Genomic DNA, 56,649 nt, shown 5'->3' on the forward strand with positions numbered 1-56,649 from the left:
ATACATAGATGCAGCCGGTTCCCGGGCCTAAAAGCAGCTTGACGATGGGGGCGAGTCCATACATAGGGTCGGTTCCCAAACGACTGCCGGGACGAATGAAACATCCGATGACGCATGAAAATGATCGAAACCCGTAGAGCGACGCCACGCGTCGCTGCTCTCCGTTCCGCCACGCGCAATGCTTGAGGGGAGGCCGGCGGGTAACCCCCGTAGGGACTGTCAAAAACATGGATGTTTTTGCCAAACCTACAAGGACGTACTTGCGGCGTGTCCCGTAGGGGGCTGCCCGCCGGCCTCCCGAGCACGTAACAACCGAAACGCTGCTCTACAAAAACAAACGGCCCGGAATTCACCGGGCCGTTCGACGTCGTGTACCGACCAACGGTCGGCACCTACCGTTGGTTCACTCGATCGGCTGGTCCAGCATCAGCTGGCGTGCGAAGCGCACCGGCGGGGCGCCGTAGGACAGCATCTGGTCGTGGTAGGCCTTCAGGTTGAACTTGTCGCCCTGCTTTTCCTGCATCGCCTTGCGCGTGTCGAAATGCTCCTGCGCGCCGACGAAGTAGGTCGGCAGCTGCGCCGAGGTCAGCTGCGCGCGCACCCACTTGCCCGATGCTTCGCTTTCCTGCTGGAACGCATCGTGGGTCATCAGCTGCATCGCCTGCTCGCGCGTCCAGTTGTCCACGTGCACGCCCTGGTCCAGGATCGCGTTGGAGATCGTGCGCAGGTAGAACTTCAGCTGCACCAGGTGGAACAGCGGATCGTTGTCCAGGTAACCCTGCTCCTGCATCATCCGCTCGGTGTACACCGCCCAGCCTTCGGCGAACAGGCCCGAGCGCAGCACCGCACGCAGCGTCGACGGGAACTTGCCCGAATGCCAGCCTTCCAGGTAGTGGCCCGGCGTGCCTTCGTGGATGCTCAGCAGGTGGATCATGCGGCTGTTGTATTCGCGCAGGAACGAATCGACCTGCTTGTCGGTCCAGTCGTCCGGAATCGGCGACACCGCGTAGAAGGTCTTCAGGTTCTTGTCCAGCGGACCCGGCGAATCGCAGTAGGCCACGGCCACGCCGCGCTGGAATTCGGGCATCAAAATGATGTCCACCGGCGCGTCGGGCAGGGTCATCAGGTCATGCTTGCGCACGAACTCGGTGGACTGCGCCAGCGCTGCCTTGGCATCGTCGACCACCTTGTCGCGCGCCGGCTTGTCGGCGTAGGCCAGCTCCAGCGCCGCTTCGATCGCCGCCTGCTGCTGTTCGTCGCTCGGATTGGCTGGCAGCGCCGGGGCGCCCGGCTTGCCGTTCAGCACCGTCTGCGCGATGCCGTACATGTCCTGGCGCACGCGCTTGAGTTCGGCGCGCGCGCGTTCGCCGATCTCGGCGCGCGACAGCGACGAGTTCAGCGCGAACTTCAGCTTCTGGTCGTACAGCTCGGCACCGATGCGGAAATCGCCCTTGGCGTTCGGCACCAGCGTCTTGTCCAGCCACGTCTGCTGTTCGTCCACCGCCTTCTTCAGGCCGTCGATGGCGGCCTGCAGGCGCTTGCCATCTTCGGCCGGCAGTTCACCGATGTGGGGCGTGATGAAGGTATCGACGATGCTCAGGATGCCCTTGTTCTGCTTGGACACCGTTTCGGCATGGATCTTCGGCACGCGGGCCGGGTCCAGGTTCTCGCGGGCCTGGGCGAAGATCTGCGGCAGCTTCTCCATCCGTGCGGTGGCCGACTTCAGGCGGTCGGGCAGCGGCGCGAACTCACGCGCCATCAGGCCGTACAGCGCGCTGCCAGCGGTGCCGTTGTAGATCTGCGGATCCCATTTGGACGCCTGCAGCACTTCGGCGTTCCAGATTTCGGACTGCAGCTGGTTGCGCAGGATGGCCGCATCCACCTGGTTTTCGCGCGAGAGCTTGCCCACCTCGACCTTGTCCAGTTCGCCGAGCAGGCCCTTGTAGGCGGTCAGCATCTTCTGCTGGCCGGCCGCGCTCAGATCGTCGATCTCGCTGTCGTAACGGTGATCGCCGATCTGGGTGGCGCTGATCGGCGACAGCTGCATCCAGGTGTCCAGGGCACGCTTGGACAGGTCGGCGAAGGCGGCATCCACGGCCGCATCGGCGGCCGGGGCGGTGGCCGCGGTACCGGCCGGGGCGGTGGGGGCGTCGGCCTGCTGGCAGCCACCCAGGGCGGCGATCAGGGCAAGGGCAAGAAGATGCTGGCGCATCGGCGATCCTGTGCTGTGGACAATCGCCCAGCATAGGCGCTGCCGACGGGCGACCGCCCGTGCCATTGGATTACCATGGGCCTTTCCCGCCGGGAGGTGTGCCATGCAGTACGAAGGAAGCTGCCATTGCGGGCAGATTGCGTTCGTGGTCCAGGCCGAGGCCCCCATCACCGAAGTGGTGGACTGCAACTGCTCGCTGTGCCGGCGGCGCGGTGGTCTGCTGTGGTTCGGCCCGCGCACGGCGTTGAGCCTGAACACGGACCCTGCGCAGCTGGCCACCTACCAGTTCAACAAGCACCACCTGCAGCATCATTACTGCCGTGAGTGCGGCATTGCCCCGTTCAGCGAGGGCGTGGACCCGGGCAGCGGCCAGGCGATGGTGGCAGTGAATGTGCGCTGCCTGCCCGGGCTGGAACTGGGTGGGCTGAAGATCAATTTCTACGATGGAGCCAGCGTGTGACGACAGGGACGATGTGGCGCAGCGGCGCCTGGGCAGGGATGCTGCTGATGGCGCTTGCCGGATGCAGTGGCAAGCAGCACGCGGAAATGGCCAATGCCGGCGCGGCCGGTGCGGTGGCCTCGCCGGAAGGTGCGGCCCTGGCGTATGAGCACGAGGTGGACATCCAGCTCGATGCCGCGCAGATCGGGCCGCGGGTGAAGCAGATCAGCGAGGCCTGCCAGTCCAGCAGGTTCGGCGATTGCGCCGTGCTGCAGGTCGGCCAGCAGGGCGGCGAGTATCCGTCCGGCTCGATCCGGGTACGGATCGCGCCCAAGGGCGTGGAGCCGTTGATCGGGCTGGCCGGGCAGGGCGGCGACGTCGCCTCGCGCAACACCCAAGCCGAAGACCTCGCCCAGCAGGTCGCGGACACCGCGCTGACCAAGGCCCGCCTGCAGAAGGAACACGAACGCCTGCTCGCCTACCAGGACGACACGGGGATCAAGGTCGCCGACCTGCTTGTCATCACCCAGCGCCTGTCCGAAATCGAGGCAGGGCTGGAGCAGGCCAACAAGGACGCCGCCAACCAGCGGCGGCGGATCGACACCCAACTGCTCACGCTGCGCTTCCAGACGCCTGCTGGCCAGCGCAGCCGCAGCGAGATCGGCGAGGCGCTGGGCGACTTCGGCGCGACCGTCACCAGCAGCGTGGCCTTCGTGATCCGCGCGGTGGCCGCGCTGCTGCCGGTGACGCTGGTGCTGTGGCTGCTGGGATGGGTTGGGCTGAAACTGTGGCGTCGGCGCCGTCGGGCTTCGTCCATGCCGTAACGCGTATGCACCAACGGTGCATACCTACCGGTGGGTCGCCACGTCAGCCCTCGTCGGTTTCGTACTCGACGAACACGTCCAGTTCCAGCGCCAGCTCCTGCACGGCATCGCGCACCTTCTGCGCGGTGCTTTCATTGCCGACCTCGACTTCCAGCTCATGCGTGCCCGGCCCGATGTCATCGGACAGGCCGGCCGAGCTGGAATCGTCATCGTCCATGTGCGGCATCAGGTCGTCGGTTTCCTCGACGTGCTCGATGCCTTCGATGCTCTGAAGCAGGTCGCTGATGGCGCGCGCATCGTCTTCGGTACCGGTGATCCTGAGTCGCAGCATGGCCATGGGAAGGTCTCGTGGGAGTGGGGATTCCACCGTAGCGATGCGCCGGGCAAAAGCGGGTGAATGTTGCCCGGCCGGCGGTCGGGCGACATTCACCCGCGGGTAGCTCACGGCCGGTGGTCGTGAGGCGTTTGATCGTGAGGGCGGTTCAACAATTCATCCGGCAACGCCGGCACCGGCGTACGTTCATCCTGGGCTTCGCGCTTGAGCCAGTCCATGAACGCCACCGCCGTCGGGCTGAGTGGCCGGTGTTCGGCGTGCACGATGTAATACGCATAGCGCGCCTTCAGCGCCGGCCCGGGCAGGCGCACCAGTTCATAGCGCTGCAGGTACGGCTGAGCGATGTGCTTGCGCGCCAGCACCGCGCCGATGCCATACACCGCCGCGCGCATGGCATCGGTGCTGTCGCTGAAGATGTGCTGCGCGGTCAGGTCCAGGCCGCGCACGCCGGCGGCCCGGAACCAGTCGCGCCAGCCCTGCGGCGACATGTCGCTGACCAGCGGCAGCGTGGCGATCTGCGCGGGCTCACGCAGCGCCGACACCCCCGGCAGGGCCGGTGACGCCACCGGGCACAGCTCGTCGTCCATCAGGTGGTGGGCGGCCAGGCCCGGCCACTGGCCCAGTCCGTAACGGATGCCCAGTTCCGGACCGTTCTCGTCGAAGCGGACCAGTTCGCTGCTGGTCTGCAGCTCGATGCGCATGCGCGGATGCAGGCGAGTGAAACGCGGCAGGCGCGGCACCAGCCAGCAGTACGACAGCGAGCGCAGGGTGGTGATCCGCAGCGGCACCACATCGGCCTGCGGGTGCAGGTTGCCGGCCACGGCGTTGATGTCGCTCAGGGCGGCGGCGGCGGCGTCAGCCAGCTGGCGGCCTTCGGCGGTCAGGCGCACGCCACGGGCATGGCGCTGGAACAGCACCGTGCCCAGCAGTGCTTCCAGCCGCCGCACGTGGTGGCTGACCGCGCTGGCGGTGAGGTGCAGCTCCTCGGCGGCATGGGCGAAATTCTGGTGGCGCGCGGCGACCGCGAACACCCCCAGCGCGGGCAGCAGGGCAGGGCGCAGGATCATGGCGAGACCCAAATCATATTTGTGGCTTGCAGGGATACTACGCGCTTGTCGAGGCCCCGCGGCAGGTAGATGCTGCGTGTCTGATCCCTGGAGCCCGCGCCATGTTGCTGCCCGTCCCCGCTGCCGTCGCTGCCAGTTCCTGCCGTGCCGGGAGCCGCCCGTGAGCGGCGCGCCGGTGAGTGCGGGGGCGATCGAGCGCGACTGGCGCACTCCGCTGGAGCTGACCGTGCTCGGCGCGATCTGGGGCTGCTCGTTCCTGTTCATGCGCGTGGCGGTGCCGTCGTTCGGGCCCTATGCGCTGGTCGAAGTGCGGCTGCTGCTGGGCGCGCTGGTGCTGCTGCCGTTCCTCTGGCAGGCGCGCGCGCAGTTCCCGGCCCGGCGCTGGTTGTGGCTGGTGCCGATCGGCCTGATCAACTCCGCCATTCCGTTCGTGCTGTTCGCCTGGGCCGCGCAGCGCGCACCGGCCGCGATCGGCGCGATCTGCAACGCGATGACCGTGCTGTTTGCCGCGCTGATTGCGTTCCTGTTCTTCGGCGAGAAGATCGGCATGCGCCGCGCGATTGCGCTGCTGGTCGGCTTCGGCGGCGTGGTGGTGCTGGCCACCGCCAAGGTGTCCGGGCTGAGCATCGGCGCGGCGGTGATTGCCGGTTCGCTGGCTGCGCTGCTGTACGGCCTGGGCGTGAACCTGGTCAAGCGCCACATGACCGGCCTGCCGCCAGCGGCGTCGGCCGGCGCCACGCTGGGCAGCGCGGCGCTGCTGATGCTGCCGATGGCGCTGACCCACTGGCCGGACGCGCCGATTCCCGCCGTGTCGTGGGCGTGCGCGGTCGCGCTGGGCGTGGTCTGCACCGGCTTTGCATTCCTGATGTTCTACCGCCTCATCGCGCGGATTGGCCCGGCGCGCGCCTCCACCGTGACCTACCTGGTGCCGATGTTCGGCGCGCTGTTTGCCTGGCTGTTCCTGGGCGAGCCGGTGACCTGGGCGATGGTGGTCGCCGGCGCGTTGATCCTCGGCAGCGTCGCCGCCAGCCAGAAACGTTGACGCGACGCGGCATCCCTTACCGCACGGGCACGGGGATGTTGCACAGGTCGATATGCCCGGCGGCGCGTTTGTAGAAGTCATCCACGCGGTTGCGGCGCGCTTCGACCGTATCGGCGAAGGTCTTTGAATCGGTGCGCAGCACCTGCAGCGTCGGTCGCTGCGCTTCCGGCAGGTCGCTCACCCGCTGGATCGAGCGGATTGCGGTGCGCTGCGCCGGGTCGGCGTAGAAGCCCATCGGTGCCGGTCCGCGCGGCAGTGCGCTGAGCAGCTCCATGCCCTTGAGCACCCGGCCGACCACGGTGATGTTACGGTCCAGCTGGCGCGGCGACTGGCCAGTGACCACATACAGCTCGGCGCCGATGCTGCTGTCTTCGTCGTTGTTGCGGCCGGCACCCAGCGCGCCGTAGCAGTGCGCCAGCCAGGTCTTGCCATCCTGCCGGTCCTGGCCCACCGCGAAGCCGTCGACGAAGCCGGTCTGGTCGGCCCAGCCGTCGCGATCGGGCAGCACGCTGACCTTCAACCCCTTGCTGTCGCGCTGGAACTCCGCCGGCAGCTTGCGCTTGGCCGAGCCCAGCGGCTTGGCCTTGGCCGCGTCATCGGCATCGGCATCGCCGAACTGCACCACGAAGTTGTCCTGCGCCCGGTAGATGCTTTCGCCATCCCAGAAATGCTCACGGGCCAGGGTCTGGATGTTGGCCACGTGCTGCGGCGCGAAGTCCGGGGCCAGCTCGATCAGGACCTCACCGGCATCCAGCTTCATCACCAGCAGGTTGGTCGGATCCGGGGTGCGCCAGTCGCTCGCGGGTGAGGCATCCAGGATCTGCTGGGCGCTGCGGTACGGCGTGGCCGCGGTGGCCAGGCCGGGCAGCAGGCAGGAAAGGGCAAGCGCAAGCAGGGCGGGACGGCGTGGCGACATGGTGGACCCCGGGATGAACGATCCCCGATTCTGCGCGAAGCCCGGCTCCGGCCGCCAGCCCACCCTGTCCCCCGGCAGGGTGACTAACGGCACGTTCGCTATAGCTGACTTCGCACTAGTGTTGACTCCACGCTAGCTGGAGATCGTCATGAGCGACCACGAGGTCCACCTGAAGAAGTTCCAGAAGGAGCTCAGTGCCGGCACCGTGTCGCTGGCCCTGCTGGCGGTGCTGGCCAAGGCCGGGGAGCCGCTGTACGGCTACCTGATCGCCAAGGAACTGGAACGGACCGGCGAGGGCGTGCTGAGCGGCAAGCAGAGCGCGCTGTACCCGGTGCTGCGCAACCTCGAAGGGGCCGGGCTGCTGGAAAGCCAGATCGAACCGTCGGTGGCCGGGCCACCGCGGCGCTACTACCGCATCAATGAACGCGGCCGCGAGGTGCTGGCGTTGTGGAGCCAGGCCTGGCGTGCCACCCGAGATTCCGTTGATTCCGTGCTGGAAGGGGTACTGCAATGAACGAACAGAACAGGGCGGGCGGGGGCCTGCCGACCACCATCGGGGAATACCTGGCACAACTGCGCGCCGCGCTGCACGACGCCGATCCGGCGATGGTGCAGGACGCGCTGTACGACGCCGAGGAATACCTGCGTTCGGAACTGGCCGCCCAGCCGGGCCGCAGCGAGGCGGAGGTGATCGCCGACGTCGCCGGCAGCTACGGTGCGCCGGAGGAAGTGGCCGAGATCTACCGCGAAACCGAAATCACCGTGAACCGCGCGCTGCGCACCCCGAGCGCCAGCGTGCGGCCGATCGCCCGGGTAGTGCCGGCGCAGGTGGCGCCGGGTGGTGCCGCCGCAGCGGCCGCAGCCGGCGGCGATGCACCGCCGACCGACCGTGTTCCGCCGCCGCACCGCTCGGCGCTGGCACGCTTCTTCGGCGTGGCACTGGAACCGCGGACCTACGGCGCGCTGTTCTACATGCTGCTGTCGCTGGCCACCGGCATCTTCTTCTTCACCTGGGTGATCACCGGCTTGTCGATGTCGCTCGGCCTGATCGTGCTGATCATCGGCATTCCAATGACGGTGCTCTTCTTCGGTTCGGTGCGCGGCCTGGCGCTGCTGGAAGGGCGGCTGATCGAAGCGCTGCTGGGCGAGCGTATGCCGCGCCGGCCGCGTTACGCCGACCGCAGCCGCAGCTGGCTGCAGCGTATCGGCGACATGTTCACCGATGGGCGTACCTGGCTGACGATGCTGTACTTCATGCTGATGCTGCCGCTGGGCATCATCTACTTCACCATCGCGGTCACGCTGCTGACGGTGGCGCTGGTCTTCATCTGGGCGCCGGTGGCCTCGATGTTCGCGCTGGGCGCCCCGAGCCTGTACTTCGAAAGCGAACTTGTCGTGCTGCCGCTGTGGGCCACCCCGGCGCTGGCGGTACTGGGCGTGGTGATCCTGTTCTGCACCATGCACCTGGCCCGCTTCATCGGCCACCTGCACGGACAGATGGCGAAACACCTGCTTGTACGCCTCTAAGTCTACCGACGGCCGGCCAACGGCCGGCGCTACCGCCAGGCATCCGGAGCCCTTGGTTGATTGACCATGATCCGGATGGGCCCGTAGCAATTCGTAGGTCCGGCCGTTGGCCGGACACCGCGCGCAGCGCGGCGCAAGCATCCGAAGTCGTCGAGATCAGGCCACGGTGATCCGACCGGCGTTCAGCCCCAATCGAAACCGCCCGTCAGACGTTCATGATCCGGATCGAAGCGCCGACAACCGTCGGCGCAACCGCTCGTCACCCCGCCTTCTTGCGGATCGGGGTGACGTTGCTGGCGGTCTTGGCCGCCTTCTTCGGCTTCGCCGCAGCCTGCGCATTGGCGGCGAAGAAATCGCGCACCTTGGGGTACACGGTTTCGCGCCAGCGGCGGCCGCTGAAGATGCCGTAGTGGCCGGCGCCCTCGACCACGAAGTGCTCACGGCGCGCGGCCGGGATACCGGTGCACAGTTCCTGCGCCGCTTCGGTCTGGCCCAGGCCGGCGATGTCGTCCAGCTCGCCTTCGATGCTCAGCAGCGCGGTGCCGGTGATCGCACCGGGATCCACAAGCTCACCCTGCACATACCACTCGCCGCGCGGCAGCAGGAATTCCTGGAACACCACGCGGATGGTATCCAGGTAGTAGCGCGCCGGCATGTCCAGCACTGCGTTGTATTCGTCGTAGAAGCGGCGGTGCGCATCGGCATCTTCCATGTCGCCCTTGACCAGGTCGGCATAGAAATCCCAATGCGAACTGAAGTGCCGGCTCGGGTTCATCGACAGGAACCCGGCGTGCTGCAGGAAGCCCGGATACACGCGGCGACCGGCGCCCGGATAACCCGGCGGCACGGTGTGGATCACGTTGTTCTCGAACCACGACAGCGGGTTCTGGGTGGCCAGGTTGTTCACCGCGGTCGGGCTGCAGCGCGCATCGATCGGGCCGCCCATCATCACCAGCGAACGCGGCGTGGTTTCGCCACGGCTGGCCATCAGCGAAACGGCGGCCAGCACCGGTACGGTCGGCTGGCACACGCTGACCACGTGCAGTTTCTCGGCACCGAGGTGGCGGATGAATTCCTGCACGTAGGCGATGTAATCGTCCAGGCTGAACTCGCCTTCGCTGCCGGGCACCATGCGCGCGTCGACCCAGTCGGTGACGTACACGCGGTGGTCGCGCAGCAGGGTGCGCACGGTGTCGCGCAGCAGCGTGGCGTGGTGGCCCGACAGCGGCGCCACCACCAGCACGAACGGCTGGTTGAGCATGGTGTTGAGCTGGTCGGCTTCGTTGCTGTGGCGCTTGAAGCGCAGCAGCTTGCAGAACGGCTTGACGACTTCTTCGTGCACCACGATCGGCACGCGCTCGCCGTCGACCTCGATTTCGTTGATGCCCCACTCGGGCTTCTCGTAATCCTTGCCGATGCGATGGAACAGCTCGTTCACCGCGGACAGGCGGTCGGCACCGGGCATCTGCGACCACCAGTGGCCCTGGTTGGCGAAGAACTTGGCGTTGGCCTGGGCCTGGTGCACCCACGGGGCGAGCAGGTTGCGGGTCAATTCATGCAGCTGATAGAGCATGACGTCCGAATATGTATGGTCTTATGTTGCCGCGCAGCATACCTCACCCGGGTCGGGAACGCCTTAATAGGCGGATCCGTCGCAACCGGCCGTGAGATCAACGGCCACTGCGTTCCAGGGCGGCGGCGTGGCCCGCCAGTGCGGGCGACAGCCAGCAGTGCGAGCCGAGCGCGGTGAAGCCTTCGGCCGTCAGCTGGCGGCGGTACCAGGCCGCCGGGCGGGCCTGGAATCCTTCATGGTCACCTTCGAACTCGTCCTCGGCGGTGAACGCCTCCAGGAACGCCACGCCACCGGTGAGCTCGGCGAAACCGGCCAGGGCGGGGCGCAGCTCGCGGGTGGGCACGTAGTGCATCACGTCCGAACAGACCAGCAGGTCCACCGGCGCGCACGGGCGCAGCCAGGCGAAATCGCCAACCCGGGCCGGGTGCAGGTTGCGGCTGCGGCCGTAGCGCTGCACCGCATAGTCGCTGCTGTCGAAGCCCATGTACTGCACGCGCGGGCGCAGCTTGAGCAGCGGCGCGCGCCAGGCGCCTTCACCGGCGCCGATGTCCAGCACGCTGCGGATCGGGCGCTCCAGGTAGTACTCGGCACTGGCGACGGCCAGTGCGACCTTGCGCGCCAGGCGCGCCGCGCCGCCGGTCTGGTCGGGCTGGTACCAGCGCTGGAAGTAGGCCTGGTCGTAGGTCTTCTGCATGCGGGGACAGGGATCGAGGACGGGGTGGGTGCACATGGTAGCCGAGCCCGCTGCGTCAATCTGCCGCGCATGCGCAGCCCGCGTGAATCGGCCAGAATGAACGACATCCCAAGCCAGCCGCCGGAGCAAGCGCATGCAGTCCTACTACTGGGTCAAGACCTTCCACCTGCTGTTCGTGGTGGCGTGGATGGCGGCGGTGTTCTACCTGCCGCGGATCCTGGTGAACCTGAGTGAGACCGCCGGGCAGCTGCCCGTCGTGGAGCGCCTGCAGCTGATGGGCCTGCGCCTGTACAAGTTCGGCCACATGATGTTCGGCTTCGCGCTGATCCTGGGGCTGGTGCTGTGGTTGGGCTACCGGGTGATTCCGGACTTCCCCACCATGGTCGCGCCCGGTGCGGCGGGTTGGCTGCACGCCAAACTGGGGCTGGTGGTGCTGCTGCTGGTGTACTACTCGTGGACCGGGCGGCTGCTGAAGGGCGCGGTGAAGGGCAAGGTGCTGCCGTCGTCGCGCGCGCTGCGCTGGTTCAATGAATTGCCGCTGGTGCTGTTCATCGGCGTGGTCTGGCTGGTGTTGGCCAAGCCGTTCTGAGCGGTTTGGGGTCGCGTTGACACGCATGGCGTGTCACTACGCGATCGCACGCCGGCGTAGGGACACGCCATGCGTGTCCAGCGCAATGCCGAAACGCACAAAAAAACCGGGCGCATGGCCCGGTTTTTCTTGCCGCAACCGCAGCGGCCGATCAGGCCGTTTCGTAGGCGCCGTAGCTGCGCAGGCGCTCGTAACGCTTCTGCAGCAGGTCTTCGGTGGACAGCTTCTCCAGCGCGTCCAGCTCGTTGAGCAGCACGGCCTTCAGGCGCTTGGCCATCTGGTTCGGGTTGCGGTGCGCGCCGCCGGTCGGCTCGCGCACGACCTTGTCGACCAGGCCCAGGCTCTTCAGGCGCGGCGCGGTCAGGCCCAGCTGTTCGGCGGCATCCTTGGCCTTGCCCGCATCCTTCCACAGGATCGAGGCGCAGCCTTCCGGGCTGATGGTGGAATACACGCTGTATTCCAGCATCACGGTGCGGTCGCCCACGCCCAGCGCCAGCGCGCCGCCGGAGCCGCCTTCGCCGATCACGGTGCAGATCACCGGCACCTTCAGTTCGGCCATTTCCATCAGGTTGCGCGCGATCGCTTCGGACTGGCCACGCGATTCGGCATCGATGCCCGGCCAGGCACCGGCGGTGTCGATCAGGGTCAGCACCGGCAGGCCGAAGCGCTCGGCCATCTTCATCAGGCGCAGCGCCTTGCGGTAGCCCTCCGGCTTGGGCATGCCGAAGTTGCGCTTGATCTTTTCCTTGGTGTCGCGGCCCTTCTGGTGGCCGATCAGCATCACCGAACGGCCGCCGATTCGGGCCAGGCCACCCATGATGGCCTTGTCGTCGGCGAAGGCGCGGTCGCCGGCCAGTTCCTGGAACTCATCGCAGAAGATGCGGATGTAGTCGGCGGTGTAAGGGCGCGAAGGATGGCGGGCCAGCTGCAGCACCTGCCACGAGGTCAGGTTGCGGAAGATCTGCGCGGTACGCAGCCGCAGCTTGTCCTGCAGGGTGCGCACTTCGGCCTCGACATTGACCGCCGGGCCGGCGCTTGCGCTGCGCAGCTCCTGGATCTTTGCCTCCAGATCAGCGATGGGTTGCTCGAAGTCGAGGTAGTTCGGATTCATCGGAAGCCGTCGTGAAGAAAAGAGGGAAAGTGTAGCCGAATGCGTCTAAATGCCCCGTACGCCGTCGTCTGGTCAGGGGCTAGTTGGCCCATGGCGGGCTGTACCGGACTTTCAGCGTCCGGACCGCCGGGTCGGCCCGCAGGGCGTCCACCAGCTGGCTGTCCACGCGCACGGCAGTGTCGCCGGCTACGTCCAGCATGCCGGCTACCGGGCCCTGCTCGGTGCCCAGCAGCAGGTCCAGGCGCAGGGGGGTGCGGCCGGGACGGTGGCGGTCGAGCAGGCCGTTCACCCGCGCCCAGACCGGGTCGCCCTGGCGCAGGTCCAGGCGCAGCGACAGGCGGGTGGCGTAATTGGCGCAGATTTCCTCGAAGTCCCAGCACTGGCGGATGCGCAGGGCATAGCCGCCATTGAACTCGTCCTCGCGCAGGCCGCCCTTGACCACCAGGATGCGGTCCTTGGTCATCAGGTGGCCGAACTCGGCCAGGCCATCGGTGAACGCGCTGCATTCGACCCGGCCCTTCCCGTCTTCAAGCTGCATGAACACCTGGCTTTCGCCCTTGCGGCGCACGCCGACCACCAGGCCGGCCAGGATCACCGGGGTTTCCTGGCGCCAGGCGCGCTTTTCGCCATCCTTGCTGGGCCGGGCAGGGGGAATCAGTTTTTCCAGCATGCCCAGGTCGGTGCCGACCAGTTCCTTGACGTCGTCGGCATGCGGGTCGAACGGATGGCCACTGAGGTAGAACCCCAGCGTTTCGCGTTCGCCGTCCAGCAGTTGGCCCAGCCCCCATTCCTTGGCTTCAGGCAGGTCCAGCTGCAGCGCGGTGCTGACCGGGTCGGGCGCGCCGAACAGCGAGTTCTGGCCGGAGGCCTTCTCGCGCGACATCTGGTCGGTGGCCTTGAGCACTTCAGGCAGCTGCAGCATCAGCGAAGCGCGGTTCTTGCCGAGGCCATCGAGTGCGCCGCAGTTGATCATCGCTTCAAGCGTGCGCCGGTTGAGCTTGCCCGATTCGATGCGCATGCAGAAATCCAGCAGCGAGGCGTAGCGGCCCTTGGCCAGGCGCTCGTCAACCACTGCTTCGCAGGCCCCCTGGCCCACGCCCTTGATGGCGCCCAGGCCATACTGGATGGTGTCGGCGCTGGAGGCTTCGAACATGTACGCCGACTCGTTCACGCGCGGCGGCAGCACGGTCAGGCCGAGGTTGCGCACTTCGGCCAGGAAGCCCACCACCTTGTCGGTGTTGTCCATGTCCGAGGACAGCGTGGCCGCCATGAACTCGGCCGGGTAATGGCGTTTGAGCCAGGCGGTCTGGTAGCTGACCAGCGCGTAGGCGGCAGCGTGCGATTTGTTGAAACCGTAGCCGGCGAACTTCTCCATCAGGTCGAAGATTTCGTCGGCCTTGGGGCCGTCCACGCCGCCCTTGGCCGCACCTTCGCGGAAGATCTCGCGGTGCTTGGCCATTTCGGCCGGCACCTTCTTGCCCATCGCGCGGCGCAGCAGGTCGGCGCCGCCGAGCGAGTAACCGCCGACGATCTGCGCCATCTGCATCACCTGCTCCTGGTACACCATGATGCCGTAGGTGTCTTTCAGGATCGCTTCGGTACGCGGATCGGGGTAGATGATCTCTTCCTGGCCGTGCTTACGCGCGTTGAAGGAGGGAATCAGGTCCATCGGGCCGGGGCGATACAGCGACACCAGCGCGATGAGGTCTTCGAAGCGGTCGGGGCGCGCGTCCTTCAGCAGGCGGCGCATGCCCGAGGATTCGAACTGGAAGACCGCGCCGGTGTTGCCGTTGGCGAAGATGTCCTTGTAGGTGGGCGCATCGTCCAGCGGCAGCGCGGTGATGTCGATCGGCGGAATGCCGGCGCGGGCATGGCGCTTGTTGATCGCCTTGACCGCCCAGTCGATGATCGTCAGCGTGCGCAGGCCGAGGAAGTCGAACTTCACCAGGCCGATTTCTTCGACGTCGTTCTTGTCGAACTGGGTGACCGGGTTGCGGCCACGGCCGCCTTCATCGTGTTCGGCGAACAGCGGGCAGAATTCGGCCAGCGGTTCCGGCGCGATCACCACGCCGCCGGCATGCTTGCCGGCGTTGCGGGTAAGGTCTTCGAGCTGGCGCGCCAGGTCGATCAGGTCGCGCACGTCGTCTTCGTTCTGGTAGCGCTGGATCAGCTCCGGCGATGCCATTTCCGAATCCTTGCCTTCGCCCATCGCATCCTTGAGCGAAATGCCCAGGATGTTGGGAATCAGCTTGGACACCCCGTCGACCAGGCCATACGGGAAACCGAGCACGCGCCCGGAATCGCGCACCACGGCCTTGGCGGCCATGGTGCCGTAGGTGATGATCTGGCTGACGCGTTCGCGGCCGTACTTGCGCGCGACGTAGTCGATGACTTCGTCGCGGCGGTCCATGCAGAAGTCGATGTCGAAGTCGGGCATCGACACGCGTTCGGGGTTGAGGAACCGCTCGAACAGCAGGTTGTACGGAATCGGATCCAGATCGGTGATCTGCAGTGCCCAGGCCACCAGCGAACCGGCACCGGAACCACGGCCGGGGCCGATCGGAATACCCTGGTTCTTACCCCACTGGATGAAGTCGGCCACGATCAGGAAGTAGCCGGGGAACCCCATCTTGATGATGGTGGCCAGCTCGAATTCCAGCCGCTCGAAATAGTCCTCGCGGGTTTTGCCTTCGGCCAGCGGATTCTTTTCCAGGCGGGCTTCCAGGCCCTTGCGCGATTCGCTGCAGATCCAGCTGTCCAGCGTTTCGTTTTCCGGCACCGGGTAGTTGGGCAGGAAGTAGGTGCCCAGCCGCATTTCGATGTTGCAGCGTTCGGCCAGCGCCAGCGTGTTGTCGATCGCATCGGGGATGTCGGCGAACAGCGCGCACATCTCTTCGGGCGATTTCAGGTACTGCTGGTCGCTGTAATCGCGCGGGCGCTTGGGATCGTCCAGCACGCGGCCGGAGGAAATGCACACGCGGGCTTCGTGCGCGCTGAAATCGTCCGGGCGCAGGAAGCGCACGTCGTTGCTGGCCACCACGGGCAGGCCACGCTGGCCGGCGGCCACCAGGGCAAACTGGTTGAACGCTTCTTCGCCTTCGCGACCGGTACGGGTCAGCTCCAGATGCAGGCCGTCGCCGAACACGCGCTGCCAGTCGGCGAGCTGCTGCTCGGCCAGGTCATGCCGGCCTTCGCCGGCCAGACGCCCGGCCAGGCTGTCGCGGCCAGCCAGGGCAAACAGGTTGTGGCAACCGCCCTTGAGCCAGTCGGGGTGCACCGCCACGCCGCCTTCAGGGCGGTGGCCTTCCATCCAGGCACGCGTGAGCAGGCGCGACAGGCTGAGATAGCCTTCGCGGTCGCGGCAGAGCAGGGTCATGCGCCAGGGGGTCATGCCCTCTTCGGCGATCATGATGTCGGCACCGGCGATCGGCTTGATGCCGACCGTTTCAGCGGCCTTGTAGAACTTCACCAGCGCGAACAGGTTGTTCAGGTCGGTCACTGCCAACGCGGGCAGGTTCAGTTCGACGGCGCGGCTGAGCAGGTTGGCCTGCTTGGCCTTTTTCGGGTCAGCCTGATCCGGTTTCGCCGGGACACGGATGGTCGAATCCGCCAGCGAAAACTCGGTGTGGACGTGCAGATGTACGAAACGGGAAGTGGACATGCCGGGCCAATGTAATGCCCGGTCAGGGTAGCCGCGCGGGGCAGCCCGAACAAGGCTTGACAGGGCGTTAGGTTAAGGCCGCCCCAACGGAAGGTCGGCTCGCACGGAAGAGCAGGAGCAAAGGCCGGGCTTTTGATCTCCGTTGGGCACCAGCCAACTGTCAAAGGGCGGCGGCGGTGGGTTTGCGGGGGTGTGAGCCGCATGGATGCGGCGACCAAGCCCCCATGGATGGGTTCACGGCGTCCCCCGCAAACCCACCGACGCCGCCCAAGCCAGACGAACTCCGACGTGCCGCTTTGGCTTTGGCTTTGGCTGTTGCGTCAGACAGCAGCAGCCAACGCGCTGTCCAGGCAATCACGCACGGGCGCGAAGCTGCGGCGATGGTGGGGGCAGGGGCCGTGGGTGCGCAGGGCGGCCAGGTGGGCCGGGGTGCCGTAGCCCTTGTGCTGGTCGAAACCGTATTCGGGGTGCTGCTCGTGCAGCTGGAGCATGTAGCGGTCGCGGCTGACCTTGGCCAGGATCGAGGCCGCCATGATCGCGCGGTCGAGCGCGTCGCCTCCGACCAGCGCCTGCGCGGGGCAGGGCAAGCCCTTGGGCACCACGTTGCCGTCGATGCGCGCGAACTGCGCCACGTGCGCGACCGCCTCGACCGCCCGGCGCATGCCCAGCATCGTCGCCTGGTAGATGTTGAGCGTGTCGATCTCCGTCACGTCCACCATCACCACGTGGAAGGCCAGCGCACGCTGCTGGATCCTGTCGAACAGCTGGTCGCGGCGGATCGCCGTGAGCTGCTTGGAATCGTCCAGCCCGTTCAGACGCGGGCGGTCCGGGCAGAACACCACCGCCGCTACCGCCACCGGGCCGGCCAGCGGCCCGCGACCGGCTTCGTCCACCCCCGCCACATAGCGCGGCGCGACCGTCGCCAGCGCCGCCCCATCGAACAGCGCCAGCGAGGCCGCCGCAGCGTGGCGGCGGCTCATGCCGGCGCGTTCCCGCGTGGCTTGCGTGCCAGCAGTTCCGCCACCGCGTCGGCCGCGCGCGCCGACGCGTCCTGGCGCAACTGCAGGTGCAGCTTTTCGTACGTGTCCTGGATCTCGATGGCGCGTTGCGGCTGATCGAACCACTGCATGATCGCCTCGGCCAGCTTGTCCGGCACGCAGTCGTGCTGGATCAGCTCCGGCGCCAGGTCCTTGCCGGCCAGGATGTTCGGCAGCGCGAAGCGGTCCACCTTGATCAGGCCGAGCGCCTTCACGATCCGGTAGGTCAGCTCCGCCACGCGGTAACCCACCACCATCGGCCGCTTCACCAGCATCGTTTCCAGCGTGGCCGTGCCCGAGGCGAGTACCACTACGTCGGCCGCGATCATCGCCGTGCGCGCCTGGCCGTCCAGCAGGTGCGAGTAGGCCACCGGCAGCGCCGAGCGCGACAGCTGCTCCTGGATCAGTGCACGGCAGGCCGAGTTGGCTGCCGGCACCACCACGTGCAGGCCAGGAATGCGTTCGGACACCTGCCAGGCCGCTTCGAAGAACGCACCGCCCAGCTTGCTGATCTCGCCCAGCCGGCTGCCCGGCAGCACAGCCAGAACCTTGGCGTTGACCGGCAGGCCCAGGGCCACGCGGGCCGCTTCGCGGTCGCTGTGCAGCGGAATGTCATCGGCCATCGGGTGGCCGACGAAGCGCGCGTCGATGCCATGGCGGGCGTAGATGGGCGGTTCCATCGGGAACAGGCACAGCACCAGGTCGGCGCTGGCACCGATCTTCTCCGCACGCTTTTCGCGCCACGCCCAGACCGACGGGCTGACGTAGTGCACCGTGGTGATGCCGCGCTCTTTCAGCCAGCGCTCCACGCCCAGGTTGAAGTCCGGGGCGTCGATGCCGATGAACACGTCCGGCTGCCACTCCAGCACCCGCGCACGGAACTCACTGCGCAGCTTCAGCAGGCGCGGCAGGTGGCGCAGGATTTCGGTCAGGCCCATCACCGCCAGCTCACTGGCATCGAACCAGGTCAGGCAGCCGGCGCTGCGCATCGCATCGCCGCCAATCCCAGCGAACTCGGCGTCCGGGAACCGCTGCTGCAGTTCGCGCACCAGGCCGGCGCCGAGGAGGTCGCCGGAGGCTTCACCGGCAACCAGCGCAACCCGCAGCGGTCGCGAAGAGCCCGGCGCCGTCATCGCAGCAGGGGCCTCTCGGCGTGCTCGATGAAGTCCAGCATGTCCTTGACGTCGGCGCTGTGCGTGGCCTGTTCGGCCAGCTGCACCTTGGCTTCGGCCAGCGGCAGGCCGGCCACGTACAACGTGCGGTAGGCGCGCTTGATGCTGGCGATGCGCTCGGCATCGAAGCCGCGGCGCTTGAGGCCCTCGCTGTTGATGCCGCGCGGGCGGCCCAGCGAATCGCTGCCGACCATGGTGAACGGTGGCACGTCGCCATTGGTCAGTGCACCCATGCCCAGGAAGGCGTGCGCACCGATCCTGCAGAACTGGTGGGCCCCGGCGAAACCGCTGATGATCACGTAGTCGCCCACGGTCACGTGGCCGGCCAGGGTGGTGTTGTTGGAGAACACGCACTGGTTGCCGACGTGGCAGTCGTGCGCCACGTGCGTGTAGGCCAGCATCCAGTTGCCGTTGCCGATGGTGGTGACGCCACCGCCGCCGCCGGTACCGCGGTTGAGGGTGACGAACTCGCGGAACACGTTGTCATCGCCGATCACCAGTTCGGTGCGCTCGCCGGCGTACTTCTTGTCCTGCGGTTCGCCGCCCACGGCAACGTGGCCGATGAAACGGTTGTTGCGGCCGATCCGGGTCGGGCCGTGGATCGAGCAGTGCGGGCCGACTTCGGTGCCTTCGCCGATCTCGACATCGGCACCGATCAGGCAGAACGCACCGATACGTACATCCGCCGCCAGTTTCGCCGACGGGTCGATGACCGCGGTGGGGTGGATGAGCGGCCCGTTCATTCGCGGGTGCCGGCGCAGAGTACTTCGGCGCAGGCGACGATCTCGCCGTCGACCTTGGCCACGCAGTCGTACACCGCCATGTTGCGGATCACGCGCTTGATCTCGACATGCATTTCCAGCACGTCGCCGGGCACCACCTGCTTGCTGAAGCGGGCCTTGTCCACCTTGACCATGTAGAACAGCTTGGACTGCGCATCGCGGCCCAGGGTGAGCTGGGTCAGCACGCCGCCGGCCTGGGCCATGGCTTCGATGATCAGCACGCCGGGCATGATCGGCTGGCTGGGGAAGTGGCCCTGGAAGAACGGTTCGTTGATGCTGACGTTCTTGGTGGCAACGATGGTGCGCTTCTCGTAATCGATCGCGACGACCTTGTCGACCAGCAGGAAGGGATAACGGTGCGGGATCAACGCCTGGATCTGGGTGATGTCCGGCAGCTTCTGTTCGTGGCTCATTCCTTCTCCTTGCTCACAGACAGGATGCGACGGGCCAGGGCATCGAGCTGCTTGAAGCGCGCGGCGTTCTTGCGCCACGTGCGGTTGTCGGTCAACGGGGTCCCGGACGAGTATTCGCCCGGTTCGGTAATGGAGTTGCGCACCACGGACTTGCCGGTGATCACCACCTTGTCGCAGATCTCGAGGTGGCCGACGACGCCGACGGCGCCGCCGAGCAGGCAGTAACGGCCGATCTTGGCGCTGCCGGCAATGCCGGTGCAGCCGGCGATGGCCGAGTGGGCGCCGATCCGGACGTTGTGGGCGATCTGGACGAGGTTGTCCAGGCGCACGTCGTTGTCGAGCACGGTATCTTCGAGGGCGCCGCGGTCGACGCAGGTATTGGCGCCGATCTCGCAGTCGTCGCCGATGCGCACGCCCCCCAGCTGGGGCACTTTGATCCAGCTGCCGGCGTCCATCGCCAGGCCGAAGCCATCGGCGCCGAGCACGGCACCGGGATGGATGCGCACGCGTTTGCCGATGCGGACGCGGGTGACCAGGGTGACGCGGGCGATCAGTTCGCAGCCGCTGTCTAGGCTGCAGTCTTCGCCGATGATGCTGCCGGCGCCGATGATGCAGTTCTCGCCGATCACGCTGCGCGCGCCGATGGTGACGAACGGGCCGATGTGGGCGCTGGCGGCGACCTGGGCCTCGGGATCGATGACGGCGCTGGGGTGGATGCCCGGCGGCCGGGTCGGGGCGATGTCGAACAGCGCGCCGATCTTGGCGAAGGTGGTGTAGGGATCCTTGGCGATCAGCGCGGTACCGGGCGCGGCTTCGGCGTCGTCGGCGCGCAGCACCACGATCCCGGCCTGGCTGTCGGCCAGCTGGGCGCGGTAGCGCGGGTTGGCCAGGAAGGTCAGCTGGCCAGGGCCGGCATGGGCGAGCGTGGCCACGCCATGGATGGCGGTGCTGCCATCACCATGGACCTGCAGGCCAAACTGCTCGGCGAGTTGCTGGGCGGTATAGGTAGGAGTGTTCACGCCGGGAGTTTACCGTGTGGCGTGACTTCGGTCATGTTCGGGGGTGTTCATGGGGCTGCGCCTGATGGCGGTTGGATTCAGGCGAACAGCCCGAGGGTTGCCGGGTTCGCGCGCAGGGCCGGCGGGTGCGGGGGTACGGGGGGCGCCGTGAACCCATCCCTGGGGGCTCTTACCAAACATCCATGTTTGGTAAAGCCCCCGTACCCCCGCACCCGCCGGCCCTCTGACGGTGTGTCGGTTGCCAAGGGTGATCAAAAGCGGGCCAGTCCCCACAAACAAAAACGCCGGGCAATGCCCGGCGTTTCTGCTGATGCGTCCAGCGCTTAGAACTGACCACCGAACGTGAACTGCAGGCGTTCGATTTCGTCGCCGTCTTCCTTCTTTAGCGGGAAGGCGTAGCTGATCGAGATCGGGCCGACCGGGGCGCGCCACAGCAGGGCGACACCGGCCGAGGCACGCAGTTCGTTGGCCTTGAAGTTGTCCACGCCGTTATACACGTTGCCGACGTCGAAGAACGCCGAGACGCGGGCCGACGGGCTGTCGAACAGGCGCGGGAAGTAGGCTTCGACCGAACCCACGGTTTTCAGCGAACCACCCAGCGGCTGGCCACGGTTGTACGAAGCGGTCGGCTCCGAGCGCGGGCCAAGGGTGTTGTCTTCGAAACCGCGCACCGAGTTGGTACCGCCGGCGTAGAAGTTTTCGAAGAACGGCAGGCCCGACGCGGTCACGGTGCGGGTGGTGCCATCCGGGTTGGTGATCACGCGGGTGACATCGTTGCCGTAGGAGTCGCCGTAGCCGACCTCGGCGCGGGTATTGATGACCAGCGACGGGATGATCGGCCAGTACTTGGAGACCTGGTAGTTCAGCTTGTAGTACTCGACCGTCGAACCCGGCAGGGTCGTTTCCAGGCCCACGCGCTGGTACATGCCGCGGGTGGGCATGAAGTAATCGTTGCGGGTGTCGCGCGCCCAGCCCAGCTCCGTGCGCCAGGAGTGGAACGTGCGCTGGCCGATGGCATCGATGTAATCGATGATCGCCTGCGGCGTTGCACCCTGGTAGGTGGTGATCTGGTTGCTGTCGATGCCCACCATCAGCGAGACGGTGTCGTTCTCGGTGATCGGCACGCCGAACACCACCTGCGCCGCACCGTTGGTGCTGTTGTACTGCGCGGTGTTGAAGTCGGAGTAATCCAGCTCGCGCCAGGACAGGTTGTAGCCCAGCGACACGCCGTCGTCGGTGAAGTACGGGTTGGTGTAGGAGAAGCCGTAACGCTGCAGGTAGCTGCTGCGCGACGCTTCGACCGACACGCGGTTGCCGCCGCCCAGGAAGTTGTTCTGCGACAGCTGCACCGAGGTGGTCATGCCGTAGGACTGCGAATAGCCCAGGCCGAACACGAAGCTGCCCGAGGTGGTTTCCTTGACGTTGTAGACCACGTCGACCTGGTCGTTGCTGCCGGTGACCGGCGGCGTTTCGACATCCACCGATTCGAAGTAGCCCAGGCGCTGCAGGCGGATCTTGGAACGGTCGATCGCGGCCTGCGAGTACCAGCTGTTCTCGAACTGGCGCATTTCACGACGCAGCACTTCATCGGAGGTGCGGGTGTTGCCCTTGAACACAATGCGGCGCACGCCCACGCGGGGGCCCGGCACGACCTGCATGTTGATCGCCACGGTGCGTTCGGCGCGGTTGCTGGTCGGGATCGGGTTCACCTTGGCGAACGCGTAACCGATGTTGGACAGCGAATTGGTGATGGCGTCCGAGCTGAATTCCAGCAGGGCGCGCGAGAACGTATCGCCGGACTTCTGGATCAGCATGCGCTCCACGTCTTCCTGCGGAAGGATGGTGTCGCCGGTGACCTTGATCTCGGAGATCTTGTACTGCTCACCTTCGGTCACGCCGGCGGTGATGAACATGTCGCGCTTGTCGGGGCTGATCGAGACCTGGGTGGAATCGATGCTGAAGTCCACGTAGCCGCGGTCCAGGTACCAGGCATTGAGCTTTTCCAGGTCGCCGGACAGCTTTTCCTTGGAGTACTGGTCGTCGCGGCGGTACCACGATGCCCAGTTGTGCTCCTTGGATTCCCAGGTTTCCAGGATGTCCTTGGACTCGAACTTCTCGGTGCCGACCAGGTTCACGTGCTGGATCTTGGCGGCCTTGCCTTCCTTGATCGCAATGGTGATGTCCACGCGGTTGCGGTCAAGCGGGCTGACGGTCGGGGTGATCTCGACGTTGTATTTGCCACGGTCGTTGTACTGGCGGCGCAGTTCCTGGGTCACCCGGTCCAGGCTCAGGCGATCGAACGTGCCGCCTTCGCTCAGGCCGATGTCGCTCAGGCCCTTGAGCAGCTGGTCGCTCTTGATGTCCTTGTTGCCGGTGACGGTCAGCTTGTTGATCGCCGGGCGTTCCTTGACCGTGACCACCAGGATGTCGCCCTGCCGCTCAAGCTGGACGTCCTCGAAGAAGCCGGTCTTGTACAGGGCACGGATCGACTCGCCGACCTTGTTGTCGGTCAGGGTCTCGCCACGTTCCACCGGCAGGTAGGTGAACACGGTACCGGAGGTGATGCGCTGCAGACCATCGACACGGATGTCGCTGACGGTGAAGGGCTCGGCTGCCTGGGCCAGGGCGGGCGCGCCGAAACCGGCGGCGAGTGCGAGGGCAAGCAGGCGGCGATTGGGGAGTCGCGTCATGTCACGTCCGGTTGGAGTCGAATACGATGTTGCGGGATGCCGGCGCATAAGACGACGACAAAAGGGTAAAAGTTCATCGCGGGAACAGACCGAGGATGTCGTTGTAGAACGCCAGTCCCATCAGTCCGGCCAGCATGGCCAGGCCGATGTACTGGCCGGCCGCCATGGCACGCTCGCTGAGCGGGCTGCCCTTGACCAACTCGATAAGGTAATACAGCAGGTGCCCGCCGTCCAAGATGGGGATGGGCAACAGGTTGATGATGCACAGGCTGAGCGAGAGTACGGCCAGGAACCAGAGGAACCAATCAAGGCCGCGCTGGGCGGTCTGGTTGGCTACCCGGGCGATGGTGACCGGGCCGGAAACGTTCTGCAGCGAGGCATTGCCGGTCACGATGCGGCGCATCATGCCGAGCGAATCGCCCGCCGCGCGCGCGGTTTCGCGCAGCGCCGCCGGGATGGCCGCCAGCGGGCCGTACTGCAGGGTGGTGTCATAGGCCGGCGCGCTGGCCTGCGGGAAGCCGATGCCGATCTGCCACGTGGGCTGGCCGCGGCCGTCCTTGCCCTGGCGCGGGGTGACTTCCAGCGCCAGCCGGTCGCCGTTGCGCAGCACCTCGATCATGCCCGGGCCGCCGCGCTTGCCCAGCGCGAGGATGGCCGGGGAGACCTGGTCGGCCGCATCGATGCGCTGGCCATCCACGGCCACCACCAGGTCGCCCGGCAACAGCACGCCCTGGGCGGCGGAATCGGGCAGCACCTGTTCGACCAGTGCCGGCTGCAGGTGGAACTGCCAGGTCAGGCCGGCCAGCGAGGCCACCCAGCGCTCATCGAAGCCGGCCGGCAGCTGCGACAGCGGCAGGGTGCGGGTGCGCACCTGCTCCTGCGCATCGACCACCTCCACCTTCGCATCGTGGCGGTCCATGGCGGCCGTGGTCAGGGCCATGGCGGCCTGGCCGGCGGTGACCACGCTGCGGTCATCCACGCTCAGCACGCGGTCACCGGCCTGCAGCCCGGCCACCTGGGCCATGCCGGTGGTGCGGCCGATGGTGGCCGAATAATCCTGCTTGCCCAGTACGAACATGGCCCACAGCAGGGCCACGCACAGCACCAGGTTGGCGATCGGGCCTGCCGCCACGATCGCGATGCGCTGCCAGACGCTCTTGTGGTTGAAGGCCAGGCCGCGTTCGGCCGGGTGTACCTCGACCTCGCGCTCGTCGAGCATCTTCACATAGCCGCCCAGTGGAATGGCGGCGATGGCGAATTCGGTACCGTTGCGGTTGCGGCGCATCCACAGCGGTCTGCCGAAGCCGACTGAGAAGCGCAGCACCTTCACTCCACAGCGCCGCGCGACCCAGTAGTGACCGAACTCATGGAACGTCACCAGCAGGCCAAGGCTGACGATCATCCACCAGACGGAGCCGATGAATTCACCCATGGTGGACGTCGCGGGAAAGGAGCGGGAAGGGCATTCAGGCGTGGTCGATGGCGGCTTGGGTGATCTGGCGGGCGTGCTGGTCGGCGGCCAGCAGGCCCTCCAGTGTATCGGCGGACGCGGAAGGCAGTGTTGAAAGAGCGTTAGCCACCAGCCCTGGAATGGCTAGGAAAGCGATCCGCCCCTGAAGAAACGCTGAAACAGCCACTTCATTGGCCGCATTGAGCACCGCCGGGGCAGTGCCGCCAGCGGCCATCGCCTGCCAGGCCAGGCCCAGGCAGGGGAAGGCGTCGGTGTCGGGGGCCTCGAAATCCAGCCGGCCCTGGCTCAGCAGGTCCAGCCCGCCGACCCCGGATTCGATGCGGTGCGGCCAGCCCAGGCCCACGGCCAGGGTGGTGCGCATGTCCGGCAGGCCCATCTGGGCCAGGGTGGAGCCGTCGACGAATTCGACCAGCGAATGCACCAGGCTCTGCGGGTGCACCAGCACGTCGATGCGCTCGCCGGGGATGTTGAACAGGTGGTGGGCCTCGATGACCTCCAGCCCCTTGTTCATCAACGTCGCCGAATCGACCGAGATCTTCGGGCCCATCGACCACTTCGGGTGGGCGACTGCCTGGGCCGGGGTGACTTCGGCCAGCTCGGCCCGGCTGCGCCCGCGGAAGGGGCCGCCGGAGGCGGTGAGCAGGATCCTGCGCACGCCGGCCTGGTCCAGGCTGGCGTCGCGCGAACGCAGGCACTGGAAGATGGCGCTGTGTTCGCTGTCGATCGGGATGATCTCGGCCCCGGCGGCGGTGGCGCGCTGCATCAGCAGCTCGCCGGCCAGGACCAGCGATTCCTTGTTGGCCAGCAGGATCCGCTTGCCAGCGCCGGCGGCGGCCAGGGTCGAGGACAGCCCGGCCGCGCCGACGATGGCGGCGACCAGGGTGTCGCATGCGTCGCTGGCGGCCAGCTGGTCCAGCGCGGCGGCGCCGGCATGCGCCTGGGTGTCCAGGCCGGCGGCGCGCAGGCCATCGCGCAGATCCGCATACAGCGCTTCGCTGGCGATCACCGCATGCGCAGGCCGGTGGAGCGCGCACAGCGCAACCAGCGCCTGCACCTGGGTGCCGGCGGCCAGCACGGTGGCGCGGTAACGGTCCGGGTGGCGCGCGATCACGTCCAGCGCGGATGCGCCGATCGAGCCGGTGGCACCGAACACGGCGACCCGGCGGGGGGCGGTAGTGCTCTGCATGCTCAGAATCCGAAGATTTCCTTGCCCAGCGCGAACACCGGCAGCGCGGCCAGCACGCCGTCGATGCGGTCCAGCACGCCGCCGTGGCCCGGAATGATGTGGCCCGAGTCCTTGGCGCCGGCATGGCGCTTGAGCAGGCTTTCGTACAGGTCGCCGAGTACCGAGGCGAACACGGCGACCACCGTGGTGATGACCAGGCCGACCACGTGCCCAGGCGCGACCCCGGCGATCCAGCCGAACACCAGGGCCACCAGCAGGCCGGCCAGCATGCCGCCGCCCAGCCCTTCCCAGGTCTTGTTGGGGCTGATGCGCGGGGCCAGCTTGGTGCGGCCCAGGGTGCGGCCGGCAAAGTACGCGCCGGAATCGGCGGCCCAGACCACGGCCAGCGCGGTCAGCAGCCACAGGTGGCCCTTGTCGCCACTGGCGTGGATCAGCACCAACGAGGCCCAGGCGGGCACGATGGCCAGGGTGCCGGCCAGCAGTTTGAGCGACCGCGCCGGGCTGCCGGGCTCGGCGCCGAAGGTGAAGAAGCGCAGCCACAGCAGGGCCAGCAGCCACCAGCCGATGCCCACCAGTGCGGCGATCTGGTACAGCACCAGCGTGCCGGCGTCGGCCCAGACGATGAGCACCATCAGCACCAGGTTCAGCACCAGCAGCACGGTGCGGGCCAGCGTGTCGTCCACGTCGGCCAGCTTCAACCATTCCCACAGGCCGATCAGGAACACGGCGGCGGCGGCGGCGGCCAGCCACTGGGTGGGCAGCAGCAGGATCGCGGCGATGGCGACCGGCGCCATGATCAGCGCGGCGATGACTCGGGTTTTGGTCATGGGGTGGACGTCTCGGTGGCCAGGGCGGCGATCTGGGCGCTGGTCAGGCCGAAGCGGCGTTCACGTGCAGCGTAGGCGTCGAGCGCCTGCTGCAGGATGGCGGCGTCGAACTCGGGCCACAGCACCTCGGTGAACCACAGTTCGGTATAGGCCAGCTGCCACAGCAGGAAATTGCTGACGCGGGTGTCGCCACCGGTGCGGATGAACAGATCCGGGGGCGGCAGGTCGGCCAGGGCGACGCGGCTGCCCAGCAGCGCTTCGTCGATCTGTTCGGGCAGCAGGCGCCCGGCCGCGACCTCGGCGGCCAGTTCGCGTGCGGCCCTGGCGATGTCCTGGCGGCCACCGTAGCTGGCGGCGATGCTCAGGGTCATGGCGGTATTGCCGGCGGTGCGTTGCTCGGCCAGCTGCATGCGGCTGACCAGCCCGGCACCGAAGCGCTCGCGTTCGCCGATGAAGCGCACGCGCACGCCGCGGCGGTGGAGTTCATCCACCTCGCGGTCCAGTGCATTGAGGAACAGCTTCATCAGCGCGTCAACTTCGTCGCTCGGCCGGCCCCAGTTTTCGCTGGAGAAGGCGAACAGCGTGAGCGCGGCGATGCCACGCTCCAGGCAGAAATCGATGGTGCGGTTGACCGCACGCGCGCCGGCCCGATGGCCGATCACGCGCGGACGACGGCGCTTCTGCGCCCAGCGTCCGTTGCCATCCATGATGATGGCAACGTGGCGGGGCACGGCGGCGGTGGAGCTGCTGGTCGGGGCCTGGGTCATGCTCAGACCGCCATCAGTTCCTTTTCCTTTTCGGCAACCACACTGTCGACGTCCTTGATGGACTTGTCGGTCAGCTTCTGGATGTCGTCTTCGCCGCGCTTCTTGTCGTCTTCGCTGATCGACTTGTCCTTCAGCAGGGCGGCGATGGCCTTGTTCGCATCCTGGCGGATGTTGCGGATGGCGATCTTGGCGCCTTCGCCTTCCTTCTGCACCTGCTTGCCAAGCTCGCGGCGACGCTCTTCGGTCGGCGGCGGCAAGTTCAGGCGGATGACGGTGCCGGCCACGTTGGGGGTCAGGCCGAGATCGGAGGCGTAGATCGCCTTCTCCACGTCCTTGATCATGCCCTTGTCGAACAGGGTGATGACCAGCGAGTGGCCTTCGGAGACGCTGATCGAGGCGACTTGGTTGAGCGGCGTGTCGGTGCCGTAGGCCTTGACCGTGATCCGGTCCAGCAGGGCCGGCGAAGCACGGCCGGTGCGGATGGAGGTCAGGGTTTGCTTCAGAGCATCGATGCTCTTTGCCATGCGCGTCTGCGCGTCCTGCTTGATTTCGTTGAGCATCGCCCGAATCCTGGGTGTCACTGGGAATCGGGCGATTATAGGCGAAATGGGGTGAACCAAGGTCCGCGCTGAACGGGCGGGTGCCGGCCATGGCCGGCGCGCCGGTCAGGTGGCGTCGCGGCCGCGCACCAGGGTGCCGATGTTCTCGCCGTGCAGGATCTTCAGCAGTTCGCCCGGCTGGCCCATGTCGAACACGCGCAGCGGCAGGTCGCTGTCGCGGGCGAGGGCGAAGGCGGCGGTGTCCATCACTTCCAGGCCACGGCGGATCACTTCGTCGTAGGTCAGGCTGTCGAAGCGGACCGCATCGCTGTGCTTGTTGGGGTCCTTGTCGTACACGCCGTCGACCTTGGTGGCCTTGAGCAGCAGGTCCGCGCCGATCTCGATGGCGCGCAGCGCGGCACCGGAATCGGTGGTGAAGAACGGGCTGCCGACGCCGGCGGCGAAGATCACCAGGCGGCCCTTTTCCAGGTGGCGGATGGCGCGGCGGCGGATGTAGTCCTCGCACACGTCGTTGATCTTGATGGCGCTCATCACCCGGGCCTTGGCGCCCAGCTTCTCCAGCGCGTCCTGCATGGCCAGCGCGTTGATCACGGTGGCCAGCATGCCCATCTGGTCGCCGGTGACGCGGTCCATGCCGCCGGCGGCCAGACCGGCGCCGCGGAAGATGTTGCCGCCGCCGATGACCAGCGCCACTTCGGCACCGGCCTGCTGGGCTTCGATCACTTCGCGCGCCAGGCGGTTGATGACCTTGGGGTCGATGCCGTAGTCCTCATCCCCCATCAGTGCCTCCCCGGAAACTTTCAGCAGGATGCGGCGATAGGAAAGATTGGACATGGTGGCCTCTGGATGCGTGGAAAACGCGGGAATTCTACTGGATGCGGCGGCACTCGGCGTGGAAAATCTGCTGCACTGCGGCGCAGCCCTGCCACAGCGGTGGATCGCCGCTTCCTGACTCCATTCAGGCCGTGGCGGTCCCCGGTGAACGCGCAATCACGCGGTTGCGCCCCAGGTTCTTGGAACGGTACAGCACGTCGTCGGCGGCCTTCAGCAGGTCCTGAACATCGGCGAAACGCTCATAGCCGCCTTGGGTGGCCACGCCGGCGGAGAAGGTGACGAACAGCGGGCCGTCGGCTACTTCGGCCATGGGGGTGTTGACGATGCTGGCCAGCACCCGGCGCACCACGTCCAGCGCCACCAGCTCGGTGGTGTTGGGCAGCAGGGCGATGAATTCCTCGCCGCCGAAGCGGGCCACGGTATCGCTGTTGCGCAGGTGTTCCTGCAGCTGGGTGGCGAACTCGCGCAGCACCTGGTCACCGAGCAGGTGGCCGTGGGCGTCGTTGATCTTCTTGAAATCGTCCAGGTCGATGAAGGCCACCGACAGCGGCCAGCCGTGCCGGGTGGCGCGCAGGAACTCCTGTTCCAGCACGGCCTCGAGCTGGCGGCGGTTGAGCACGCCGGTCAGGGCGTCGCGGTGGGCCTGTTCGGCCAGCCGGTTGGCGCGTGCCTCGAATTCGTCGGCGCGCTGGCGGGCCAGGGCGGCATCCTGCATTTCGCGCAGGTTGCGCAGCGTCGCCAGCTCCTGGGCATGGTCGATCAGCTGCTGCACGCGCGCAGGCGAAATCAGCGTGGTCTCGAACAGGGCGCTGATCTCGGGCAGGGCTTCGCCGATCCGGGCCAGCACCTGGTCGAACTGCGCGCTGTCCAGCTTGAGGGTCTCGTTGACCTGCTGCAGGGCATGTTCGCGGGCAGCATCGGCGTCGGCGCTGAGCCAGATGTCGGCGACCGCGCCGGACAGGGCCACGCAGGCCTGGAAGTTGTCCTCGGCCGCGGCCGGCGATTCGCTGCGGGCTATGGCGTCCACCAGGTAGCGCGGCAGGTCCCACTGTTCGGCCATCCACGCGCCCACCTCGGCATGGGTGCAGTCCAGGTGCTCGCGTTCGAGGGCGATCAGGGCCTCGTTGTCGCGGGCCTGGCGCAGCAGCGGCAGGTAGCGCTCGGGCTCGCTCTGGGCCAGCACGAGCACGCCGATGTCCTGCAGCAGGCCGGCCAGCATCAGCTCTTCGGCCTTGCGCAGGCCGCGGGCCTGGCCGAGCAGGCTGGCCGCCAGCGCGCTGAGGATGCTGCGCCGCCAGGCGCGCTCGCGCACGTCCTGGCCCTGGCCGTGGGCGGTCAGGTCCTGGGTGACGGTGAAGCCCAGGGCGAGGCTGACGGTGGCGTTGAGCCCCAGCATGGTCAGTGCCTGGCCGAGGTTCTCGATCCGGCGGCGGCTGGCATACAGCGGCGAATTGGCAATGCGCAGCATGCGCGCGCTCAGCGCCATGTCGATGGCGATGACGTCGGCGGCCGTGGTGATGTCGGTTTCCGGATCCTGCGCCAGTTCGATGATGCGCAGGGCAATACCGGGCGGCGAGGGCAGGTTGCGGCAGAGCGCCAGGGCGGCTGTCAGCTCGGGAGGCATGGCGGGAATACTGAGGTGATGTGGCAAGAATACATGGTGTGCGTCACAGATTTGAGTGTTGGTGCTTGCGTTGTGGGAAATGTTGCCTGCGACAGGTGGGGGTCGAGGTGCCTTTCGATGCAAAACCAACGGGCAGATCGTGCGGCGGTGGGGCAATGAGCTCTTTGGTACCACATCCGCTGGCGGATGGGGGAGTGGCACTGGTGGCGTCCGCTGCTGCAATGCGGTGGGCGGCGCGGGTACCATGCGGCCTCCAATAAAAAAGGATGGACCCCATGGCCGTAAAGTCGCTTCAGGAATTCCTCGCCAGCACGCACGAAAAAGATGTCAGTGCGGACGCCTTCGAGCTTGAGAGCCCGCACATGCTGGAGATACGGGTGAACGGCATGGTCTGGGCCAAGGCCGGTTCGATGGTGGCGCGCAAGGGGGCGGTGAAGTTCACCCGCCAGGGGTTGCTGGAGCAGGGGCTGGGCACGCTGCTGAAGAAAATGGTGAGCGGTGAGGGGCTGCAGCTGATGAAGATCGAGGGGCAGGGGCGGGCCTACCTGGCCGATGCGGGCAAGCAGGTGACGCTGCTGCGGCTGGCGGGCGAGTCGATTTTCGTCAACGGCAACGATGTGCTGGCCTTTGAGACGGGCATCGAGTCCAAGATCACCATGATGCGCAAGGTGGCAGGCATGCTCTCGGGCGGGCTGTTCAACATGCGCCTGAGTGGGCACGGGATCGTGGCGATCACCTCGCATTACGAGCCGCTGACGCTGCCGGTGACGGCGCAGGGCGGCCCGGTGTTCACCGACCCGAACGCAACGGTGGCTTGGTCGGGCTCGTTGACGCCCGAGATCGTCACCGATATTTCGCTGGGTACGCTGGTCGGGCGCGGTTCGGGCGAAACCCTGCAGCTGCGCTTCGCCGGCGAAGGCTGGGTGGTGGTGCAGCCGTATGAGGAAGTTTCGTTCCAGGCGAAGGGCTGAGGGTCGCCGGCCACAAAAAAAAGCCCGGCTTGCGCCGGGCTTTTTCGTGTCATCGCTTGAGGCGATGGATCAGGCCAGGCCGGCCTGCTTCATCACTTCGGCGGCGTAGTCTTCCACCACCTTCTCGATGCCTTCGCCAACAGCCAGGCGCTTGAAGCCGATCACGTCGGCGCCGGCGGCCTTGACCACCTGCTCGACGGACTGGTCGGTGTTCAGCACGTACGGCTGGCCGTACAGGGTGACTTCGTTGACGATCTTGGCGATCTTGCCGCTGATGATCTTCTCGAGGATGTCGGCCGGCTTGGACTTGTCCTTGTCGGACATCTTGGCCAGTTCGATTTCCTTTTCCTTGGCAACGAACTCGGCCGGCACGTCGGCAGCCTTGTTGTGCGGCGGGTTCATGGCAGCCACATGCATGGCCAGGCCACGCGCCAGCTCGGCGTCGCCGCCGGCCAGTTCAACCAGCACGCCGATGCGGCCGCCGTGCACGTAGGCCGCGACGTTGTTCGACGATTCCAGGCGGACGATGCGACGCACGTCGACCTTTTCGCCGACCTTGGCAATGACCGCAGCGCGGGATTCTTCGACGGTTTCGCCCGACGGCAGCTTGGCGGCCTTCAGCGCATCGATGTCGGCAGCGCCCGAGCTCAGCGCGACCGAGGCAACGGCCTTGGCGAAGTCCAGGAAGTTGCTGTCCTTGGCGACGAAGTCGGTTTCGGAGTTGATTTCGACCAGCACGGCCTTGTTGCCGTCCTGTGCCGACACGATGATGCCTTCGGCAGCAACGCGGTCAGCCTTCTTGTCGGCCTTGGCCAGGCCCGACTTGCGCAGCCACTCGGCCGAAGCGTCGATGTCGCCGCCGTTTTCGGTAAGTGCCTTCTTGCACTCCATCATGCCGGCGCCAGTGCGCTCGCGCAGTTCCTTGACCAGGGAAGCAGTGATTTCCACGGGAATTCCTCACGAAAGAAAGGGGTTGGGCCGGCATCGTGGCCGGCCCATGTGACAGCATCCTGTCATCGCGCCAGTGGCAGCGGACAGGAGCGGTGGACGCCAGGCGCCCACCGCGGGCCTGGATCAGGCCTGGGCTTCGCCCTTGTCGGCAGCAGCCTTCTTGGCCGGAGCGCGGCGGGCCGGCTTGGCTTCTTCGGCAGCCGGGGCGTCGGCGAACTCTTCTTCACGGACGGTGGCAGCGTGCGGAGCAGCAGCCTTGCCTTCCAGCACGGCGTCGGCAGCGGCGCGGGCGTACAGCTGCACGGCACGGATGGCGTCGTCGTTGCCCGGGATCGCGTAATCGACCAGTTCCGGGTTGTAGTTGGTATCGACGACCGCGATCACCGGGATGCCGAGCTTCTTGGCTTCCTTGATGGCGATGTCTTCGTGGCCGATGTCGATGACGAAGATCGCGTCCGGCAGGCGGTTCATTTCCTTGATGCCGCCCAGCGAGGCTTCCAGCTTGTCACGCTCGCGACGCAGGCCCAGCACTTCGTGCTTGACCAGCTTGTCGAAGGTGCCGTCGGTTTCGCCGGCTTCCAGTTCCTTCAGGCGGGCAACCGACTGCTTCACGGTACGGAAGTTGGTCAGGGTGCCGCCCAGCCAACGCTGGTTCATGAACGGCATGCCGCAACGCTCGGCTTCTTCGCGGATCGACTCGCGGGCGCTGCGCTTGGTGCCCAGGAACAGGATGGTGCCGCGCTTCTGCGCGACGCTGGAAATGAAGTTCATCGCGTCATTGAAGAGCGGAACGGTCTTTTCCAGGTTGATGATGTGGATCTTGCCGCGGGCGCCGAAAATGTACTGGCCCATCTTGGGGTTCCAGTAACGGGTCTGGTGGCCGAAATGGACGCCGGCTTCCAGCATCTGACGCATGGTGACCTGGGGCATTGCAATACTCCTGATAGGGAACCGGCCGCCACGGGTAATAGAGGGCGGTCCGCCGCAAGGCGGGGGGTTCCGGGGTTTGGCTTCCCTGTCGCTTCCGTGTCCGAACTCCTCGCGGAGCACCCCGGCACGGATATGGGCGGCAGGTGTGGATTCACCGGTGACGTCCGGTGTTGACGGGTTTCCTGCGCACAGGGCGCGAAGAAATCCGGTCGATTATAGCCCGGGCAGGCGGTCCGGCGCAATTGGCGGGCTGGCGGCCGGGATGTCGGCCGGTTCCGCGTCGCCGATCCGGGCCCGGAAACGGCCCCCGGCATAGCCCGTGGCGGGGCCGGGCAGGGCCCATAGGCGGGTGCTGCCGGCCAGGACATAGCCGGCCAGCTCGGGAAGCAGCAGCGTGGCGCGTCCGTCGGGGCCAATGAAGGTCAGGTCCGCCAGCCGCGCGTGGCCGGTGCCGCCATTGTAAAGCGCCAGCAGGGCGTGGCCGGCAGCGTCGCGAAGGTCGGCGGACAGGGCGGGCGCCGGGCGCGGCTGCGGCCCGGCCACGAACACCGGCAGCGACACCTGCAGCGGCGGGCTGCCGGGGCCGGCCCGGAGCACCAGCCGGTAGCCCTGTTCAGCGGTGGGGGCGGCGCCGATCCGGACCACCCGTACCCGCTGCCGGGCGTTTGGTGCGAGTGCCAGCCGGGTTGGGCTCACCACCACGTCCTGCGCCGGGGTCAGGCGTTCGGCGTCGGCGCTCTGTACCCACCGGTACAACCGCGCCTGGCCCGACCACGGCTGCGCCGTCTCGTTGTGCAGCCACAGTTCGGCATCCTGCTGGTCCGGGCGCAGCGCAACACGCAATGGGGAAATGTCCAGCGCCTGCGCGGCGGCCGGAGCAAGCAGCGCCAGCAGCAGGCAGGCGCGGATCAGAAGGTCAGGGTGAGCCATGGCCGGCGGGCGTCTTCGTCGTCTTCGTCCGCCGGGGTCAGCTGCTGCACCTGGGGCGGGGCCGGGATTTCCTCGTCGCTGCGTCGGTGTGCGCTGCGGCAGCTGGCACGCGCTGCGTCTGCGTCCAGTGCGCACGCCTCCACGATCCGCAGGCGGACCTGCAGCGGCGCATTGGCCGCGTTGGCGGCAGACAGCAGGGTGGTCAGCGCCACGCAGGTGGCGAGGCGGGCGCGGCGGCGTCGGTTCATCCGGATCGGCAGCGAGGGGTCGTTGGGATATCGGCCCGGCGCTGGCGGTCTTGAGGGGGCGGCCGATTCAGTAGGTGATCGTCACCTTGATCTGGTCGCTGTAGCTGCCGGCGGCCACTGCGCCGATTGTGGGCGGTGCACGCCCATACACGGTCAGGGTCTGGGCGCTGCCGGTTCCCGTGCCCGAGACCAGGTCCACGTTGGCGGTGCTGCCCCAGCGCTGGGTGCGGGTGCTTTCGCGGTACAGCGCATAGGGAATGAAAAAGGCCGGGTTGGTGGTGTGCCGCATGCGCCGCACGCTGCCGTTCGCGTACAGGCCGTTGTCCAGCGCGATGGTGTAGGCGGTGCGGTTGAGGCAGGTCAGGCCGATGGTCGACGTGCGGTCGATGTTGGCGGTGATCGTGCCGGCACTGCTGCCGAAGTCCATGTCGGTAGTGACATAGGCACTGCACTGCGGCAGCACGGTGGCGGTGACCGTGAACGGGAAGCCGCCGGTGGCGGTCTTGTGCCCGCTGACGCCGGTGGCCGTGGTGCACGCCGCCGGCGCGGTGGCCGTGCCCAGCAGGACCTCGTTGTAGGCATATTCCAGGCGGACGTCGGCACCGCTGAACGCGGTGCTGTAACTGCCGGCCGCCAGCGTCTGGCTGGCTGGGATGCGACCGTAGATGGTCACGGTGACCGCGCCGCTGCCGCCGGTGAGCAGGGGCACCGAGTAGTTCAGGTCCACCACCTGCGGCCCGGGCGAGGTGCCGGGGGTCAGACCCCATATGGTGCTGTAGGCGGCGCTGGTGAACAGCTGGAAGCTGAGCGGATCGGCGGTGGTGTTGGTCATCCGCCGCAGCGGTGAAATGGCCACGCCGGTGCTGCCCACGCCGATGCCGATGCAGGCGCGTACCGACGCCGTTGCCAGCAGGCTCAGCGCGGCGGTGTTGCAGGTGATGGTGAACGTGGTGGTGGTGAAGCTGGGCGCAGCGGCGGCGTTTCCGACGTTGCCGAAGGCGGCCGTGACCGGGGTGGTGGTGGTGCAGGTGGTGTCGGCGCGGGCCACGCCGGCGCCCACTAGCCCGGCCAGTGCCAGCACCCCCCCCAGCAGCAGGCGCAGGCTCATGGCCCGGCTCCGGCCACGCAGCGCAGCGGCCCCAGCCGCAGCGCGGCGCTGCCCGGCGCCGGGCTGACCGGCACGCGCACTTCGCAGCGCCCGTCATCGGTGTCCACCTGCAGCACTGCCTGGGCCGGCAGATCTTCCAGGTAGACCTCGCCGTCGTAGCCCACCGTGGCGCTGCGCTGGTCCGGCAGCCGCACCTGGCTGCCGGCGGGCACGGGCCGGTCCTGCGAGTCGTGCAGGACCAGTGTGATGGCGCGGGTGCGGCGCAGTCCGAAACTGACCCCCAGCCCGGCGCTCTGCCGCGGCGTCACCAGCGTGTCCACGCGGTCGGCACGCATGTCGGCCGGCAGCTCCAGGGTGTCGATCGAAATCCGGTTGCGCTGCCAGGACAGCAGCGGGGTGACCAGCAGCATGCCGTCGTCGTCGGTCACCCCGATCACGCGGTTTTCCAGGCGGACCGGTACGCCGCCCACGCCGTTGGTGGAGACCACCGCGAACGCGTCGGGTACCTCGCGTGCGGCGAACAGGTGCCCCCCCATCCAGACCACGCTGCCGCTGGCGTTGGCATAGGCGAAGTTGGCATCGCCCTGGCGCGCCGCGCCCAGCGAGTAGCGGCCCACCCGGTTCAACCAGCCGGCTTCGACCAGCCCCCCGGTGCCGTCATCGCCCTGCCGGGCCTGCACGCGCCAGCCGTAACCGCCCTGGCCGCCATCGCCGGGCACCGGCTGGGACACATCCACCGTGTACAGATTGCGGTCGCCATTGCGCTGGGAGGCCAGGTTGCTCTGGCGGTTGTTGCCCAGGCTGGCCGACAGCGACAGGTACACGCTGCGATCGGCGTTGTCCTCCAGGTTCTGGTTGAACGAGGCGTAGGCCGACCAGCGTTCGGAGAACGTGCGGTTCCAGAACACGCTCGCGTAGCGGCGGTCATCGCCATCGGGGTAGGACAGGCGCAGGTAGCTGGCGCTCAGCGAGCCCAGCCGGCCCAGGCTGGCACCGGCGGTGACCTGGTCGGTCACGTCCGGTGGCAGCGCACCCTGCAGGCTGCCCAGGTCCTGGAAGTCACCATGCGTGCGGCGGGTGGCGGCGTTGAGGTTGAACACCCGGTTGTTCCAGCTGTACCCCAGCGCCCACTGGCCTCCCTGCAAACCGTCGCGGCGGCTGTGCGCATAGGACGCGTTGACGACGCCGGCCTGGCCCAGCTGCCACCAGCCGCCCGCGCCGGCGCTGGCCACGCCGCCGCCGCCTTCGGCATGCAGTTCGGCGGTGAAGCGGTTGCTGACCCCGCGCCGCCAGGTGGCGCTGCCCACGGTGGCACTGTCGTAGGCGAACGAGCGGATGCCGTAGTCGCGACGCATCCGGCCCACGCCCGCCGACCAGTCCGAGAGTCCTTCAGCCAGCAGCTGCTGGGTGCCATAGAAGGCAAAATCCAGGGTCTGCATGCGGCCGTAGGCATCGGTGATCACCACCTGCGCATTGCCGGTGCCGCTGATGCCCGGCTGCGCGGCCAGCTGGAACGGCCCCACCGGCACCTCGCCGTTGTACTGGCGCAGGCCGTCGACATAGAGCTCGACGTTGGAGGGCACCACGGCCTCGCCCAGGAAGCTCGGGGTGGGGGTGAGCACACGGTAGGGCTGCAGGCCGTAGTTGCGCCCGATCTGGATGCCGCCCATCCGCACCGGGCGGCTCCAGTCAACGAAGCCGCTGAAGAAGTCACCGACAGTCAGGGTCAGTGCGTTGTCGGGAAAATCCAGCTGCCATGCACTGTCCAGGCGCACGCTTTCACCGCGCCAGTCGCTCCGTCCATCCTGGTAGGTGCGCAGCAGCTGGCTGCTGCGCAGCACGCCGCGGCCCATGCCGAACACCCGCCATTCGGTGGTGAGCGCCAGGTTGCCGGCGTCCTGGTTGTGGCTGGCATAGACGTCATAGTTGAGCAGGGCGCCTGGCGAGGCACTGGCCGTCGGGGTGCTCTGCGTGGCGGCCCCTAGTTCGGTAACCGGCAGGTTGAGCTGTTCGAGGGGGATTTCCAGCGCCAGGGTCTGCAGGGAGGCGTCGTAGCGCATCACCAGCCCGGTGAGCTGGTCCAGTGCAACTGGCGCGCCGTCGGGCGCGGCGAAGCCGAGCTGGCGCAGCACGGGCGGATCGGCGCGCAGCTGGCCCGCCAGTTCCGTGAACGGCAGCAGGCCGCGGGGGCTGCCGTTGAGGGTGACGTCCAGGTACAGGGTCTGCGGTGCGGTCAAGGGCGTGGGCGCCGGCAGCATCACATCATCGGCGGCCCCCAGTTCGGCGCTGGCGGCAGGCAGTTCGGCCGCCCATGCCGGTGCGCCCGGCATTCCAGACGAGACCGCGCCGGCAGCCAGGGCGACGCGCACGCAGGCCTCAGCGAGCCGGTGGCGTCGGGGACAGGGGAGTGGCTTGCGCGCCGCCATTGATCTTCGCCGATAGCGTGGCCCCGGCCAGCCGCGTCGCAGGAATATCCAGCGGCCAACGCATGGTCTGGCCGCTGAGCACGTAGCCGATCAGGCCGGGCTGGAAGACCTGCGGGCGATCCGGCGGACCTACGGCCAGATCGGCCAGTTGCGCATAGCCATCGCCACGGTTGTGCACTTCCAGCACCACCTTGCCATCGGGCTGGATACGCACGCTGCTCTGCAGCTCGGGCTTGCCTGCGGCGCTGCCATCGGGCTGGATGAACACCGGCAGCGAGTAGCGCAGCACGAACTGCATGCCCTGGCGGTTGGGGTCCAGCGTGGGCACCTCGTCGACGATGACCCGGTACGACAGCTGTGCGTCGGGCGCTTCCGGCTGGGCGCGCACGACGCGGATCAGCTGCTGCTGTCCGGCCGCGAGCGACTGCATGGGCGGGCTGACCACCAGGTCTGAGGTGGGGTCGAGCTGGTCGCGGCCGTCGCGCTGGGTCCAGCGGAATACGCGGGCCTGCACGCTTACCGGGGCCGACCCGCTGTTGCTGACCCACAGCGCTTCGGCGTTCTGGCGGGCGCTGAGCTGCAGCGAGGTAGGCGCAACCTGCAGGCTGGCGGCCCGCAGGCCAGGCATGCCAAGCACGACCAGCAATGCACAGGCGCAGACAGCCGCCGTGGAGCGCGGTACGCGCCCCCGTTCGAGTGCTGACATGGCGGCCTCAGTACGAGATGGTGGCGGTGACCGTGTCCTGGTAGGTACCGGTGGCGGCGTTGTTCACGCTGGGATTGGCCACCTGGCCATAGATCGGGTACGCCTGCGCCAGGCCGGTGCCGGTGCCGGCCACCGTGTTGGTGCCGGTGGTGGCGCCCCAGACGTTTGCACGGCCCGCGTCGGAATACAGCTGGTAGCCGACGAAGTTGTTGGTGGTCACCGCCGCATCGGTGTTGCGCATGCGCCGGGTGGTGACGTCATTGGCGGTCGCGGCGTTGGAGCCGGCGTTCAGCGCGATGGTGTACGGCGTCAGCGCCGAGCACTGCGCAGTCACCGATCCCTGGGCGTTGGACGGGGTGGTGGCGGTGGACAGCGCCGTGCCGAAATCGACATCGGTCGCGGCGGCCGCGGTGATCGTGCAGGCCTTGGTGATGATGATGCGCACGTTGAAGGTGGTGGTGTCGGCCGCCATGGCGGGCGAGGCCAGGGCCACCAGGCCAAGGCTGAACAGCAGGGGACGCGGGGCGCGAAGGAATCGCATGGTCTTCTCCTTGGACGGGGGTCCTGGATGAACGAATCGATGCCGGCGTACTGCAGGGGGAGGGCGCCAGGGGCGGCGCTGACCCCCTTATAAAAGCGAACTTGTAGGGGGGGTGTGAGGAAAACTGGCCGGTTTTCACAGTTTTTCCGTTTCCAGCCCACCAAGGCCCTGCCGCTGTGGGGGGCTTCGACCCGAACGCGGGCTGTCAGCGTTCCAGCCCTTCCCGTTCAGAATGGCCCCGGATCAGCGATAATGGGCGCCATGAGCGTGAATCTGAAAACCCCCGAGGAAATCGAACTGATGCGCGTCGCCGGCCGCCTGGCCAGCGAAGTGCTCGACATCGTCACCCCGTACGTCAAGCCGGGCGTGACGACCGAAGAGCTGGACCGCATCTGCCACGACCACATCATCAACGTGCAGAAGGCCACGCCGGCCAACGTCGGCTACCGTGGCTTCCCGAAGACGGTCTGCACATCGGTCAACAACGTCATCTGCCACGGCATCCCCAGCGAAGCCAAGGTCCTGAAGGACGGCGACATCGTCAACATCGATGTCACCGTGATCAAGGACGGCTGGCACGGCGATACCAGCCGCATGTACTACGCCGGCACGCCATCGACGATGGCCAAGCGTCTGGTCGACACGACCTACGCGGCCATGTGGGCCGGTATCCGTGCGGTGAAGCCGGGCGCGACGCTGGGCGACATCGGCCACGCGATCCAGTCGCTGGCCGAAGCCGAGCGCTTCAGCGTGGTCCGCGAGTACTGCGGGCATGGCATCGGCAAGGTCTACCACGACGAACCGCAGGTGGTGCACTACGGGCGTCCGGGCCAGGGCCTGGTGCTGCAGCCGGGCATGACCTTCACCATCGAGCCGATGATCAATGAAGGCACCCGCTACAACAAGGTGCTTCCCGATGGCTGGACCGTGGTCACCAAGGACCGCAAGCTGTCGGCGCAGTGGGAGCACATGATCGCGGTCACCGAGACCGGCGTGGATGTGCTGACCCTCTCGCCCGGCGAATCGCAGGTCTGAGCATGTTGCCGGCGAGCCCGACCCTGGACGCGCCGGCCGACGCCGTCGCCGACCCCGAGTGGGCGGCGGAGGCTCGCCAGACCCTGCAGCAGGCCGACGCGCGCCTGTACCGGCGCTTCGACCAGAACGACAACATCGAGCGGCTGCTGGCGCTGCGCGCCCGCGCTGCCGACCATCTCATCCGGCTGGCCTGGCAGCGCTGCGTGCCGCCCGATGCCGGGCTGGCGCTGTTTGCGGTGGGCGGCTACGGGCGCGGTGAACTGTTCCCGCGCTCGGACATCGACCTGCTGGTGCTGGGCGCGCCCGAGGCGCAGCGTCGGCATGAAGCGGCCTTGGCCCGCCTGTTCGCGCTGCTGTGGGATTGCGGCCTGCCGGTCAGTCATGCAGTGCGGTCGGCGCAGGAATGCGTGCAGGCCAGCGCAGACCAGACCGTGCTCACCGCCTTGATCGAATCGCGCCCGCTGGTGGCCGACGAAGCGGCGCGCCAGGCGCTGAAACAGGCCGTCAACCGCGAGGGCCTGTGGCCGCCGCGCGAATTCTTCCTGGCCAAGCGCGACGAACTGCTGGCCCGCCACCAGCGATTCGGCGACACCGCCGACAACCTGGAACCGGACATCAAGGATGGTCCGGGCGGGTTGCGCGATCTCAATACGCTGGGCTGGATGGCACTGCGCGCGTTCGGCGTGCGCGAGCTGGAAGCGCTGGTCGGGCTGGGACACCTCGGCCCCGATGAAGCCGCTGCACTGCGCCGTGAGCGCTGCGCGCTGGCGCAGCTGCGGTTCGGCCTGCACCTGGTGGCCAACCGCCCGGAAGAGCGCCTGCGCTTCGATTACCAGAAGACCCTGGCCGCGCGGCTCGGCTTTGCCGACGACGTGGAGAGCCTGGCGGTCGAAAAGATGATGCAGGGCTTCTACCGCAGCGCCACCGTGGTGCGGCGGATCAGCGACCGCCTGCTGCAGCGCTTCGAAGAACAGTTCGACGGGGAGGCCGTGCCCGAGCCGGTCAGCGTTGGCTTTTCGCTGCGCCGCGGCTACCTGGCCGCCAACGACCCGCAGTGGCCGCAGGGCGATATCGAGCAGGTGTTCGCGCTGTTCTCCAGCTGGGCCTACAACCCCGACGTGCGCGGCCTGCACTCGCTCACCGCGCGGGCCTTGGCCGAAGCGCTGGCAGAGCTGCCGGCGTACACCGAGGCCAGCACTGCCGCGCGCGAACAGTTCATGACCCTGCTGCGCAGCCCGCGCGCGGTGGATACGCTGGCGCGCATGGCCCGCCTGGGCGTACTGGGGCAATGGATTCCCGCCTTCGCGCAGGTGTCGGGGCGCATGCAGTTCGACCTGTTCCACGTCTACACCGTTGACCAGCACACCTTGATGGTGCTGCGGAACATCGGCCTGTTCGCCACCAGCCGGGCGGACGAGCGTTTCTCCATTGCCCACGAGGTCTGGCCGCGGCTGCGCAAGCCGGAACTGCTGCTGCTGGCCGGGCTGTTCCATGACATCGCCAAGGGCCGCGGCGGCGACCATTCCGAACTCGGCGCGGTGGATGCCCGCGACTTCTGCCAGGCGCATGCGCTGAGCGGTTCCGATACCGAACTCGTGGCCTGGCTCGTCGAGCAGCACCTGCGCATGTCGGTCACCGCGCAGAAGCAGGACATCTCCGACCCGGACGTGATCCACCGCTTCGCCACGCTCGTGGCCAGCCGCGACCGCCTCGACTACCTGTACCTGCTGACCTGCGCCGACATCGCCGGCACCAGCCCCAAGCTGTGGAATGCGTGGAAGGATCGGCTGCTGGCCGACCTGTACTTCGCCGCGCGCCGGGCGCTGCGCGATGGCCTGGAAAACCAGATGCCGGCCGCCGAGCGTGTGCTGGAGGCGCGCGAGAGCGTGCGCGCGCTGGTGCGCGAGCGCGGTTACGACGACGCCACCATCGACCGCCAGTTCACCGTCATGCCGGATGAAAGCTTCATCCGCCTGCGCCCCGAGCAGCTGGCCTGGCAGGCCGCCGCGCTGGTGCCGGTCAAGCAGGGCCAGACCCTGGTCAAGGTGCGCCGGATCACCGTCGACGACGATGCGCTGGAAGTGTTCGTGCACTCGCCCGACCGCGACGGCCTGTTCGCTGCGATCGTGATGACCCTGGACCGCAAGGGCTATGGCATCCACCGGGCGCGCGTGCTGGATGGCCCGGTTGACACCATTTTCGATACCTTTGAAGTGACCCCGGCCGACAGCTTCGCCGATGGCGATGCACCGCGGCTGGAAGCGGCGCTGCGCGAGGCGCTGGCCGGCGACCTGTCGCGGCTGCGCCCCTCGCGGCGGGTAGTGCCACGCCAGTTGCGCCATTTCCGCTTCGCCCCGCGCATCGAATTCCGCGATGCCAACGACAACGACACCGGCGGCACCCGCTTCAGCCTGGTCGCACCCGACCGCCCCGGGCTGCTGGCCGATGTCGCCTTCGTACTGCGCAACCAGGGCCTGCGCGTGCATGACGCGCGCATTGCCACCTTCGGCGAACGCGCCGAAGACATGTTCGTGATCAGCGATGAGCACGACCACCCCCTGACCGAAACCGCCCGGCAGCAGCTGCATGACGCCATGCTGCGCTGCCTGGACCCTGATCGAAACGCCGGAGACCCCCACTGATGGCCACCAAGCCTGCCAAGAAGACTGCCGCCAAGACCGCGGCGGCCAAGAAGACCGTTGCCGCTGCCCCGGCCGTGAAGAAGACCGCTGCGAAGAAAGCCGCGCCGGCCGTGAAGAAGGCGCCGGTCAAGAAGACCGCGGCCAGCAGTGCTGCGGAAACGGCGGCCAAGCGCGCCGAGAACATCGCGCGCAAGTCGCTGCGCAAGCCGGCCACCCCGGGCGTGGAAGAACTCAAGTTCGGCATCGAAAGCGCCTTCGAGCGCCGCGCCACGCTGACCCTGCATGAAATCGAAGGCTCGACCAAGCCGCTGGTCGGCCGCGTGATCGATGGCCTGGAAACCGGCGAGTTCCGCGTGGCCGAGCCGGATGGCCACGGTGGCTGGAAGGTCAACGAGTGGCTGAAGAAGGCGGTGCTGCTGTACTTCCGCGTGAATGACATGGCGGTGGTCGACGCGCGCCCGGCGCCGTTCTGGGACAAGGTGGAATCGCGCTTCGCCGGTTTCGACGAAGCAAAGTTCCGCCGCGCCGGCGTGCGCGTGGTGCCCGGTGCCATCGCGCGCCGCGGCAGCTACTTCGGCAAGGACGTGGTGCTGATGCCGAGCTTCACCAACATCGGCGCCTACGTCGGCGAAGGAACCATGGTCGATACCTGGGCCACGGTGGGCTCGTGCGCGCAGATCGGCAAGCACTGCCACCTGTCCGGCGGTGCCGGCATCGGCGGCGTGCTCGAACCGCTGCAGGCCAGCCCGACCATCATCGAAGACCATTGCTTCATCGGTGCACGTTCGGAAGTGGTGGAAGGCTTCGTGGTCGGCCACCACAGCGTGATCGGCATGGGCGTGTTCCTGGGCCAGAGCACCCGCGTGTACAACCGCGCCACCGGCGAGATCAGCTACGGCTCGGTGCCGCCGTACAGCGTGGTGGTGTCCGGCCAGCTGCCGTCCAAGGACGGTTCGCACTCGCTGTACTGCGCGGTCATCGTCAAGCAGGTCGACGCCAAGACCCGCAGCAAGACCAGCGTCAACGAGCTGCTGCGCGGCCTGGCCGACTGATGCGGTGACGCAATCGGGGCATCGCCACGATGCCCCGATGACGCTTTCACCGCGCGCTGTGGTGCGGCTTCGCAAAGCCGGTCACAGCTTGACGCACGCATTGCCCAACGCCCGTGCTCGCGTGCCTATGCTGCGCTTCCCCAGGCAGAAGGCGCTTCCGTGGAAAACGTCAGCAATGCGGTGTCGGTGATCCGCTATCCGATTCAACCGCTGCCGCAGGTCGCTGCGGATCGTGCAACGGTCGACAACGCGATTCTACCGACTGGCATTTACAACCTTCCGGGCTTCGCCGGCATGCCCAACGTGCCTGCCGGCGAATATGGCGTGCGCCTGACGCAGGCCGACTACGTCATTTCAGCGCTGTATCAGAAGATCGTGAAGCACGGTGATCTGTCCATGATCGACGCGGACCTGGATACGATCGTGCGCGTGATGTCCGGCAGCGTCGGCTTTGGCGACACCGAAGACGAACAACGCGCCTCCAACATCTACATCGGCAAGGCGCTCAACATCCTGTGCCAGCAGGTGCGCCGTACGTCCGGGCCGCCCTGCGATGGAAATCGTCTGCTGCGCGCGACCCAGCGCTGCGTTGAAACGATCCGGGCCCGCCAGGAGTTCACCCTGGAAAACGCCAGTGTGATGATGTTCCACCTGGGGGAGCTCATCAACCATCCGCCTCTGCAACGCTGCTGCAGCGCGACGATCACCGACCACCTGGCCCCGATCTTCGAAACCCTGCTGCGGCAGCATCCGATCCACGCCATCGAGGGTGCGACGCTGGCCTTCGGTCTGGTCAGCGCGCTGCGCGCGTCCGAGCATCTGATGACGCGACCGCAGGGCGCGACCCTGCCACGCCCCGCCGCCGACAGCCTGTTGTTGACCGTGCCGTCGCTGCTGGAGGCGCAGCCGGATCTTCTGCTGGGGTGGGAAAGCCGGACCCTGGCCCTGGTGGCCAAATACGGTGTGCAGTACCTGCGGCGGCTGGCGCAGCTGAGCCGGGGCCGCGGGCGCCTGGTCCAGGGCAACGCGCTGCAGATCAACGCAGCGCGCGTGCTCAAGCCGATCATCGAGGAAGCCCGCCAGCCGTCGCGGCGGATATGGGACCAGCGCGATGGCGATTACCGCGGCCTGGGCCAGGACAAGCAGCTCCGGGACTACCTGGCCTATGCCACGCATTACTACTGCCGGTGGCTGACGCAGCAGCCGGAATGGGTGCAGTCGCGGTTGACGCTGCAGGAGGCGCCGCGCCAGGTCGCCGACAACCCGGCCAATGGCCGCAGCTTTGCCAACGTGGTGCAGCGGGGCAGCGGCGTGGCGACATTCACAGAGCAGGCGTATCCCGTCCCCGCACCGTTCGTCGCAACACCAGTGCGCCGGCCGCGGTCCACCGAGATTACCCACCTGGAACCCCCCAGTGCGCTGGCCCGGTTCAGCCAGGCCGCCGGCGATCTGGTCCGGCTCGCCGAGGACGCAGACCGCTTCGACCGCGAAGACGCGGTATCGGCCACCAACGCATTGATCGTTTCGATCGAGGCGGGGCGGACCGCCTTGAACGACGCCTCCCGCGTGCAGATGCTGCTGGACATGGACGCGGTGTGCATGCGCCTGTATGCGGCCGATCCGTTCGATGCTCCGCAGTACCGGTGGCAACTGTCCAGCATGCGTGGCTTCCTGTCCTCGCAGCTGGCGCTGCTGGTGGATCGGGAAGGACGCCCGCTGATGGGGACCGACGTGCCGTTCGACTCCGGCCTGTCGTCGTGGCAGCGCTCCCTGCTCACCGAACTCAACAAGTACGATGCATCGTCTGACCTGGATGCCGGAGCCTCGGCAGGGCAGGGCTATACTGGAAGCCAGTACCCATGACCCACTGTCGGCAATGACCACCACCGTTTACGGATTGAAGAACTGCGATACCTGCAGGAAGGCCAGTAAGTGGCTCGACCGCTTCCAGGTGCCGTACACCTTCGTCGATTACCGCGACGTCAAACCCACTCCCGAAACGCTGCTGGACTGGGCGGCCCAGGCCGGTGGGTTCCCGGCGCTGGTCAACCGTTCCTCCACGACCTGGCGGCAGCTGCCTGAGAACCGCAAGGCGGCGGCCTCCGACGCGGAGTGGAAGCTGCTGCTGCGGGAGTATCCGCAGCTGATCAAGCGTCCGGTCGTCGTGAGCGCGGACGGCGTGATGACCCAGGGCTTTTCCGACAACGGGTTCAAGCAGCGGTTCGGAGTGGGCGCGTGAACGACGTTGTTGCACTGACCTGCGACCTGATCGCCCGGCCGTCGGTGACGCCCGAGGATGCTGGCTGCCAGGCACTGCTGGCCGGGCGCCTGCAGCAGGCCGGCTTCACCTGCGAACACCTGCGCCTGGGCGAGGTCGACAACCTGTGGGCCACGCACGGGCAGGGCGCCCCGGTGCTGGTGCTGCTGGGCCATACCGACGTGGTGCCGAGTGGACCGGTCGAGGCGTGGACCAGCGATCCGTTCGATCCGCAGATCCGCGACGGCGTGCTGTATGGGCGCGGCGCGGCGGACATGAAAGGCAGCGTGGCCGCATTCGTGGTCGCGGCCGAACAGTTCGTCGCCGCCCATCCGGACCACCCCGGCACGCTGGCAGTGCTGCTGACCAGCGATGAAGAAGGCGATGCCATCGACGGCGTGCGCCGGGTCGCAGACCTGTTCCGCGAGCGCGGCCAGAAGATCGACTGGTGCATCACCGGCGAGCCGTCCTCCACCGCCGTGCTCGGCGACCTGCTGCGGGTTGGCCGGCGCGGCAGCCTGTCGGGCACGCTGACCGTCCAGGGCGTGCAGGGTCACGTGGCGTACCCGCACAAGGCGCGCAATCCGATCCACCTGGCCGCTGCGGCGCTGTCCGAGTTGACCGCGCGGCATTGGGATGATGGCTTCGAAAGCTTCCCGCCGACCAGCCTGCAGGTGTCCAACATCCACGCCGGCACCGGCGCCAACAACGTGATTCCCGGCGAGCTGCAGGTGCTGTTCAACCTGCGCTACAACCCGCTCTGGAACGCGCCGAAACTGGAGCAGGAGATCACCGCGCTGCTGGACCGGCATGGCCTGGAGTACCGGCTGAAGTGGCACCGCAGTGGCGAACCGTTCTACACCCCCGAAGGTACCCTGCGCGGGGTAGCCCGCGAGGTGCTGGGCGAATTCGCCGGCGCTGCGCCGGGAGAGAGCACCGGCGGCGGCACCTCGGACGCGCGCTTCATCGCACCGCTGGGCGCACAGTGCATCGAAGTGGGGCCGGTCAACGCCAGCATCCACCAGGTGGACGAGAACGTGTCGGTGGCCGACCTGGAGAAGCTGCCGGAACTGTACCGGTGCCTGATCGAGCGCCTTCTCACCGAAGGTAGAGCCGACTGTTAGTCGGCTGCTCTACGCGCAGAACCAACGTCCCCGCGGCGGCCGGCAGCCGACTAACAGTCGGCTCTACCTTTGGCTTTACCTTCGGCTCCGCCGGCCCGGATCACGCCACGATCAAGCCAAACGCGGCCAGCGCTGCGCCCGCCTGGCGCTGTGAAATCACCGCCTTCTTGAAGTGTTTGCTGTCCATCACGTTGAGCCCGGTGATATCAGCACCGCGCAGGTCGGCGCCGTCGAAGCGGGTCAGGCGAATCTGCGCGTTGCGCAGGCTGCCGCCCTCGAACACGGCATCGCGGAAATCGCAGCCGGACAGCTCTGCATCGGAAAAATCCATTCCCTGCAGCGTGGCCTTGCGGAACGACAGCCCACGCAGGTCCGCACTGACCAGCAGGCAATCGCGGAACTCCAACGCCCAGCCGGTCACCTCCTGCAGGTGCGCGCCGGTCAGCTTGCAATCCTCGAACCGTACCGATGACAGCGTGGCGCGGCGCCAGTGGCTGTTGTTCAGATCGCAGTGCGAAAACACCGCATCGCTGAGCAGGGCCGAGCTGAAATCGCACTCGCCGCCCCGGCATTTTTCCCAGCGGCTTTCCTCCAGCGAGGCGGCCAGCCAGGACGTGCCCGCTACCGAGCAGCGCGTGAACTGGAAACCGTCCATGTCCAGCCGCGAGAAATCGGCATTGTCGAAGCGGCAGTCCTCGAACACGGCCGCACGCGGATGCGCGGCGACGATGGCGTGCATGCGGGCGCGGGAGAGGGTTTCATCACGGAACGTGGCGGTACTCATGCCGCCCATTCTGGGCGAAGCGCGCGCCCGCCGGCAGACTTGAAGGTCGCCGGCGAGTGTGTACAGCCCGGTTCAATCAAACGTCCAGAACGCCGGTTGGATGCCCTTGCGCCAATACGATTCACCGGCAAGGAAGAACTTCTGTGCCTCGGCCTTGGCAAACCATCCGGCGGCCGCCGCCTCATCCCGCGGCACCCCCGGCGGCGCACGGCCCAGGAGCAGGCCCGTGAAGTACTGGCCGAACACGTTGCCCTGCTGGGCGGCCTTGCGGTAACACTGCAGCGCCATCGCAGGGTCGCGTTCGATGCCCAGGCCCATGCCCCTTTCGTAAAGCGCGCCCAGGTCCACCTGGGCCTGGGCATCGCCGCGCGCCGCGCGCCGCTGGATGTCGACCACCAGCGGGTGCAGTGCACCGGCTTGCGGGGCAATCGCGGCGGGCAGGCCCGAACTGCTCGTCGAATAGCGCTGGTAAACCGTGGCGCGCAGGTCCCAGCGCAGTGCCGCGGCCGCGTGGCCACGTTCGCGTTCGAATTTTGCAAGCGACAGCATCGCGCCCGGACTGCCGTGGTTGGCTGCGGCGAGGTACCAGCGCCCGGCCTTGCGCGGCGACGCGCGCAGGACCGGGGGCGGCGTGTCTTCAGGGCGACGGCCGGTGTACATCGCACCGCTGGCCCAGATCCGCCCCAGCGCTTCTTCCGCAATGGTATTGCGGAAACTCCAGGGCGTGGCGGCCGCAGCGCGCTCATACCAGTCCAGCGCCCGGCGGTCGTTCCAGCGTTCATAAAGTTCGGCCAGCTCCAGCATGCCCTCGATGTCGCCGCGCTCGGCGGCGGTGAGCCACTTCACTTCGGTATCGCTCGTCGGGCGGTTGGGGGCGGTGGTGCAGGCGGCCAGCGCCAGCAGCGCCAGCGCGGAAAGCGACAGGCGGAAACGAAGGGGATTCATCCGTGAGTTCCAGGAGGCAGGCGTGGATTATCCGGGACGGGGCACGTCAGGGGCTGAATCGGTTGCGCCCGCAACAGTTGCGCCACGGCCAGAACAACGGTACGGTCGATCCATGTCCGCGCTCCTGGCCACCGCCGTCACCACCAACAACCGCAATAACCTGCGCGCGAATAATCGTGCGCGGCCAATGCGGGACTGCGACCAGGGCTAGAACAAGCAACATACGCCCGGACCCCAGAGAACCCGCATCGGCCGATGCGGGTTTTTTTGTTTCTGGCCGGTCGAATGCAGGCATTACGTGTATTCCCCCATCATCAGGAGCTGTTCCCATGTGTTCGATCTTCGGAATGTTCGGCCTGCAGGCCGGCGATGACCTCACCGCGCTGCGCCGCCACGCGCTGGACCTGTCGCAACGCCAGCGCCATCGCGGCCCGGACTGGAGCGGGGTATACGTCGATGACGGCGCCATCCTGGTCCACGAGCGGCTGGCCATCGTCGACCCGGCCGGCGGCTCGCAGCCGCTGCTGTCCGACGACGGCAGCCTGGCCCTGGCGGTCAACGGCGAGATCTACAACCACCGCGAACTCAAGGCCGAACTGGCCCAGCCGTATGCGTTCCAGACCGGCTCGGACTGCGAGGTGATCAACGCGCTGTACCAGGAGGACACCCCGGCCTCGTACCTGAACCGCCTCAACGGCATCTTCGCGTTCGCGCTGTGGGATCGGACCCAGAAGCGCGTGCTGATCGCGCGCGATCCGATCGGCGTGGTGCCGCTGTACTGGGGCCACGACAAGGACGGCCGCCTGCTGGTGGCCTCCGAACTGAAATCGCTGGTGGATACCTGCGCCGACGCCGCGCAGTTCCCGCCCGGCCACTGGTATGACAGCGCCACCGACACGCTCACCCGCTACTACGAGCGCCCGTGGCGCGACTATGACGCGGTGGAAGGCGTGGACGCTGATCGCGTTGCACTGCGTGAAGCGTTCGAGCGCGCCGTGCACCGGCAGCTGATGACCGACGTGCCCTACGGCGTGCTGCTGTCCGGCGGTCTTGATTCCTCGCTGGTAGCCGCCGTGGCTGCACGCTATGCCCGCCACCGCATCGAAGATGGCGACCAGAGCGAGGCCTGGTGGCCGCGCCTGCACTCGTTCGCCATTGGCCTGAAGGGCTCGCCCGACCTGGCCGCCGCTGCCATCGCCGCCGAAGCGCTCGGCACGGTCCACCACGGTTTCGAGTACACCTTCGAAGAAGGGCTTGATGCGCTGCCCGACGTGATCCGCCACGTGGAAACCTACGACGTCACCACCATCCGCGCCTCCACCCCGATGTTCCTGCTGGCGCGACGGATCAAGGCGATGGGCGTAAAGATGGTGCTCTCCGGTGAGGGCAGCGACGAAATCTTCGGCGGCTACCTGTACTTCCACAAAGCGCCCAACGCCCGCGAGTTCCACGAAGAGCTGGTGCGCAAGCTGGATGCGCTGAACAACTACGACTGCCTGCGCGCCAACAAATCGATGATGGCCTGGGGCGTGGAGCCGCGCGTGCCGTTCCTGGACCGCGAGTTCCTCGACGTGGCGATGCGCATCGATGCGAAGCACAAGATGGTCGGGCAGGGTGCCGGTGGCGCGCGCCGGATCGAGAAAGCGGTGCTGCGCGAGGCGTTCGAAGGCTACCTGCCGGATTCGATCCTGTGGCGGCAGAAAGAGCAGTTCAGCGATGGCGTGGGCTATGGCTGGATCGATGGGCTCAAGGCGCACGCCGAAGCCCAGATCAGCGACCGGGTGATGGCCGCAGCGGACAAGCGCTTCGTGCACAACCCGCCGCAGACCAAGGAGGCGTATTACTACCGCCACGTGTTCGAGCAGTACTTCCCGACCCAGGCCGCGGCCGAAACCGTGCCCGGCGGCAAGTCGATCGCCTGTTCGTCGCCGGCCGCGATCGCCTGGGACGCCAGTTTCGCCAGCATGGCCGACCCGTCCGGCCGCGCCGTTGCCGGTGTGCATGAGCAAGCCTTGGCTGGGTAGCGCCGGCCGTTGGCCGGCCCAGGCAACGGTCGCAGCGTTCATGTGGGCCGGCCAACGGCCGGCGCTACCGGGTAACATTCCCCCTTCATGCATTGGGGAATGTTCATGGACGTACAGACCGGAGGCAGCGTGCCGCGGATGAAGTGGGGTTGGCATTACCTGGCCTGGGCCGGGATTCCGCTGGTCATCGGCCTGGCGCTGGCACGCTACGCCGGCCCCGAGCTGCCGGCCGTGGCCGCCAAGGCCGAACCGGTGGTGGGCAGCGACTGGGCCCACCACCTGGCCTCGCCGTTGGGCCTGTTCCTGCTGCAGCTGCTGGTGCTGCTGGTGGTCGCCAAGGGCGCGGGCGCGCTGTTGAAGCGGCTGGGCCAGCCGGCGGTGATCGGCGAAATGGCCGCCGGCCTGATGATGGGCCCGCTGGTGCTGGGGAGCCTGCTGCCGGGCCTGCACGGGGCGCTGTTCCCGGCCAGCTCGCTCGGCCCGCTGGGCATGCTCAGCCAGCTGGGCGTGCTGATGTTCCTGCTGGTGGCGGGTGCCGAGCTCGACCTGGGCGGGCTGCGCGGCCGCCGCCGTTTCGCCTTCACCGTGAGCCATGCCGGCATTGCCGTGCCGTTCGTGCTGGGTGTGCTGCTGGCGATCTGGCTGTATCCCGAACACGGGCCGCAGGGCGTGGGCTTCACCGCCTTTGCGCTGTTCGTGGGTATTTCGCTGAGCATCACCGCGTTCCCGGTGCTGTTGCGGATACTCGCGGACCGTGGCATCACCCAGACCCCGCTGGGACAGACCGCGATTGCCTGCGCGGCGCTCGGCGATGCCACCGCATGGTGCCTGCTGGCCTTGATCGTGGCCGCCGCCCAGGCCACCGGCTGGGTGCCGGCCAGCCTGAGCCTGCTGTGCGTGGTGGTGTTCATCGCGCTGATGCTGGGCGTGGTCAAACCGTGGTTCTCGCGCCAGGTCATCCAACCGGGCAGCGAAGGCCGCTGGCTGCTGGGCATGCTGCTGCTGTCGCTGGGCAGTGCACTGGTTACCGAAGTGCTGGGCATCCATGCGTTGTTCGGCGCGTTTGCGGCCGGCGTCGCCGTCTCGTCGAATGCGCAGCTGCGCGGGTTGTTGATCGCCCGGGTCGAGCCGTTCGCGGTCACCCTGCTGCTGCCGTTGTTCTTCGCCATGACCGGCCTGCGCATGCGCGCCGATGCGCTGCAGGGCAGCGACCTGCTGCTGTGCGCGGTGGTGATCGCGGTGGCCACGCTGGGCAAGCTGTTCGGCACCTGGAGCGCCGCGCGCAGCGCAGGCATGGGCAACCACGAGGCCTGGAAGCTGGGCGCGTTGATGAACACGCGCGGCCTGATGGAGCTGATCGTGCTCAACCTGGGCTACGAGCTGGGCTTCCTCGGCGACCGCCTGTTCGCGGTGCTGGTGATCATGGCGCTGGTGACCACCGCCATGACCGGCCCGTTGCTGAGCTGGATGGAGCGCTGGAAGGTGCGCGCGTAACCACCGGATGGCGGTACACGCGACGGCGTGCGCGACGGGGTGCGCAACGGGGTAGAGCGGACTGTCAGTCCGCTTCCTTGCCGGGTTCCAGCACCAGCGTGTAACGCGCCTTGCCCGGCAGGAACGGCGTCGGCCTGCCGTGCACCCAATCCTCGTGGCCTGCGCCCCAGAACGGCGACAGCGGATGGCCGCTCTGGCCGCCGGGCATGTGGATGATGCCGTCGGCTTCATGCCCGGGCGATACCACCATGCGTTGCGAGGCACCGAAGGACGGGCCCTGCACGCGTGGCAGGTTGCTGTCGCCGGGCAGCGCATCGGCCGGCATGCACAGCCACGGCCGGGCGAAGGCGGGCAGGGCGCGGCTGATCGGGTGGCAGATGGCCGCCGTGTTGCGCTCACCCCAGGTGCGCCTGGAGAGGTCCGCTCCCTTTTCCGCCAACTCGGTCTCCGCCTGCCGCGCCGCATCGGCCAGCAGCGCGTTCCAGTCCTCGTACGGTGCCGGCAGGAGATGCGCGGGCTGCTCGCTCACCAGCGGCCAAAGAACACCCTCGACCTGCGCCAGCTTCGGCTCCAGGTAGTCTTCGCCCAGCGATTGCTTCGCCGGCGCGAGCAGCGCAGTGGTGATGATGTCCTGCACCTTGCTGCGGAAGCCGCGTGCGATCCGGTAGCTCACCGCCTCGGCCGACGCGTGGCCTTCCCACTGCCGGCTGGCTGCCTCCAGGCGCTTCAATGCCGGGTCATCGCTGTATTCGACCACCTGCCGCAGCAGGGTCCACCAGCGTTCAAGGAATACCGCGCGGTCGTCCAGCTGGATCGCCAGCAGGTCGCGTTCGCTGAAACGCTGCTTCGCGTTGAGGTCGTCGCGGATCTGCCGCCCACGCGCGCCCAGGTCGTAGCCGGCGTTGCCGGCCACGGCCAGGTCGGCGCCATCCAGCACGCGGCCGTTGGCGGTCCACAGCCGCTGGCCGGGCGGATCTACCAAGGCGGGCGACTGGTCGCTGCGGATCGCCCACGGCGCGCAATGGGCCGGTGCGACGGTGGTGAAGCCGCTGGGCGGGCAGTCCGCCGCGCGATCCGGGCGCGCGCCGATCAACCGCCAGGCGATGCGGCCCTTCGCGTCGGCCAGCAACAGGTTCTGGGTGGGAATGCCGGCGCGATCGGCGATCTTCAGCGCGTCGTCGAGGTCACCGGCCCGCGCCATGTCGGCGAACGCCATGCTGACCGCGCCCGGCAGCTGTGCGGTCCAGCGCAGCGCTTCGCCGCTGCCATCGGCGCGCTCGTGCAGGATCGGGCCCCACGCGGTTTCGCGCACGCGCAGGCTCACGTCGGCCCCGCCGGCCACCCGGATGCGCTCTTCGTGCACCTGGACGCCTTCCGCGCCTGCGGCGACAGGCATGAAGTCGGCGTTGTCGATGTAGCTGTTGGTGAAGCCCCAGGCCACATGGCCGTTGCTGCCGACCACGATCGCCGGCAACCCGGGCAGCGAGAAGCCGCTGACATCCACCTGGCCGTCCGGTGCGGCGGGGTCGGGGTAGCGCAGGCGTACCCGGAACCACAGGTTCGGCGCGCGCAGGCCCAGGTGCATGTCGTCGGCGAGGATCGCGCGGCCATCGGCAGTCAATGCGCCGGCCACCGCGAAGTTGTTGCTGCCATGCACGTCCTGCCCGGCGCGTTCGCTGCTGCCTTCATGTGCAGAGGGTGACGGCCGTTGGCCGTTGCGCAAGTGGAGCGCATCGGCGGGCGGCAACAGCGCATTCCCGCGCGCCTTGCCAAACAAGGGCGCATCCCATTCGCTGCCGTCGTGGCTGAGCAGCGCGTACAGCGCCGGTGGTGCCACCTCGCGGATCCCGCGCATGGCCAGCTCGTTCTCGTTGGTGGGGTCCTGCAGGTCCGCGTACATGGCCAGCCCGGCCAGGACCGAATCGGTGGCGGTCCAGGCAGTCGGCTGCTGGCGCAGCAGCAGGTACGGCCAGGGGCGCACGCGCAGGCTGCCCAGGCCGCGGTTGACGCCTTCCACGTAGGCCTGCACCACCTGCGGGCGCTCGCCCAGTGCCTGTGCAAGGTGCGCATCGGTGCGGGCACGCAGGCGGTGCACCCGCATGCGCTGGTCGGTGGCTACGGCGGCGGACCCGAACAGCCCGGACAGCTCGCCGGCTGCCGCGCGGCGCATCAGGTCCATCTCGAAATAGCGCTCCTGCGCATGCACCAACCCCAGTGCCCGCATCGCATCGGCCTCGCTGCCGGCATCGATGGTGACCACGCCCAGCGCATCGCGGCTGACGCTGACCCTGGCCTGCAACCCGGCCACGGACTGTTCGCCTTCCAGCGCCGGCAGGCTGCCGCGCAGCAGGAACCAGGCCACGCCGATCACGACGACCACGATCCCGACCAGCACCCCGCACGCCCACGCACCCCGTTTCAGCCAACGACGCATCCCACGCTCCCCGAAGAAGGTCATGCAGGCCGCCCCCACCTGCGCCTGCGCATGCAACTGATTCCGATTAGATCACGGCGATCCGGGATAGGGCACCATGGCTTCCATCGATTCACAGGAGCTCCCCCATGAAAGGCCATCCCGACGTCATTGAATGCCTGAAGGAACTGCTGCGCGGCGAACTTGCCGCGCGCGACCAGTACTTCATCCACTCGCGCCGCTACGAGGACCAGGGTCTGTTCGCGCTGTACGAACGCCTCAACCACGAGATGGAGGAGGAGACCCAGCACGCCGACGCACTGCTGCGCCGCATCCTGTTCCTGGGCGGCAACCCGGACATGCGCCCGCACGGCTTCGAGCCGGGCGTGACCGTGGAGGACATGCTGCAGAAGGACCTGGACACCGAATACAGCGTGCGCAACAACCTGGCGGCCGGCATGAAGCTGTGCGAACAGCACCAGGATTACGTGAGCCGCGACATGCTGCTGGTCCAGCTCAAGGACACCGAAGAAGACCACGCCTGGTGGCTGGAACAGCAGCTGGGCCTGATCAAGCGCATCGGCCTGGCCCTGTACCAGACCAGCAAGATGGACGCGAAGGGCACCGCCGCGCATTGAGGTGCCGGTAGCGCCCGACCGTGGGTCGGGCGGAACCCACTGCCAGCCAGCCACAAGCCAGCCAGCGATGGATACAAAAAAAACCGGGGAAATCCCCGGTTTTTTCTTGGGCGATCATTCCACCGACAACCCTTCCACCTTCTGCCACCCACGCGGCAGCAGGTGCCCGCGGCTGGCGCGGCTGCCGAGGTAGGCCTCCAGGTCCTTGTACGACAGGTTCATCGTGCGCTGCCCGCTGCGCACCAGCAGCGTGTTGCCCGGGCCCACCGCCACCACCGCGACCACGCGCTCGGTGGCCAGCTTGGCCTTGGGGATTTCGATGATCTTGTTGCCCTTGCCCTTGTCCAGTTCCGGCAGGTCGCTGGCGGGGATGGCCAGCAGGTTGCCCGAGCTGGTCACCGCCACGATGCGGTCGGTGTCCGGGTTGGCGACCACGGCCGGGGTCAGCACCTTCGAACCGGAGGTGAGGTTGAGCATCGCCTTGCCGGCCTTGTTGCGCCCGGTCAGGTTCTCGAAGCGGGTCACGAAGCCATAGCCATGCGTGGAGGCCAGCACGAAGCGGGTGGCGTTTTCGCCGCTGGCCAGGGTCATGAAGGCACTGCCCGGCGCCGGCGAGAAGCGGCCGGTGAGCGGCTCGCCGTTGCCACGTGCCGAGGGCAGGGTATGCACCAGCGTGGAGTAGGCGCGGCCTTCGCTGTCCAGGAACGCCACCTGCTGCGTGCTGCGCGCACGCACCGAACCCAGCAGGGCATCGCCGTCGCGGTAGGACAGGGTGGACGGGTCCATGTCGTGGCCCTTGGCCGCGCGGATCCAGCCCTTTTCGGACAGCACCACGGTCATCGGCTCGCTCGGCACCAGCTCGGTTTCGTCGATCGCCTGCGCCGCGCCACGCTGCACCAGCGGCGAACGGCGCGCGTCGCCGAACTTCTTCGCATCGGCCACCAGCTCGTCGCGGATCAGCTTGCGCAGCTTGGCCTTGCTGTCCAGGATCGACTGGATCTTGTCGCGTTCCTTCGCCAGCTCGTCCTGCTCGCCGCGGATCTTCATTTCTTCCAGGCG

Annotated in this window: 49 protein-coding genes (1 of these 49 only partly in view); 16 read left to right on the plus strand and 33 right to left on the minus strand. The window is 67.6% G+C overall.

The genetic code is table 11. The features are described from left to right. Positions 1–403: 403 nt before the first annotated feature. On the minus strand, positions 404–2,212 hold the full coding sequence (locus KVS69_RS04570; RefSeq protein WP_095363345.1) for a DUF885 domain-containing protein: 1,809 nt from the start codon (positions 2,210–2,212) through the stop codon (positions 404–406). 103 nt (positions 2,213–2,315) lie between these two features. Between KVS69_RS04570 and KVS69_RS04575 the strand changes: the two genes are divergently transcribed. Together KVS69_RS04575 and KVS69_RS04580 are read left to right on the plus strand one after the other, a co-directional pair. Further along, positions 2,316–2,672: a GFA family protein gene (locus KVS69_RS04575; protein ID WP_217537279.1), complete on the plus strand. Its 357-nt coding sequence runs from the start codon at positions 2,316–2,318 to the stop codon at positions 2,670–2,672. 38 nt (positions 2,673–2,710) lie between these two features. After that, positions 2,711–3,475 carry a DUF4349 domain-containing protein gene (locus KVS69_RS04580; protein ID WP_217537371.1) on the plus strand — a complete coding sequence of 255 codons (765 nt, stop codon included), beginning with the start codon at positions 2,711–2,713 and terminating at the stop codon, positions 3,473–3,475. 43 nt (positions 3,476–3,518) lie between these two features. On the opposite strand, the gene KVS69_RS04585 is transcribed toward KVS69_RS04580, so the two are convergent. After that, entirely contained in the window at positions 3,519–3,812 is a 294-nt protein-coding gene (locus KVS69_RS04585; protein ID WP_093533157.1) for a hypothetical protein, read from the minus strand. 104 nt (positions 3,813–3,916) lie between these two features. Continuing rightward, positions 3,917–4,876, minus strand: a complete 960-nt coding sequence (locus KVS69_RS04590) for a LysR substrate-binding domain-containing protein (RefSeq protein WP_217537282.1) — start codon at positions 4,874–4,876, stop codon at positions 3,917–3,919. Positions 4,877–5,036: 160 nt separating this feature from the next. Between KVS69_RS04590 and KVS69_RS04595 the strand changes: the two genes are divergently transcribed. Beyond that, positions 5,037–5,918: a DMT family transporter gene (locus KVS69_RS04595; protein ID WP_217537285.1), complete on the plus strand. Its 882-nt coding sequence runs from the start codon at positions 5,037–5,039 to the stop codon at positions 5,916–5,918. Between the two features lie 16 nt (positions 5,919–5,934). Here the strand turns inward: KVS69_RS04595 and KVS69_RS04600 are convergent, their stop codons facing one another. Further along, positions 5,935–6,834: a peptidylprolyl isomerase gene (locus KVS69_RS04600; RefSeq protein WP_217537288.1), complete on the minus strand. Its 900-nt coding sequence runs from the start codon at positions 6,832–6,834 to the stop codon at positions 5,935–5,937. Between the two features lie 148 nt (positions 6,835–6,982). Between KVS69_RS04600 and KVS69_RS04605 the strand changes: the two genes are divergently transcribed. Next, the gene (locus KVS69_RS04605) at positions 6,983–7,348 is read left to right on the plus strand and encodes a PadR family transcriptional regulator (RefSeq protein WP_068850434.1); all 366 of its coding nucleotides are present in this window, start codon (positions 6,983–6,985) and stop codon (positions 7,346–7,348) included. Beyond that, on the plus strand, positions 7,345–8,361 hold the full coding sequence (locus tag KVS69_RS04610) for a sensor domain-containing protein (protein ID WP_217537291.1): 1,017 nt from the start codon (positions 7,345–7,347) through the stop codon (positions 8,359–8,361). The genes KVS69_RS04605 and KVS69_RS04610 overlap by 4 nt, the downstream gene beginning before the upstream one ends. Positions 8,362–8,620: 259 nt before the next feature. Here KVS69_RS04610 and phaZ read toward each other — a convergent pair whose 3' ends face one another. Both phaZ and KVS69_RS04620 read right to left on the minus strand, forming a co-directional pair. Further along, positions 8,621–9,934: a polyhydroxyalkanoate depolymerase gene (phaZ, locus tag KVS69_RS04615; protein WP_217537294.1), complete on the minus strand. Its 1,314-nt coding sequence runs from the start codon at positions 9,932–9,934 to the stop codon at positions 8,621–8,623. A 97-nt stretch (positions 9,935–10,031) separates the two neighbouring features. Next, entirely contained in the window at positions 10,032–10,628 is a 597-nt protein-coding gene (locus KVS69_RS04620) for a class I SAM-dependent methyltransferase (protein ID WP_068850442.1), read from the minus strand. A gap of 133 nt (positions 10,629–10,761) precedes the next feature. Between KVS69_RS04620 and KVS69_RS04625 the strand changes: the two genes are divergently transcribed. Then, positions 10,762–11,217, plus strand: coding sequence for a CopD family protein (locus KVS69_RS04625; RefSeq protein WP_093533162.1), 456 nt, complete (start codon positions 10,762–10,764; stop codon positions 11,215–11,217). A gap of 151 nt (positions 11,218–11,368) precedes the next feature. Here KVS69_RS04625 and KVS69_RS04630 read toward each other — a convergent pair whose 3' ends face one another. From KVS69_RS04630 to KVS69_RS04700, 15 genes are all read right to left on the minus strand, one after another. After that, entirely contained in the window at positions 11,369–12,328 is a 960-nt protein-coding gene (locus KVS69_RS04630) for an acetyl-CoA carboxylase carboxyltransferase subunit alpha (protein ID WP_068850446.1), read from the minus strand. A 79-nt stretch (positions 12,329–12,407) separates the two neighbouring features. After that, positions 12,408–15,989, minus strand: coding sequence for a DNA polymerase III subunit alpha (gene dnaE / locus KVS69_RS04635; protein WP_068850448.1), 3,582 nt, complete (start codon positions 15,987–15,989; stop codon positions 12,408–12,410). A gap of 320 nt (positions 15,990–16,309) precedes the next feature. Continuing rightward, positions 16,310–16,969, minus strand: coding sequence for a ribonuclease HII (locus KVS69_RS04640; RefSeq protein WP_210131479.1), 660 nt, complete (start codon positions 16,967–16,969; stop codon positions 16,310–16,312). Continuing rightward, positions 16,966–18,159, minus strand: a complete 1,194-nt coding sequence (lpxB, locus tag KVS69_RS04645) for a lipid-A-disaccharide synthase (RefSeq protein ID WP_217537296.1) — start codon at positions 18,157–18,159, stop codon at positions 16,966–16,968. Before lpxB ends, KVS69_RS04640 begins: the two co-directional genes overlap by 4 nt. After that, entirely contained in the window at positions 18,156–18,941 is a 786-nt protein-coding gene (gene lpxA / locus KVS69_RS04650) for an acyl-ACP--UDP-N-acetylglucosamine O-acyltransferase (protein WP_093533164.1), read from the minus strand. Before lpxA ends, lpxB begins: the two co-directional genes overlap by 4 nt. Further along, positions 18,938–19,393 carry a 3-hydroxyacyl-ACP dehydratase FabZ gene (gene fabZ / locus KVS69_RS04655; protein WP_068850460.1) on the minus strand — a complete coding sequence of 152 codons (456 nt, stop codon included), beginning with the start codon at positions 19,391–19,393 and terminating at the stop codon, positions 18,938–18,940. Before fabZ ends, lpxA begins: the two co-directional genes overlap by 4 nt. Then, positions 19,390–20,412, minus strand: a complete 1,023-nt coding sequence (gene lpxD, locus KVS69_RS04660) for a UDP-3-O-(3-hydroxymyristoyl)glucosamine N-acyltransferase (protein ID WP_217537299.1) — start codon at positions 20,410–20,412, stop codon at positions 19,390–19,392. Before lpxD ends, fabZ begins: the two co-directional genes overlap by 4 nt. Positions 20,413–20,735: 323 nt before the next feature. Further along, positions 20,736–23,102, minus strand: a complete 2,367-nt coding sequence (gene bamA, locus KVS69_RS04665; protein ID WP_068850466.1) for an outer membrane protein assembly factor BamA — start codon at positions 23,100–23,102, stop codon at positions 20,736–20,738. A 73-nt stretch (positions 23,103–23,175) separates the two neighbouring features. Then, entirely contained in the window at positions 23,176–24,534 is a 1,359-nt protein-coding gene (rseP, locus tag KVS69_RS04670) for an RIP metalloprotease RseP (protein ID WP_217537302.1), read from the minus strand. 34 nt (positions 24,535–24,568) lie between these two features. After that, positions 24,569–25,759: a 1-deoxy-D-xylulose-5-phosphate reductoisomerase gene (locus KVS69_RS04675; RefSeq protein WP_217537305.1), complete on the minus strand. Its 1,191-nt coding sequence runs from the start codon at positions 25,757–25,759 to the stop codon at positions 24,569–24,571. Between the two features lie 2 nt (positions 25,760–25,761). Next, on the minus strand, positions 25,762–26,586 hold the full coding sequence (locus tag KVS69_RS04680) for a phosphatidate cytidylyltransferase (protein WP_068850477.1): 825 nt from the start codon (positions 26,584–26,586) through the stop codon (positions 25,762–25,764). Continuing rightward, entirely contained in the window at positions 26,583–27,353 is a 771-nt protein-coding gene (uppS, locus tag KVS69_RS04685) for a polyprenyl diphosphate synthase (RefSeq protein WP_068850479.1), read from the minus strand. The genes KVS69_RS04680 and uppS overlap by 4 nt, the downstream gene beginning before the upstream one ends. A 2-nt stretch (positions 27,354–27,355) precedes the next feature. After that, on the minus strand, positions 27,356–27,913 hold the full coding sequence (gene frr, locus KVS69_RS04690; protein ID WP_068850481.1) for a ribosome recycling factor: 558 nt from the start codon (positions 27,911–27,913) through the stop codon (positions 27,356–27,358). Between the two features lie 105 nt (positions 27,914–28,018). Next, the gene (gene pyrH, locus KVS69_RS04695) at positions 28,019–28,747 is read right to left on the minus strand and encodes a UMP kinase (RefSeq protein WP_068850483.1); all 729 of its coding nucleotides are present in this window, start codon (positions 28,745–28,747) and stop codon (positions 28,019–28,021) included. A gap of 124 nt (positions 28,748–28,871) precedes the next feature. Next, positions 28,872–30,371 carry a GGDEF domain-containing protein gene (locus tag KVS69_RS04700; protein ID WP_217537308.1) on the minus strand — a complete coding sequence of 500 codons (1,500 nt, stop codon included), beginning with the start codon at positions 30,369–30,371 and terminating at the stop codon, positions 28,872–28,874. A 275-nt stretch (positions 30,372–30,646) separates the two neighbouring features. Here KVS69_RS04700 and KVS69_RS04705 point away from each other — a divergent pair, with 275 nt between their 5' ends. After that, on the plus strand, positions 30,647–31,342 hold the full coding sequence (locus KVS69_RS04705; protein ID WP_068850489.1) for an AIM24 family protein: 696 nt from the start codon (positions 30,647–30,649) through the stop codon (positions 31,340–31,342). A gap of 69 nt (positions 31,343–31,411) precedes the next feature. On the opposite strand, the gene tsf is transcribed toward KVS69_RS04705, so the two are convergent. The 8 genes from tsf to KVS69_RS04745 all read right to left on the minus strand — a co-directional run bounded on the left by tsf (position 31,412) and on the right by KVS69_RS04745 (position 39,182). Beyond that, positions 31,412–32,290 (minus strand): translation elongation factor Ts, encoded by an 879-nt coding sequence (gene tsf, locus KVS69_RS04710; protein ID WP_068850491.1) that lies wholly within the window; start codon positions 32,288–32,290, stop codon positions 31,412–31,414. A gap of 126 nt (positions 32,291–32,416) precedes the next feature. After that, entirely contained in the window at positions 32,417–33,223 is an 807-nt protein-coding gene (gene rpsB, locus KVS69_RS04715) for a 30S ribosomal protein S2 (RefSeq protein WP_068850494.1), read from the minus strand. A 213-nt stretch (positions 33,224–33,436) separates the two neighbouring features. Then, positions 33,437–34,153, minus strand: coding sequence for a fimbria/pilus periplasmic chaperone (locus KVS69_RS04720; RefSeq protein WP_217537310.1), 717 nt, complete (start codon positions 34,151–34,153; stop codon positions 33,437–33,439). Next, positions 34,132–34,401 carry a hypothetical protein gene (locus KVS69_RS04725; protein WP_068850497.1) on the minus strand — a complete coding sequence of 90 codons (270 nt, stop codon included), beginning with the start codon at positions 34,399–34,401 and terminating at the stop codon, positions 34,132–34,134. Before KVS69_RS04725 ends, KVS69_RS04720 begins: the two co-directional genes overlap by 22 nt. 67 nt (positions 34,402–34,468) lie before the next feature. Beyond that, a complete protein-coding gene (locus KVS69_RS04730) occupies positions 34,469–35,509 on the minus strand; it encodes a spore coat U domain-containing protein (RefSeq protein WP_217537312.1) in 1,041 nt (346 codons plus the stop codon). Beyond that, on the minus strand, positions 35,506–37,839 hold the full coding sequence (locus KVS69_RS04735; protein WP_217537373.1) for a fimbria/pilus outer membrane usher protein: 2,334 nt from the start codon (positions 37,837–37,839) through the stop codon (positions 35,506–35,508). The genes KVS69_RS04730 and KVS69_RS04735 overlap by 4 nt, the downstream gene beginning before the upstream one ends. Before the next feature lie 46 nt (positions 37,840–37,885). Next, complete coding sequence (locus KVS69_RS04740; RefSeq protein ID WP_217537314.1) at positions 37,886–38,641, minus strand: molecular chaperone; 756 nt, start codon at positions 38,639–38,641, stop codon at positions 37,886–37,888. 7 nt (positions 38,642–38,648) lie between these two features. Beyond that, a complete protein-coding gene (locus KVS69_RS04745; protein WP_068850508.1) occupies positions 38,649–39,182 on the minus strand; it encodes a spore coat U domain-containing protein in 534 nt (177 codons plus the stop codon). A gap of 261 nt (positions 39,183–39,443) precedes the next feature. Here KVS69_RS04745 and map point away from each other — a divergent pair, with 261 nt between their 5' ends. From map to dapE, 6 genes are all read left to right on the plus strand, one after another. Next, positions 39,444–40,217 carry a type I methionyl aminopeptidase gene (gene map / locus KVS69_RS04750; RefSeq protein WP_210131471.1) on the plus strand — a complete coding sequence of 258 codons (774 nt, stop codon included), beginning with the start codon at positions 39,444–39,446 and terminating at the stop codon, positions 40,215–40,217. A 2-nt stretch (positions 40,218–40,219) separates the two neighbouring features. Then, positions 40,220–42,859 (plus strand): [protein-PII] uridylyltransferase, encoded by a 2,640-nt coding sequence (locus KVS69_RS04755; RefSeq protein ID WP_217537316.1) that lies wholly within the window; start codon positions 40,220–40,222, stop codon positions 42,857–42,859. Continuing rightward, positions 42,859–43,911: a 2,3,4,5-tetrahydropyridine-2,6-dicarboxylate N-succinyltransferase gene (gene dapD, locus KVS69_RS04760; RefSeq protein WP_068850514.1), complete on the plus strand. Its 1,053-nt coding sequence runs from the start codon at positions 42,859–42,861 to the stop codon at positions 43,909–43,911. Before KVS69_RS04755 ends, dapD begins: the two co-directional genes overlap by 1 nt. 159 nt (positions 43,912–44,070) lie before the next feature. Beyond that, entirely contained in the window at positions 44,071–45,774 is a 1,704-nt protein-coding gene (locus KVS69_RS04765) for a hypothetical protein (protein ID WP_217537318.1), read from the plus strand. A 13-nt stretch (positions 45,775–45,787) separates the two neighbouring features. Further along, the gene (locus tag KVS69_RS04770; RefSeq protein ID WP_217537320.1) at positions 45,788–46,150 is read left to right on the plus strand and encodes a Spx/MgsR family RNA polymerase-binding regulatory protein; all 363 of its coding nucleotides are present in this window, start codon (positions 45,788–45,790) and stop codon (positions 46,148–46,150) included. Continuing rightward, positions 46,147–47,292 (plus strand): succinyl-diaminopimelate desuccinylase, encoded by a 1,146-nt coding sequence (gene dapE / locus KVS69_RS04775; protein WP_217537322.1) that lies wholly within the window; start codon positions 46,147–46,149, stop codon positions 47,290–47,292. The genes KVS69_RS04770 and dapE overlap by 4 nt, the downstream gene beginning before the upstream one ends. 100 nt (positions 47,293–47,392) lie before the next feature. Here the strand turns inward: dapE and KVS69_RS04780 are convergent, their stop codons facing one another. Together KVS69_RS04780 and KVS69_RS04785 are read right to left on the minus strand one after the other, a co-directional pair. Next, positions 47,393–48,076 carry a pentapeptide repeat-containing protein gene (locus tag KVS69_RS04780; RefSeq protein WP_217537324.1) on the minus strand — a complete coding sequence of 228 codons (684 nt, stop codon included), beginning with the start codon at positions 48,074–48,076 and terminating at the stop codon, positions 47,393–47,395. Positions 48,077–48,148: 72 nt separating this feature from the next. Further along, positions 48,149–49,021, minus strand: a complete 873-nt coding sequence (locus KVS69_RS04785) for a tetratricopeptide repeat protein (RefSeq protein ID WP_217537326.1) — start codon at positions 49,019–49,021, stop codon at positions 48,149–48,151. A gap of 329 nt (positions 49,022–49,350) precedes the next feature. Here KVS69_RS04785 and asnB point away from each other — a divergent pair, with 329 nt between their 5' ends. After that, entirely contained in the window at positions 49,351–51,045 is a 1,695-nt protein-coding gene (gene asnB, locus KVS69_RS04790; RefSeq protein ID WP_217537328.1) for an asparagine synthase B, read from the plus strand. Between the two features lie 99 nt (positions 51,046–51,144). Beyond that, a complete protein-coding gene (locus KVS69_RS04795) occupies positions 51,145–52,539 on the plus strand; it encodes a cation:proton antiporter (protein ID WP_093533182.1) in 1,395 nt (464 codons plus the stop codon). 64 nt (positions 52,540–52,603) lie between these two features. On the opposite strand, the gene KVS69_RS04800 is transcribed toward KVS69_RS04795, so the two are convergent. Further along, complete coding sequence (locus KVS69_RS04800) at positions 52,604–54,973, minus strand: penicillin acylase family protein (RefSeq protein WP_217537330.1); 2,370 nt, start codon at positions 54,971–54,973, stop codon at positions 52,604–52,606. A 128-nt stretch (positions 54,974–55,101) separates the two neighbouring features. Here KVS69_RS04800 and KVS69_RS04805 point away from each other — a divergent pair, with 128 nt between their 5' ends. Further along, on the plus strand, positions 55,102–55,590 hold the full coding sequence (locus KVS69_RS04805) for a bacterioferritin (RefSeq protein ID WP_068850537.1): 489 nt from the start codon (positions 55,102–55,104) through the stop codon (positions 55,588–55,590). Positions 55,591–55,704: 114 nt separating this feature from the next. Here the strand turns inward: KVS69_RS04805 and parC are convergent, their stop codons facing one another. Beyond that, positions 55,705–56,649, minus strand: the 3' portion of a protein-coding gene (parC, locus tag KVS69_RS04810) for a DNA topoisomerase IV subunit A (RefSeq protein WP_184127244.1). The gene runs 1,299 nt beyond the window's last position; the window shows 945 of its 2,244 coding nt (coding positions 1,300–2,244); its start codon lies off the right edge, out of view; the stop codon is at positions 55,705–55,707.

The sequence above is a fragment of the Stenotrophomonas sp. GbtcB23 genome, from assembly GCF_019091045.1.
GTDB lineage: Bacteria > Pseudomonadota > Gammaproteobacteria > Xanthomonadales > Xanthomonadaceae > Stenotrophomonas > Stenotrophomonas rhizophila_A.

Excerpts from the sequence above, each read along its gene's own strand:
- KVS69_RS04570 (WP_095363345.1), bottom strand. The coding sequence starts at position 2,212 with ATGCGCCAGCATCTTCTTGCCCTTGCCCTGATCGCCGCCCTGGGTGGC.
- KVS69_RS04575 (WP_217537279.1), top strand. The coding sequence starts at position 2,316 with ATGCAGTACGAAGGAAGCTGCCATTGCGGGCAGATTGCGTTCGTGGTC.
- KVS69_RS04580 (WP_217537371.1), top strand. The coding sequence starts at position 2,711 with ATGCTGCTGATGGCGCTTGCCGGATGCAGTGGCAAGCAGCACGCGGAA.
- KVS69_RS04585 (WP_093533157.1), bottom strand. The coding sequence starts at position 3,812 with ATGGCCATGCTGCGACTCAGGATCACCGGTACCGAAGACGATGCGCGC.
- KVS69_RS04590 (WP_217537282.1), bottom strand. The coding sequence starts at position 4,876 with ATGATCCTGCGCCCTGCCCTGCTGCCCGCGCTGGGGGTGTTCGCGGTC.
- KVS69_RS04600 (WP_217537288.1), bottom strand. The coding sequence starts at position 6,834 with ATGTCGCCACGCCGTCCCGCCCTGCTTGCGCTTGCCCTTTCCTGCCTG.
- KVS69_RS04605 (WP_068850434.1), top strand. The coding sequence starts at position 6,983 with ATGAGCGACCACGAGGTCCACCTGAAGAAGTTCCAGAAGGAGCTCAGT.
- KVS69_RS04610 (WP_217537291.1), top strand. The coding sequence starts at position 7,345 with ATGAACGAACAGAACAGGGCGGGCGGGGGCCTGCCGACCACCATCGGG.
- phaZ (WP_217537294.1), bottom strand. The coding sequence starts at position 9,934 with ATGCTCTATCAGCTGCATGAATTGACCCGCAACCTGCTCGCCCCGTGG.
- KVS69_RS04620 (WP_068850442.1), bottom strand. The coding sequence starts at position 10,628 with ATGCAGAAGACCTACGACCAGGCCTACTTCCAGCGCTGGTACCAGCCC.
- KVS69_RS04625 (WP_093533162.1), top strand. The coding sequence starts at position 10,762 with ATGCAGTCCTACTACTGGGTCAAGACCTTCCACCTGCTGTTCGTGGTG.
- KVS69_RS04630 (WP_068850446.1), bottom strand. The coding sequence starts at position 12,328 with ATGAATCCGAACTACCTCGACTTCGAGCAACCCATCGCTGATCTGGAG.
- dnaE (WP_068850448.1), bottom strand. The coding sequence starts at position 15,989 with ATGTCCACTTCCCGTTTCGTACATCTGCACGTCCACACCGAGTTTTCG.
- KVS69_RS04640 (WP_210131479.1), bottom strand. The coding sequence starts at position 16,969 with ATGAGCCGCCGCCACGCTGCGGCGGCCTCGCTGGCGCTGTTCGATGGG.
- lpxB (WP_217537296.1), bottom strand. The coding sequence starts at position 18,159 with ATGACGGCGCCGGGCTCTTCGCGACCGCTGCGGGTTGCGCTGGTTGCC.
- lpxA (WP_093533164.1), bottom strand. The coding sequence starts at position 18,941 with ATGAACGGGCCGCTCATCCACCCCACCGCGGTCATCGACCCGTCGGCG.
- fabZ (WP_068850460.1), bottom strand. The coding sequence starts at position 19,393 with ATGAGCCACGAACAGAAGCTGCCGGACATCACCCAGATCCAGGCGTTG.
- bamA (WP_068850466.1), bottom strand. The coding sequence starts at position 23,102 with ATGACGCGACTCCCCAATCGCCGCCTGCTTGCCCTCGCACTCGCCGCC.
- rseP (WP_217537302.1), bottom strand. The coding sequence starts at position 24,534 with ATGGGTGAATTCATCGGCTCCGTCTGGTGGATGATCGTCAGCCTTGGC.
- KVS69_RS04675 (WP_217537305.1), bottom strand. The coding sequence starts at position 25,759 with ATGCAGAGCACTACCGCCCCCCGCCGGGTCGCCGTGTTCGGTGCCACC.
- KVS69_RS04680 (WP_068850477.1), bottom strand. The coding sequence starts at position 26,586 with ATGACCAAAACCCGAGTCATCGCCGCGCTGATCATGGCGCCGGTCGCC.
- uppS (WP_068850479.1), bottom strand. The coding sequence starts at position 27,353 with ATGACCCAGGCCCCGACCAGCAGCTCCACCGCCGCCGTGCCCCGCCAC.
- frr (WP_068850481.1), bottom strand. The coding sequence starts at position 27,913 with ATGCTCAACGAAATCAAGCAGGACGCGCAGACGCGCATGGCAAAGAGC.
- pyrH (WP_068850483.1), bottom strand. The coding sequence starts at position 28,747 with ATGTCCAATCTTTCCTATCGCCGCATCCTGCTGAAAGTTTCCGGGGAG.
- KVS69_RS04700 (WP_217537308.1), bottom strand. The coding sequence starts at position 30,371 with ATGCCTCCCGAGCTGACAGCCGCCCTGGCGCTCTGCCGCAACCTGCCC.
- KVS69_RS04705 (WP_068850489.1), top strand. The coding sequence starts at position 30,647 with ATGGCCGTAAAGTCGCTTCAGGAATTCCTCGCCAGCACGCACGAAAAA.
- rpsB (WP_068850494.1), bottom strand. The coding sequence starts at position 33,223 with ATGCCCCAGGTCACCATGCGTCAGATGCTGGAAGCCGGCGTCCATTTC.
- KVS69_RS04720 (WP_217537310.1), bottom strand. The coding sequence starts at position 34,153 with ATGGCTCACCCTGACCTTCTGATCCGCGCCTGCCTGCTGCTGGCGCTG.
- KVS69_RS04725 (WP_068850497.1), bottom strand. The coding sequence starts at position 34,401 with ATGAACCGACGCCGCCGCGCCCGCCTCGCCACCTGCGTGGCGCTGACC.
- KVS69_RS04730 (WP_217537312.1), bottom strand. The coding sequence starts at position 35,509 with ATGAGCCTGCGCCTGCTGCTGGGGGGGGTGCTGGCACTGGCCGGGCTA.
- KVS69_RS04735 (WP_217537373.1), bottom strand. The coding sequence starts at position 37,839 with ATGCCGGGCGCACCGGCATGGGCGGCCGAACTGCCTGCCGCCAGCGCC.
- KVS69_RS04740 (WP_217537314.1), bottom strand. The coding sequence starts at position 38,641 with ATGTCAGCACTCGAACGGGGGCGCGTACCGCGCTCCACGGCGGCTGTC.
- KVS69_RS04745 (WP_068850508.1), bottom strand. The coding sequence starts at position 39,182 with ATGCGATTCCTTCGCGCCCCGCGTCCCCTGCTGTTCAGCCTTGGCCTG.
- map (WP_210131471.1), top strand. The coding sequence starts at position 39,444 with ATGAGCGTGAATCTGAAAACCCCCGAGGAAATCGAACTGATGCGCGTC.
- KVS69_RS04755 (WP_217537316.1), top strand. The coding sequence starts at position 40,220 with ATGTTGCCGGCGAGCCCGACCCTGGACGCGCCGGCCGACGCCGTCGCC.
- dapD (WP_068850514.1), top strand. The coding sequence starts at position 42,859 with ATGGCCACCAAGCCTGCCAAGAAGACTGCCGCCAAGACCGCGGCGGCC.
- KVS69_RS04770 (WP_217537320.1), top strand. The coding sequence starts at position 45,788 with ATGACCACCACCGTTTACGGATTGAAGAACTGCGATACCTGCAGGAAG.
- KVS69_RS04780 (WP_217537324.1), bottom strand. The coding sequence starts at position 48,076 with ATGAGTACCGCCACGTTCCGTGATGAAACCCTCTCCCGCGCCCGCATG.
- KVS69_RS04785 (WP_217537326.1), bottom strand. The coding sequence starts at position 49,021 with ATGAATCCCCTTCGTTTCCGCCTGTCGCTTTCCGCGCTGGCGCTGCTG.
- asnB (WP_217537328.1), top strand. The coding sequence starts at position 49,351 with ATGTGTTCGATCTTCGGAATGTTCGGCCTGCAGGCCGGCGATGACCTC.
- KVS69_RS04795 (WP_093533182.1), top strand. The coding sequence starts at position 51,145 with ATGTTCATGGACGTACAGACCGGAGGCAGCGTGCCGCGGATGAAGTGG.
- KVS69_RS04800 (WP_217537330.1), bottom strand. The coding sequence starts at position 54,973 with ATGCGTCGTTGGCTGAAACGGGGTGCGTGGGCGTGCGGGGTGCTGGTC.
- KVS69_RS04805 (WP_068850537.1), top strand. The coding sequence starts at position 55,102 with ATGAAAGGCCATCCCGACGTCATTGAATGCCTGAAGGAACTGCTGCGC.